Genomic DNA, 47,244 nt, shown 5'->3' with positions numbered 1-47,244 from the left:
ATCCCATCCCGAACTCAGAAGTGAAACGCAAACGCGCCGATGGTAGTGTGGGGTCTCCCCATGTGAGAGTAGGTCATCGCCAAGCGCCTAATTTAGGTTAACGTGTAGACGTTAAGCTAAAGGAGCGGTAGTTCAGTTGGTTAGAATACCGGCCTGTCACGCCGGGGGTCGCGGGTTCGAGTCCCGTCCGCTCCGCCAACATTAAGAGATAAGCCTCATCGAAAGATGAGGCTTTTTTCGTTATGGCGTTGTGGATAATCCGTCCCAGTGATGCTATCGCTCAAATGGTTATCGTCATAGCCGGCCATCCCAATGCCTACGAGTGTACGTTATTGTTATTCGGATCAGTCTGAGATAATTTTAATCTCTTGGCTTGTAGCTGACGCCCTATCCCTACTGGTAACGTCTATCTTTTTCTCGTCCTAATTGACTTAATATCGTTTATATTGAAGTATTTATTATTAAGCAGATACTTAAATTCCAAGAATGATTGAAATTGAGTAATTTGCCCCAAGATCGTCTTAAGTGCTGCAGTTTTGTAGCGTCCATCAATGAGGTCTATGCCATGCTTTATGATTTAACGGTTGTACAATTTAGCAAGATGCTGAAAAATTTAAGCGTTATTCTTGAAAAAGGCGAATGCTTCGCAAACCTCAAGAAAGTTGATATGGCGGTTCTTTTAAACTCACGTTTAGCGCCGGATCAATTCAATCTTATTCGCCAAGTTCAAATTGCCTGCGATACTGCCAAAATTGGCGTAGCACGTTTGACTGATAACTTAGATACAGTACCAAAGCATGATGATAGCGAGACGACGCTGGCTGAGTTGCAAGCGCGTATTAGCTCGGTTTTGGATTATTTAGCGACGTTTAAAGCGGATGATTTTGCTAATGCGGCCACGATCCATGTCTCACAACCACGATGGGAAGGAAAATATCTTACAGGTTATGAGTTTGCCATTGAGCACGCTATTCCGAACATTTACTTCCATGTAACAACAGCCTACGCGATTTTGCGCCACAACGGTGTGGAAATTGGCAAGAAAGATTACCTCGGCGCTATGCCATATAAGTCGTAAATCTAGGCTAGATGTAGTACTGTTGCGTAGCCTAATTGTTGCGCAGCAGCGCTTTGCCGCTCGAGCTTACCAACCTTTCTGCATTGCTACCTGTTCTTTCTCTACCTATGTTATGCCGCTTTGTCGTCGGAAAATTTAGGACTCGTTAGGGTTCTGTTGCGTCGATGAAGTAAATCAATACTCAGTTTTTCATTTCGACCTTATGTCTCGATCATCTTCATCTTATCAGCATGTATTTAATCTTGTTGGCTTAGGTGAATGATATGGACCGTAAGTTTATGAGTCGCCAAATTATCTGTTACATAAATAGTGAATGGCGAATTGACTCATTATAGATGACCTGTTTTTTCGTCTAGAGCAGGGATTTACTGGAAGAGCCTATTTAAGGTTCTAATTAAAGGAGTTAGCTATGTCTATCGAATCTCAAGCCGTTGAGAGTCCTACGGATGCAACGACAACTGATTTACCGATGAAGAGCAAGAAAGCCAAAAAAGCCGCCATTACCAGTGGTTTGCGCCTCAAAGACAAGTTGACCCAAGACACTCGCCGCCGAATTGAAATTCTGCACGAGCAACGCCAACTATCCAATCGTTTCGGTGTGGATATTGAAATTGACTAAAGCCATTGGCTTGTCGCTAAGTATTGGATATCACATTTAGATATTTAGCCCGCATGTACAGCTTCACGACGTCCGTCGTGGAGCTTGCTCTCTTAACTTAGTAACTTTGCAGACTCAATTCATACTCCATTATCGTGACTATCTCGCCCTTATAATCTTCATGTGAAATCATTGACCAACCCAGCGCTCGATAAAAATCGGCTTTATCTGCAGTAAATAAATAGATTTTCTGTAAACCAATCGCTCTAGCATGCTCAATGACGGCATTGACTAGCAACTTACCTAATCCTTTATTTCGATGGTTTGCATTCACATACACATTGGCGAGCCAAGGGCTTAAGTCAGTTCGGCTGTCCATATCTGCAGTGATTAATGAAGATGATCCCATCACTTGATTTGCCTGTTCGCAGATAAACATCTTGGGGATGGCGGCGTCAGTTAAATACTCGTTCATTTCCTCAATCAACATAGTGACTGAAGCATCCGCAGAACTCAAATGTGCCCATGCTTGATGATGCCACTCCGCCAATTGTGGAATGTGTTGCGGGGCAGATTTTAGGTCGATAACTTTCATATAAATCTCTAGACTGATTGGTGAAAGGGATTTGAATGGGCAAATTATACCCTCTATTAGCTTGCATGAACTCAGTGGGCACAAGCCGAGTGAGTATACCGTTTAATTCGGGAGCGGCAGAAATACGCTGGCTTTAAGTCCGCCTTGTTTCGCATGACTAAAACCGAGTTCGCCTTGATAACTGTCGACGATATCTGTGCAGATAGATAATCCTAAACCATGGCCCTGGATGCTTTCATCTAGCCGAATGCCGCGCTCAATGATAACGGACAGCGCGCCATCGGAGACGCCTTCGCCATCATCACTCACTTCTATCCCATAGCCAGTAGCTGGCACGTTTTGCTGACTGATATGGATCTCAATATTTTTGCGACCATGCTTGCAGGCATTATCCAGCAAGTTGCCTAAGAGTTCGAGTAAGTCATCCCGATCAAACGGCATTACTAAGCCGCTCGTGTAATGGCTGTGAATAATGCGGTCTGGGTAAATGCGCTGCATTACTTGAATCAGCGGCGCAAGATCGTCATCGAGCACGGTATAACGCCCTGGAGTGGACAGGCCGACAATCTTAGTGCGCTTAAGCTCTCTCTCGATGATGTGGTGCAGGCTTGCGAGCACTTTACTGCCCTCACTTCGCTGTTCAGGCGGAAGGCTTTCTAGGTAGGACTGCAGCCCTTGTAACGGACGTTTCATTTCGTGGGCCAAGTTACCCAAGGCATTACGGGAGCGTTGTACTCTTTGGCCCAATTGATTGACTAAACGATCTATCTCTTCGATCAGTGGGACTATCTCACTTGGCACTTGGTCAGGATTGATTTCTTGCCCTTGGGCGCGCATCTGCCGGATAGCTTCTGGCATCTGCTCTAAGGGTTTAAAGCCGCGTTTCAGTAGCTGATACTGCGCCATTAATAGAATAACAATCGTGAGCAACACGGCTGCGCTGGCAAAGGCTAAAAATTGCACTTGGGTTTGTTCGAGCTCGCTGATGTCTTCTGTCACCCACAGAGTAACTAATTGGTCATCTTTGATAACGGCCTGACTGAACATCAGCCAATGCTCTTTGCTGACAAACTCAGTGGCTTGGTGTTGCTCACCAGCGGTCAGTTTAGGCATGTTCACGTTATGGTCGAATAGGGAGCGTGAACGCAGAGTTTGCTCGCCGATTTGAATCGCAAAATAATGCCCAGAATTAACCCTGTGGTACACATTGGGCAAGCGGTCGGTGGTGAGCGCCCATGTGCCATCGGGATTATGATTCAGGGCGGAGATCAGGCTGTCGGCATCGTGTTGTAGACGCGAAGCGACAAAGTCTTGGGTTAATATTTGGATGCCTTGGTATAGAAAATATAATAACAGCACCATGGCAAAGGTGAGCGTGATCAGCAGATTGCGCGTCAGATAACCCTTGAGTGAATACACGCCTTTTACTCCTTGAGTCGATAACCTTGGCCGCGACGGGTTTCGATATAATCCTTGCCTAAGCGTTGGCGCAGGCGGTTGACGTACACTTCGATGACATTGCTGTCTTTGATTTGATCTTCTTCGTAAATGCGTTCACTGAGCTCTGACTTAGAGACGATTTTGCTGGGATTGACCATTAAATAATGCAGTAGGCGATATTCAATCTTAGTCAGCTCTATCACTTCACCGTCGACATTGGTGACGGCTTGTTTGTCGACATCGAGGGAGACGCCCGCATGTTGCAACACATTGTCGGCGCGGCCAAAGTGGCGGCGGATCAACACTTCGAGCCTTGCGAGTAGTTCTTCGATGTGAAAAGGCTTGCCGAGGTAATCATCGGCACCCGCCTTGAGGCCATCGACCCGTTCGTGCCACGCATCGCGAGCGGTGAGGATCAGCACTGGCATAGCTAAGCCTTTTTGTCGCCATTGGCCGAGGACTTGTAGACCGGGTTTGCCGGGTAAACCGAGATCGAGGATCACGGCTTCGAAGTTTTCTTCTTCGCCTAAAAAGGCGCCATCAATACCGTTATCGGCGTGCTCGACGGTATAACCCGCCTTGTTAAGGGCGGGAATGAGGCGCGCGACCAGATCGGTATCATCCTCAATCAATAGCAAACGCATCAGTCGACCTTTTCTTTTAGCCACTCGCCGGTTTTGGCGTCAATCTTGATTTCATACACTATGCCATCGTCACGAAGGATTTCGAGCTCGTAGATGATCCTGCCATGTTTTTGCTCGACTTCGAGATCGAGTAACCGTCCCTTTAGCCGTGATTCATAGCGTTGCATTATGGTGTCGAAGGGCAAAACCTTGCCCTCCTTAACCCACTCGACCACCTTGTTTGAAAGATCATCGTCGTGGGCATTGCAGCTGGGGCTGCTAATCATCCCAACGGCCAAAGCCAGGAATATTAACGGTATCTTCATCGAATATGCCCTTCTCTGCGAGGTTGTGACAATTGCTGCATTGACTGAATGAGCCGACTTTGGGGTTATCTTGCACCATACGTCTTAGGATCTCATCGTGTTTGCGAATAAAAAATGCCTGTTCTGTGATCTTCTGCGGCCCAGCGCCTGCAAGCAGTGGCGTGCTGTTTTTCATCACCTTACCATTTTGCGCTGCATGTTGAACCAGATATTCCTCAATTCTAGCAGTGACTTGAGGATCTAGGCTGGCGTTGTCCCCAAAGTGGTTCTCAAGATTTGCGGTAATGGCGCGCCACTTGTCGGCGGGGAGTAAATTGGCTGGATAGGCCATGTGGCAGCTACCACATTCTGCCGTGTATTCCGCATTCTGTGGAATGGCGCGGGTGAGCTCGCGGCCATCGTCCGCATAGCCTGTGCCAGTTAAGGTTAGGCTGACACCGATAACGCCAATGGCTAATGCCGCAGCTGTGAGTGATGAACCTAAGAACCAGCTAATAGGGTGTGCTTGTTTAGTCATGACATCTTCCTTTTTGTGCCGTTACCTTCTGTGGAAGGTATTGAAATTAATCGATCTAATTAAATGAGTTATTGAATGAGTAATACGGTCGAAATTTGGCGGCTATTGCAGGCTTAACCAGAGTAAGGCATCGCCTTTTTCCTGCGGCGTGCAGTCGCGTTTAAAGGTCCAGTTACAGTTACGGCTAAACCATTTCTCAATTTTGGCTGAGTCGGTTAACCGATCTGCGGTAATCGACGGCGCCATAGGGTCAATGGGTTTACGGGTATTTTGGTGCATCCCCATGCCAGTGACTTTGGCGGTATGGCAACTGGCGCAGCTACGACCGTCCATGTCCTGTAGCCAAAGATTTTGTCCTGCGGCGGCGGTAAAGGGCCCAGCGCCTTGGGCTTGATAGCTTTGCAGTTGCGTGCCAATACGCTCGGCGCTAAGAGGCAGGCTTTGCACTTTACTGTTGGCGGCGCTAACGCTAAGGCTAGTCAGCAGCAAGGTGGAAATCGCGACGATAGCAAGGCGACTTTTATTCGTGTGTTTGGTTAATCTGTTCATAGGGCATTCCTTTTGGGCTGGATATCTTATTGCTAAGCAAAATGGCTAATGGATTAATCTTTTTGTTCCACAGGGCGTTGTTTCTTGCCCGTGACCATGGCTCTGACTAAGTTTTCTTTGTGTAAAAGGCTGCTGACGATGACGCCGCCAACATGGATAACCACAAGGAACACGGTGAAGTTGGCAAAGAATTCATGGACTTCTTTTATGGCGCCTTCGGGCCAAGTGGCGAAAAAGCTTGTGGCTAATGGGCCGTGTCCATCGGTAGCGTACAGCGCCATGCCCGAGAATCCCGTGATGGCGATGCTGGCAATCAAGGCCACTATCATCATTGCTCCAGCGGGGTTATGGCCTATGTAGTCTTTGGCTTTGCCTGTGATGAGCCCTTTGAGGTACACCAGCACTTCTTTAGGGCGAGTGATAAAGTTGCTAAAGCGCGCATTGTGGGTACCCATCACGCCCCACAGCAGGCGAAACACCAGTAAAATTAAGATGCTATAACCTGCGTAACTGTGGATGGTCATCCACTCGTCTTCGCCTTCAGTGAGGTAGGCTAAGGTAAAAAAACCGACGAGTGACCAATGGAATATGCGGATCAACAGGTCCCAGACTTTGATGGTTTGCAGTGTGTTTGATGACATGGTGTGACGCTCCTAAGTGGGTTTAGGTGTAGGCTACGTAACCCAAACTTAAACCTCGCTTAAATTTTGAGGCGCGAACATTTATCGAATTGATGGGGGTGAGTGATGCGCTTGCTCGTGTGGCGAGTATTAAATGTCAACGAACACTCACTTGTTAACCTATTGGTATTACGGTAAATTCTGCCATCTCAACCGAGTGAAGGGATTAACTTATTTATGTCTACCGCCGTTATTCGCGCTTTTATCAGCCGCAATCCGAGTCGTAAATCCTTTTGTATTTATGCCGTTTTACTCTTTTTGACTGAAGTCTTAATCGCCTTATATGCACCTGCGGGTTTTATCCGTGGTTTTGTGGGTGATGTACTAGTAGTGATCTTACTGTTTTGTATGGTGCGGGCTGTCGTTCCGGTTGCCAGCCCAGTAGAAAAGCCCCTAGCACAAAACACAGGCGAGGGTATTAAACGCTTTTTTCAAACTCCTTGGCTGGCGTTTGCGGTATTGCTGTTTGCCTTTGCTATCGAGTTTGGTCAGTATTGGGGTTTAGTCGATAAGCTGGGCTTGGGTGGAAATCGATTGGCGCGGATAGTGATAGGTAGCCATTTTGATCCACTCGATCTCGTTGCGTATTTTGTCGGTTATTTGATCTTACTGAGCTGTTATTGGAAAAGCCGTCAGTCCTAGTGATTTGAATTTGCAAGAGCCGCATGACGTGTGTTTTCGCGGATAGGAATGCGAGATAGGTAGGCAGATAAGTGGGGTAAGGGATGCAGCCAATAACGGGGTTTTCACTGCTAACAGAGCATACCGATGGACTTGAGCCTAATCCATTGAAAATGCCTTTATATTTCAATGGCCAACCTACTCATACCTTTATTGCTGGCTTAGTGATTGAAGGCCAATATCGCTGCGTTTTACCCAATAAAACCTCGGGGTATTTGGTCATCACTTCTTTCGATTGTCCCTTCGAAGAATCGACCGAGTTTAGTCTGCTTGATGAAGGGTTTAAGCTCATTGCGACAACCTCTTTGGCGCAAATGTACGATTCTTTTCTGCTTTATGCCCATTGGCCTATGACGGATAAACGACTGAGATTGCACTATTACGGTCAGTTTGTGCTGGATTTAGTGATGACAACGGGCAGTTCTTGGTTACCTTTTCAGCCAAAACTTAAACTGGTTGAAGTTGTCGATCCACAAAGCGATCCACAAACAGCCTCCTCTCTTGCTGAATTAGCTCAGCGTTTAGCGCGGATTGATAATATAAACTGAGTGAGGTTTGAATTAAATTCAGTTAAAAAAGAAAGGGCTATTCGCCCTTTCATGTTTATCACTTGTATCTATTACTCATGCGGAAAGTTTTATAAGCTTGCTTACAAAGACGTTTAAAAACCTAATAAAAGCTTCCTCACATCAGCTTGTTTGAGCACCAAAACCTTAGAAGAAACCTAAAGGATTCACATCGTAACTCACCAAGAGATTCTTGGTATTTTGATAATGGTTGAGCATCATCTTATGGGTTTCGCGGCCAATACCGGATTTTTTGTATCCACCAAAGGCGGCATGGGCAGGATAGGCGTGGTAACAGTTAATCCAAACGCGGCCCGCTTGAATGCCACGTCCCATACGTTGAGCCGTGTTCATATCACGTGTCCACACGCCAGCGCCTAGGCCGTACTCAGTATCGTTCGCGATCGCTAAGGCTTCGGCTTCATCTTTAAAGGTGGTGACCGAAATGACGGGGCCGAAGATCTCCTCTTGGAAGATACGCATCTTATTGTGGCCTTTCATAATCGTCGGGCTGATGTAATAACCTTCGCTTTGACCGCCATCGAGTTGGCAAAGTGTGCCTCCCAATAGCACTTCTGCACCTTCAGCCTTACCTATGGCTAAGTAACTTAAGATCTTATCGAACTGTTCTTTAGAGGCTTGAGCGCCCACTTGAGTGTCGGTATCTAAGGGATCGCCTTGCTTAATGGTTTGCGCGCGGGCGAGCACTTTTTCGATAAAGCGATCAAAAATCGACTCTTGGACTAACACCCGTGATGGGCAAGTACAGACTTCGCCTTGGTTAAAGAAGGCCAGCAACATACCTTCGACGGCTTTATTTAAATACTCGTCCTCATGGTCCATCACATCGGCAAAAAACACGTTAGGTGATTTGCCGCCAAGCTCAACGGTCGATGGAATTAAGGATTCGGCGGCGCATTTTAAAATGTGATAGCCAATTTCGGTGGAGCCCGTAAAGGCCAATTTAGCGATGCGTTTGCTGGTGGCCAAAGCTTGTCCTGCTTCGGCGCCAAAGCCGTTGACTACGTTAAGAATACCCGCGGGTAATAGGTCTTCAATCAGTTCGAGCAAGACCAGAATCGATACCGGCGTCTGCTCCGCAGGCTTGAGTACTACACAGTTACCCGCCGCTAGCGCAGGGGCGATTTTCCATGCCGCCATCAAGAGTGGGAAGTTCCAAGGAATGATCTGGCCGACCACGCCTAAAGGCTCTGGGAAGTGATAACTGACTGTGTTGCCATCGATATCGGCGGCACTGCCTTCCTGCGCGCGGATACAACCGGCAAAGTAGCGGAAGTGATCGACGAATAAGGGCAAGTCGGCATTTAAGGTTTCACGCACCGCTTTACCGTTTTCCCAGGTTTCGGCAACGGCTAAGTATTCGAGATTTTGCTCGACCCGATCGGCAATGCGCAGTAACAGGTTTGAGCGCTCTGTGACTGAGGTTTTACCCCAAGCGTCTTTGGCTGCGTGGGCAGCATCTAATGCTAATTCAATATCTTGGGCGTCGGAGCGTGGGATTTGGCAAAAATTTTGGCCATTCACGGGTGAGCGATTGTCGAAGTATTTGCCATTGACTGGGGCGACCCATTTTCCGCCGATAAAGTTGGCGTATTTTTCTTTGAAGTTAACGATTGCGCCTGCGGTTCCGGGTTGAGCATAAATCATAGAATCATTCCTTCTTGTTGATTAGCTTAGTGTTCTCTAACGTAACACTTGAGACTTGCATACCTAAGGTGCATCGCAAGGAGGGTGCCAAACTGGCAAGAGTTGTACACTTGTTGTGCTAACAGTATGATGAAAAGCTAATTTTGCAGATTTGAAAAAGTATGGGCACTCAGGGAGTGAGGTGTGTCCTGTGGTCACTTTGTCATCGATCGGCACACTCAAGTGTGCCGAAACGGAACACAGCTCGGGGGAGCACGGCTATGACAGTTAAACCGCATTTACCATCGACACAGGCGTGGTTGGCCGATTCGTGGCAGCGCAGCATTGGCGCTGGCTTGTCAGAATTTCAGTTACCCCAAGAGCTTAGGCTCGACGCCAGCGAACTAAAGCAGAAACATGAGCAATATCAAATGCTCATTGTATTAGTGCAATCCCATGCTTTGCCCTTGTTCAATCAGTTGATGGCGCATTCTAATAGCCGACTCTTGCTCTCCGATGCCGAGGGTTATGTGCTTAGGCACTGGGGCGTGAGCCGCTACTCCACAAAACTGGCGGACGTGGCTTTGGATATCGGGGTGAATTGGCTCGAGCAGCACAAAGGCACCAATGCAATAGGGACGGCACTCACAGCCAAACAAGCCGTATCTGTAGTGGGTGAGCAGCATTTTATTCGCCAGAATCGTTTTATGAGTTGCACCGCCTGCCCAATATTTTCCCCCCAAGGTGAGATGCTCGGGGTGATAGATATCACCAGCGAGCAGCAAAGACACACTCAGCAGACGCTGATGTTAGTGTCCAGTTTGGCGCAGCAGGTCGAGACCGCGCTCTTGTGCCATCTGCCCGATAGCCATTATCGAATCGATTTAGCGGCGCAGCCCAATCTGCTCAGTTCGGGTTGGCAGGGCATAGTGATTGCCGACAGCGATGGCCGTATCGTGGGTTATAATCCCATGGCGAAACAATTGCTTAATCAAGCCAAGGTGGGTGATAGCGTTGAGCAGTACCTAGGTGATAATTGGAACCGTGCGGGTGGCTTTAATCAGCATTTAGACTTACATCTACAGACTCAATCCTTAAATATTCCTAGCATCAAGAGTCGGGTGGCGATGAGCAATAAATCGCTCACTCAACTGGGCGTGCGGTTTCGCGATCCTCAACTTGAGCGCGCATGGCAACATGCCAATAAGGTGATCACCAAACAAATTCCGCTGTTAGTGCTCGGTGAAACCGGCGTCGGTAAAGAGCAGTTTGTTAAAAAGCTCCATGCCCAAAGCGCGCGTCGCAGCGAGCCCTTAGTGGCGGTGAACTGCGCGGCATTGCCCGCTGAATTAGTCGAATCTGAACTCTTTGGTTATCAGGCGGGCGCTTTTACTGGGGCAAACCGCACGGGATTTATCGGCAAAATTCGCCAAGCCCACGGTGGTTTTTTGTTTTTAGATGAGATCGGCGAAATGCCGCTGGCGGCCCAGAGTCGTTTACTCAGAGTATTGCAAGAGCGCGAAGTGGTACCCGTTGGCAGTAATCAAAGTTTTAAAGTCGACATCCAAATCATTGCTGCGACCCATATGGATTTAGAGCTACAAGTGGCGCAGGGGCTGTTTCGGCAGGATTTATTCTATCGGTTAAATGGCTTGCAAGTGCGTTTGCCTGCGCTACGCGAGCGGCTGGATATCGAGCGCATTATCCATAAATTGCACCGTAAACATCGTATCGCTGCGCAGGATATCTGCCCCGAACTGCTAGGGCAAATGATGCAACACGATTGGCCGGGTAATTTGCGTGAGCTCGATAACCTTATGCAAGTCGCTTGCTTGATGGCAGAAGGTGATGACACTTTAACTTGGCAGCATTTACCCGATTATCTGGCGGCCAAACTCACATGCGAGCCGTTAAAAGGAGACCTGTTACAAGCTGCACCCTTATGTGATGAATTTAAAGAGGTAAGCCGTCAACGTTCTGCATCACCCCTGCAAAGTGGTAAGTGCGCTGTGGAGCCGAATGTCACAAAGGTTCAATCGGATTCCTTAAATGAGGCGATTTATAGCAATGTCCTGCAGGCATACCAAGCCTGTAATGGCAATGTGAGCCAATGCGCTAAGCGTTTAGGGATCAGCCGTAATGCCTTGTACCGGCGATTAAAACAGATGGGGCTTAAGGATTAATATTAGCTTATGGCTCTTGTTGTGAAGCTCAATTAATCGCTAAATATCTCTTAATCACCCACGTTTATCCACTTCGCAATAGACTAAAACCGAGAGGTTTTAGTCCACAATCTCTAGCTTCAGTATCTGACAATGTGACTTTTTGTTGTTGCCAATTTATGCCTAATAGGTTTTATTGATTCGTATAATCGATAAAGATCGTTTCTTCTAATTACAAATTCAGAACTATACTGCGGGCAGGCAGAAAAGAGCTTGGCGTTATGCATAGAAGAGGAACTGTTATGCATCTTACTAAAAGCCTTTTAATTATTTCTATGGGTCTGACATTGAATGTACAGGCTCAAACTTTACCAACAAATACCCTGACACGTGACAATGGTGCACCTGTGGGTGATAACCAAAACTCGACCACAGCGGGCAGTAATGGCAGCGTGTTATTGCAAGATGTGCAGCTTATCCAGAAGCTACAACGCTTTGCCCGTGAACGTATTCCTGAGCGTGTCGTCCACGCCAGAGGCACAGGTGTTCATGGTGAGTTTGTATCGAGTGGCGATTTTAGTAACCTAACCCAAGCGGCACCCTTTGCACAAAAAGGTAAAGTGACACCCGTATTTGTGCGCTTTTCTACCGTGATCCACTCGAAAGGTTCGCCAGAAACGCTGCGTGATCCCCGAGGGTTTGCGACCAAATTTTATTCGGACCAAGGTAACTGGGACTTAGTAGGTAATAACTTACCCGTATTCTTCATTCGCGATGCGATCAAGTTTCCTGACATGGTGCATTCACTCAAACCATCGCCAGTGACCAATATGCAAGATCCGAATCGTTTCTTCGATTTTTTCAGTCACGAAGCGGGTTCAACCCATATGTTGACTCAGGTTTACAGTAACTTAGGTGTACCTGCCAGTTATCGTGAAATGGACGGCTTCGGTGTGCATGCGTACAAATTTGTGAATCGAGATAACCAAGTTAAATACGTGAAATTTAACTGGAAGAGTCTGCAAGGTGTTAAAGGCTTACGTCCCGATGAAGTGGTTAAAGTCCAAGGACAAAACTTTAACCATTTAACCGATGATCTTTATAGTGAGATCAACAAGGGTAACTATCCTAAGTGGGATCTGTACGTTCAATTACTCGACCCGACTGAGCTTAATAAGTTTGATTACAACCCGTTAGACGCCACTAAGGTGTGGCTAGATGTGCCAGAACAAAAAGTGGGCACTATGACGCTGAACCGCATGCCTGCAAACTTCTTCCAAGAGACTGAGCAAGCGGCATTTGCGCCATCGAATTTGATCCCAGGGATTGAGCCTTCGGAAGACAGATTACTGCAAGGCCGCATGTTCTCCTACGCCGATACTCAGCTGTATCGACTCGGCGCGAATTTGTCGCAATTGCCGATTAATAAACCCTTAGTGGCGGTGGCAAACCACAACCAAGAAGGTGCGGGCAATATGGGGCATACCCAGTCCGATGTGAACTATCAACCGAGCGTACATTTAGCCTTGGCCGAAGATAATCGTTATCGTGCGGTAACAACTGCGCTGACGGGGACTGTGCAACAGACGGCTATTAGCAAGCAGGATAACTTTAGCCAAGCGGGCGTCTTTTATCGCAGCTTGAGCAAGCAAGATAGAGCAGATCTGATCACTAACTTGGCCGGTGACTTAGGCAAAGTGAACGATACCAATGTGAAACATCAGATGCTCAGTCACTTTTATCGTGCAGACCCAGAGTTTGGTGAGCGTTTAACCAAGGCCGTAAAGGGTGATTTGGCTGACGTTAAACAACGTTCAATCTGATTTTGTTATTTTTAGGACTGTTTTGGTCGCAGAGATTTGCGCGTTAACAGTCCGAACCTAGTAAGTCCCGCAAGACGTAAACAAGCTCTTTTCTGCCCAGTTTAAGAGGGCGTCTTGCGGGCATTTCGTCACGTCTCATTGTTTAAATCTCTATTTTAGCTGTGCTGGGAGCCATTGATGAAACACACTATTGCTATCTTATTATTGATTATTGTGGCCTTGAGTATGTCGGTGGCAATGGGGGCGGGTTCGCTTCAAGCACCATTGGTTACATCCGCAACTGCAAGTCAAACAGACGAGCCCGATACCGCACAAGTACAATTGCTGGTGGACTACTTTTTTGCTGCAGCGCGTACCGGCGATATCACAGTGCTTGAGCATTTTCTCGATGCGGGCTTCCCTATTGACCAGAGAAATAGTCAAACCTATACCGCGCTAATGGTGGCGGCTTATAACGGCCAAGAGGCTGCAACGGATTTATTGCTTGAGCATGGTGCTAATGCTTGTTTGCAAGATAAGCGTGGTAATACGGCAATGATGGGCGCTGTGATTAAGGCCGAATTCAATATTGTAAAGCGGCTATACGCGAAAGAATGCGATGCGAACCTAACGAATAATGCCGGAATGACCTTGACTGAGTTTGCCCGTTACTGGGGTCAAAGTGGCGCTTTACAGCAGGCGAGTTTAAAGCCATAAAGACGCTAGATCTTGCGCCCGATCACTCTTGGTCATTATCTTTAATCTGTTTAGATCTCAGCATTTACTATTAGCAATAAGTCTGCTTGTTAATGATGTCTATGCCTTTTATGGTAACTTTTTGAATATCGTTTAATACGGTTTGGCCTTCGGAGAGCGATTTATGTTTGATGCCTTACTACTGATGCAAGAAGATAAACGTACGTTTGCTCAAGTTTCACAAATCACAGAAGCTGATTTGCCAGAAGGGGAAGTCTTGGTTGATGTCGCCTATTCCTCGCTGAATTATAAAGATGGTTTAGCTGTGACCGGTGCTGGCAAAATCATTCGTCAGTTTCCTATGGTACCAGGCATCGATTTTGCAGGCGTGGTGCGCGAATCGACGGATGCAAGATACCAAGTTGGTGATCAGGTGATTTTGACGGGCTGGGGCGTAGGCGAAAACCACTGGGGTGGTATGGCGCAAAAAGCGCGAGTTAAAGCCGACTGGCTGGTGCCCATGCCGCAAGGTTGTGATGCCGCTAAATCCATGATGATAGGCACTGCTGGGCTTACGGCGATGTTGTGCGTGCAAGCGCTGCAGCAGGCTGGGGTAACACCGCAAAGTGGGGATATTCTTGTCACAGGTGCCAGTGGTGGTGTGGGTTCTGTGGCGGTGACTTTGCTCGCCAATGCTGGCTATCGTGTGGTTGCCTGCAGTGGTCGAGTTGAACAGAATGCGCCTTTATTGAAGGAGCTTGGTGCCGCAGAAGTGATTGATCGCAGTGAACTTGAACAAGATGCTAAGCCGCTTGAGGCGCAGCGCTGGGCGGGTGTGGTCGATACCGTTGGCAACAAGATCCTCGCCAAAGCATTAGCGCAAATGCAATACGGTGGTGCAGCCGCTATCTGTGGTTTAGCGGGCGGTTTTGCATTACCAACAACCGTTATGCCGTTTATTTTACGGGGTGTGAGTTTACTGGGAATCGACTCTGTCTCTTGTCCATTTGAGAAACGAAAAGCGGCGTGGGAAGCTGTGATTAAAGCACTACCCGAACATTTTTATCAGCAAGCTTGTCAGCAGATATCATTGGCTGAGGTGCCTGATTTCGCAAATAAAATTATCCAAGGTCAAGTCACAGGACGTATATTAGTTAAGCTGTAATCTAGCTTCTTATACTTTAAAACGATGGTAACACTGAGGTGTTATCATCTACGACTATGCCATCCGTTTTACCAAGTTTACTTGTTCTTCATATCGGCTATTTCGGTAGTGTAATCGTCACTTTAAGGCCTGTTGGTATACGGTTCTCGGCTTTAATCTTACCTTTGTGGGCGGTAATCGCCGCTTCAGTGATTGCCAGCCCAAGTCCCCAGCCGCCACTTTCTCTTTGTCTTGCCGAGTCTGGGCGGTAGAAAGGTTTAAAAATGGCATCGAGTTCGGCGGCATCTATGCCTGGACCATCGTCTTTTATGGTAATTTGTACTTGATCAGCCGTCGCACTCGCCTGTAGGTGTATGTCGCTTGCGGCATAACGGATCGCGTTACGCAGCAGGTTTTCAATCGCGCGGGAAAGTGATTTAGGAAAATGCGCTAACTCAATGTCTTCATCGATATCGATAGTAATGCTTTTACCTTGCTGTTCTGCTTCAAATTCCGCATCGTCTAAAACTTGGCTCAGGGATTCTGCCAAGCCTAAATGTACCTTAGTTTCGTTAGTGCTGAGCTTGACCCGCGAGAGCTCTAACAATTCACTGATAAGCTTTTCGAGTTGCTCAGCTTCATAACCTATGCGTTCCGTTTCGGTGGTCTGCTGACCTTTTTTACGTGCGAGGGCTAGGGATAACTGTAGCCGCGTCAATGGGGTGCGTAGTTCATGGGAAATATCCCCCATGAGCCGCTGCTGATTATTCACCATAGCTTCGATGGAGTCGGCCATGCTGTTAAAAGCCGTGGCGAGCTGACCAATTTCATCGTTGCGCTGAGTGGTGGACTTATCGACTCGGTGACTTAAGTCGCCTTCTGCGAGGGCATTAGCACTCTTTTTAAGTGAATTTAATGCCTTACCTAAATGCCACGCGAGCAAGCCACATAATAATCCCGAAAGGAAAATCGCCAGGCTTAAGGTTAATAACTTATTTTCGGCGAAGAAGAAAAACCAAGGCCGTGGATGGTTATCTGGTAGGCGACCATAAAGTGAATAGGTTTCAGCGCCCAGATTAAATTGATAGGGACCAAACACCAGCTCATCTTTAAACTGATGGCTAATCGGTTGTTTTTCTTCATCTGCCATCAGCATAAAGCTGCGTACACCGCGACTCACCCTATGGGTGTTGATCACTTGGCCTTGGCTGTTGACAAGATAGACCCGCAGAGGTTTGCCTTCCATATCTCTGTGTCTTTCCCAGCGCCGAAGAAAATCGGATTCCAGTAGGGCGGGGTTTTCTTGAATGCGCTTAGCTATCGTCGATAGGACTTTTTCAAGGTGAGGTGGCAGTGGCGCACGGTCGTGATTTTGTTGCAGCAATGGTAGCAGACCCACTAAGGCAATGATTAGCGAGCTGCAAAGCCAAAATCCGAGCAATAATTTGATAAATAAACGATTAGGCACAGTCGATACCGCCGTTATGGAAGCCAAATATAACCTTTGCCACGGATGGTTTTCACCCTTGGCCGACCATCGCTACGCTCGGGGAGTTTTTTACGTAGATTCGATAAATGCATGTCCAAGCTGCGATCGAAGGGCATGAGTTTTTTGCCGAGCACTTTCTCGTTTAACTCTTCCTTGTTCATCAACTCTCCAGCGTGCAGTGCTAGGGTGTGCAGCAGAGTGAATTCAGTGCCTGTGAGTATGATTAATTGCTCATTACAGTAAGCTTCTTGGCGCGATGGATCTAAGCGTAGATCGCCAAACTCTTGGGCGGGCGCGGCATGGATTTCTTGGGTTGTTAAGTTCGAACGACGAATAATGGCGCGGATACGGGCGATTAACTCTCTGTCATTAAACGGCTTTGGCAGATAATCATCGGCGCCGATTTCAAGCCCAACTACGCGATCGATTTCATCGCCGCGAGCGGTCAGCATTAATACTGGGGTTTGTTTATGTTGGCGCAGTGCGCGTAGCACTTCAAAACCGTTTAATTTAGGTAGCATGACATCGAGTAGGATCAGATCGTAATCTGCGGTCAGTGCCAGATCTAAACCTTGTTTACCGTCGTAGGCCAAGGTTAATTGAAACCCTTCTAACTCGAGCAGTTGCCCTAGTAGCTCAGATAACCCCAGATCGTCATCGATTAATAATATCCGACTCATACTGTTCCTTAATCTCTGTAATGTGGCCTCATGTGCCTGTTTATCATAGACACTTTTAGCGCTTTGGCTGAGTATACCTGTTTTGATGTCAATTGCTGTGTAGCAATGTAAGCCAAAGTAAAGAATAGAGTTATTGCCGCAACTTTACAGTGATTTACTCAGGCAACGCCCTCACTTACATATAGGGGTTTAGACTGGAAGGGTCGAAAGTGACTCGGCTTAAAAGGGTCGTCACTGTGTCTTATTAATTGCCATATTAAAGTTGAACCATCGAGGTTAACACTATGAAAACATTATCACCTTTGAAAGCGAGCCTGTTTGCCATTCTAGCGAGTTCTGCGGTTTTCGCGACGGCAGTTAATGCTGCACCTAAGGATGCTGGCTGCGACTTCTCTAAATCTGAATTCCATAAAGGCGACCGCATGGAACATGGCGGCCGACATATGGACCACGGTGGCATGCATCGTATGTTTGAAGGGCTCGATTTAACGGATGCCCAGAAAGCTGACGTCAAAAAGTTGTTTGCCGATCAGAAAGCCACGCGCGCTGATAATCGTCCAACGAAAGAGGAACGCTTGGCACATCGCACTGAGATGCAGGCCTTAATTACCGCGCCTAGTTTTGATGAAACACAAGCAAAGGCACTGATGAGTGCGCAGCAAGAGCAGCGTCAAACTCAAGCCATTGAACGTATGAAGCTGCATAATCAAATATTTAATCTGCTGACACCAGAGCAGCAAGCTCAGTTTAAAGCGCGATTTGAAGCACAAGCTGGTAAAGAACCTCGCGGTTAAGCGTCTTAGCTGATATACAATAGGGTCATAGCTTCCCAAGATAGATCCCTTATGACTCAAACTTCCCAATACGATTTTTGGGTCAAACTGGCTAGCCGCGCTTCCGTGGCTACCGCTTTGATCCTTATTCTTATCAAGATGTTCGCTTGGCTTTATTCCGGCTCTGCCAGTATGTTGGCATCTTTGACGGATTCCTTTGCCGATGCTCTCGCTTCTATTATCAATTTTATTGCCATTCGTTACGCGCTTGTGCCGCCGGATCATGACCACAGATATGGCCATGGTAAGGCTGAGCCGTTAGCATCTCTAGCGCAATCCGCCTTTATTATGGGCTCCGCATTTTTATTACTTTTCTATGGTGGCGAGCGTCTATTAACACCTGTTCCGGTTGAAAATGCCACCATAGGTGTAGTTGTTTCTATCATAGCGATTGTGATGACGTTAGCTTTAGTCATGTTGCAGAAACGCGCATTAGCGGCGACAAAAAGTACTGTGGTTGAAGCTGATTCGCTGCACTATAAATCAGATTTATTCCTTAATGGTGCGGTATTGTTGGCATTAGTATTAGCGCAATACGGTTGGTGGTGGGCTGACGGTTTATTTGCGGTAATGATTGCATTTTATATCGGTCATCAAGCCTTTGGCTTAGGTTATCGCTCAATTCAAGCCTTGTTAGACAGAGAGCTAGACGAAGAAACTCGCCAGCAAATTACGCAAATCGCGATGGAAGATCCACGGGTGCAAGGGCTGCATGATTTACGCACTCGTCAAGCAGGCAAAACTGTTTTTATTCAATTTCATTTAGAACTCGATGGCAATTTGAGTTTGAATGAAGCCCACAGTATTGCCGATACAACAGGGATAAGAGTCAAAGCCGCCTTCGAAGATGCTGAGGTGATTATTCATCAAGATCCGGTTAAACCTGATGTAAACGAAACATAAATTAAGGGCAAGTTATGGCATGGATGCAGAAGCAAAGTCACAGATGGGATCATTCCACTCGATTGATATGCCGCTATCATAGGCTATCGACTCGCTTTGAGTTGATAGCCGAATCTGTGGTTTCTGACGTTAGCATTCCTATGAATGCAGAAATCACGCTCCTGATGGAACAGAAATCTTCGATAGTAAATCAAGCAGATAGTACCGTATCTCCTGTGATAGCGGGGGCTTGGAGTCAGTTAGTCCTGCGTAAACATCTTTATTACTTACCGCAGAAAATTGATCTCGACATTGCTAACCAAGCTTATCGAGTCCATGTCTGGCCATTATTTCTTTGGCGTACACGTATTACTTGTGTGGCGTCTGGCAGAGTTGTCGTATCCGAATGTTTGGATGTGAGAAGGCGTCGTTCCCTCATCCGTTGGCTATATGCGAGTTTTATAGGGCTGTTGCGGGTGTTAAGTTAAAGTTATTAATAGTTTCAATTTAAAAATAATACTTACAGTAAATATTATTTAGCCACATAACGAATAACAATAACTTCCATTTTCCGACTCAAGCTGAATCAATGCTGTATGATTTGTATTTTGATAATTTAAACCATGACACTTCTGAATTGCTTATTGTAATATCCGCGCCGTCTAATACTTTCGTTAAATCATTAGGGAATTATGATGAATAAATTATCAATTGTTGCTATCTCTTTACTATCAGCATTAGCGGCCACTCAAGTCTCTGCAGCAACCGACACTACTGGATTTTATGTGGGTGGTGCATTAAATAGAGTCACAGCTGATGCTTTTGATGGTTCAGAAACCGGTACTGGTGTAGGCGTATACGGTGGCTATAACTTCAATGAATGGTTTGGTTTAGAAGCTAACCTGTTTGCCACTGGTGACTTAGGCGATAAGGATGTTGATATTAGTGCAGGTGCATTAAGCTTCACACCTAAATTTACTGCACAAATTAATGATATTTTTTCTGCCTATGCCAAAGTGGGTATTGCATCTATGGCGGCGAATGTTGATGGCTATGGTTACGATGAAGACTTTACTGGTTTTGGTTGGACTTATGGTGTAGGTGTTAATGCCGCCGTAACAGAGCACTTAAATATCCGTGTAAGCTATGATGTCACTACAGGTGATTTAGATGCCGACCGTAGCTATTTAGGATTAAAAGATATTGACACTGATATTAAGCAATTCGCTGTAGGTATGCATTATCAATTCTAATTTTTTAGATTTGGCATATTTAATTCATGCCAATGAAAATTAATTTAAAATAAAAAGGGATGTGAAGATATCCCTTTTTATTGTTTGATATGAATAAGCTTGTATTGATATAACGAGTAGTAACGTTATTTTATCTACTCAATCCATCGACAATTCTTTTAATTTCCGCGTTAAGGTATTTCGTCCCCAGCCTAAACGTTTCGCCGCTTCCTGTTTATGGCCTTGAGTATGGCGCAGCGCAGTTTCTAGCAGTATGCGCTCGAATGCGGGCTGCACCTCAGTTAACAGATCGCTGTTTCCTTCCGAGAGTTTTTGATCTATCCACTCAGTCAGTGCCGATTGCCAATCTTGGCTGCCTTTCGCCGTGTGGGTGACACTCACAGGGTCTTTCAGTAATTCTGGCGGTAAATCTTGGGGTAAAATTTCTTGCCCCGATGCCATTACGGTTAACCAACGACAGGTGTTTTCGAGTTGTCGGACATTACCGGGCCAAGGTAATTGGGAGAGTTTTACCGCAGTCTCCTTGGTCATGATCTTAGTTTCCACGCCAATTTCCTTTGCTGCAGAGGCGAGGAAATGGGTAGCGAGTTGGGGAATGTCTTCCCGTCTTTGTGATAGTGGCGGCAAGTGCACGCGGATCACGTTGAGGCGATGGAACAAGTCCTCCCTAAAGCCACCTTTTTGTACTAATAATTCAAGATCTTGGTGGGTCGCCGCTATGATACGCACATCGACTTGTACCGCATTATGACCTCCGACGCGGTAGAACTGGCCATCGGCGAGCACTCTGAGTAACCGTGTTTGTACGTCTAATGGCATATCGCCGATTTCATCTAAAAAGAGCGTGCCACCGTTTGCTTGTTCGAAGCGACCTTGGCGGACATTGGCTGCGCCGGTGAAGGCACCTTTTTCGTGGCCGAATAGCTCAGATTCGATCAAATCCTTAGGGATCGCTGCCATGTTCAGCGCGATAAACGGCTTATCTTTACGTGGGCTGTGCTTGTGTAACGCGCCAGCCACTAACTCTTTTCCCGTACCCGATTGACCATTGATCAGCACGCTGATCGATGAGCGTGAAAGCCTGCCTATGGCGCGAAAAACTTCCTGCATCGCTGGCGCTTCACCTATGATTTCGGGTGTTTTGACTTGGGCTTCCTGCGCGGGTGCAGGGCTCTGTTCAGTGGCATGGGTAAGTGCGCGCTCAACCAGAGAGATAGCCTCATCGATGTCGAAGGGTTTAGGCAGATACTCAAATGCGCCCGCTTGATAGGCACTCACTGCACTGTCTAAGTCTGAGTGCGCTGTCATAATGATCACGGGAATATGGGGATAATGCACTTGCAATCGTTCGAGCAGGCTTAAACCATCCGTGCCGGGCATACGGATGTCTGACACTATCACGTGCGGTTGCGATATTTCTAATGCCTGCCACAGGGATTCGGCGGCGGCAAAGCTGGCGGTGCTGAGCTTAGCACCTTGCAGTGCCTTTTCGAGTACCCAGCGTATCGAGCTGTCATCGTCGAGGATCCACACTTGTTCACTAATTCGCATCTTGCTTCCTCATACGGTATGGGTAGGTACAGTCGAAATTATTTAGCGCTTAAAATTGGTAATGAAATGATAAATTCTGTGTGCCCAGCGCTGGAGAGGCAATCGATCCTTCCCGAGTGTAAACGGGTAATATTATGGGCAATCGAGAGGCCTAAACCTGAACCTTGCTCACGGCTTGTCACCATGGGATAAAATAATGTGTCCATTAGCTCAGGCGGTATACCGGGGCCGTTGTCGATAATCGATAGGGTTAACACTAGCTTGTGGCGCTGTGAACCTATGGTGACTTGGTGTTGAGTGCGAGTGCGGATCAAAATCTCGCCCCCCGTATGCTCAAGCGCCTGCACCGCATTTTGTAAAATGTTCAGCACAGCTTGCTGCATTTGGTCAGGATCCATCTCGATATCGGGAATGGATGGATCGTAATCCCGTTTGAGTTGAATGTTAGCGGGCAGCGCCATTTCAACTAACTTATAGACCTTTTGCACCACTTGATGGATGTTGTGCAGACTGTGCTGTGTCGGCCTTTGGGGGCCGAGCAGACGGTCCACTAAATTACGCAGCCGATCGGCCTGCTCTATGATGAGCGTAGTGAATTCCTTCAGCGCCGGATCATCCAGCTCCCGCGATAATAGCTGCGCCGCACCGCGAAGGCCGCCTAAAGGATTCTTGATTTCATGGGCTAAGTTGCGCACTAAAAACTGTGCCGCTTGCTGCTGTGCATCTTGACTCAGTTGCTGATGAATGCGTCTTTGTTGGTCAACTTGGCGCAGTTCGAGCAGGCTGAGTTCAGCCTCATCATCGAGGGGAATAAGGGTTAAATCAACGGTATGATGTTGGCCATCGAGCGTGACTAGTGCTGCCGTATTGACCGTTAAGCCTTGGCCGGCTGTTACTGCATCCATTAATAGCTTGGCGTCGACACCGAGGATTTGATAATGCTCAGGCAAAGTTTGTTCTACAAGTCTATGGCTACCAACACCTAATAATTGCTCTGCTGCTGCGTTGGCATAACAAGGCTTGAGATCCTTATCTATGACAAGTACAGCGGTAACTAAATGATTGAGCAGTGTCTCTTTATCCATCGACCGTTCCTAGAAATAGGGTTGCACCACTATGGTGCACCAATCTGGTGCAAGCTGCAACTTGTCTTCATCAAACGGTTTAGTCAGGAGGAGTTAATCTAACTTCATGTATTTAAAGTTTTTATACTAACTTTTACTATACAAATAGTGACATTAACGCTTAGCTGCTTGATGAAGAAATATCTTTCTTGGTGGACTTGATGCAAAGACTTTGCCGTTTTGAGTCAAAGCGTCAACGACTAAGGTATGTTCACCTCTGTCGATGTTTTTGAGTTTGAAGGTACCGCCAATTTGCGGCTGACCTATGGGGTTGCCATCGAGTTTGAGGGCCATCAAATACTGACTTTTTAGCTCTGGGGTGATAGTCGCAACGACGTCGAAATCGCCATTGTTATCTCTGACGGTTTCCTCTTCGGTCGGAGAGGTAATATTGACTTGATATTGAATAGATTCAATTGCTTGATTTGAGCTGTTTAAGTCTGTTTTGGGTAGAGGAAGGGCAATTTGATTTAAGGTCTTCTCTTTTAGCTCAACGACTTGGGCATTTGGCTGCGGCTCATCGGAGTAATGGACTTTGCCATCCTTATCGACCCATTTATAAACAGTCGCTTGCGCTAACATGCTAAATAGCACTAAGCCGATGAGTGTGAGTGAACGCATGCTAAAGTCCCTGTAGCCTTGAGATAGAGTTAATCAAGATTAGTCTCTTTTACATCAAAAATCATGGTGTTTGTTGCGCTAAGTGGTTAAGGATGTCATCACAGAGAAGGTATAAAGTCGACAGAAAATGGTGAGGCAGAAATAGGGGTTAGTTAAAGTGGGTTAAGCTCGGGCACTAACATGTGCCCGAATTCGATCCATCAATTACAGGCTTGCATCGAGTTGTTTCTCGATCTCACTCGCTTTGACCCAAGCGGCATGTTGGAATAATTGAGTGGCATAGCGTTCAATGTGTTCAAATTTCGCGAGATCGCCACTGTTCGCCAGTAGCTCTACGACGAAGGACATCATGATATCCGCACCCGTGAGCTTGTCTGCAACAAGATAGGTTTTATCGGCCAACATATCATTGAAGTAATGGCTTATCTTACTGACTTCTATAGCAGCATAACCTTCAAGGAAATTGGTTTTACAACCGTCCTTTTGCACGAACATACGCAGTAACAAAGGCAGCATGGCTGAGCTTTCGGCAAAGTGTAGCCATTGCAGATAACTGACATAGTCTGCGCTGTCTCTGGCGGGGGCTAAGGTATCCGCCGCATATTTTTCAATAAGATATTCGGTGATCGCGCCCGATTCGGCTATCACTTGACCGTCCATTTCGATAACGGGTGATTTGCCTAACGGATGAATTTGCTTAAGTTCGGGTGGCGCGAGAAAAGTCTGGCTATCACGTTGATAACTCTTAATTTCATAGGGTTGACCGAGTTCCTCTAGCAACCAGATGATACGTTTAGAGCGTGATTTATTGAGATGGTGCAAGGTGATCATGGGCTTTCCTTTGGGCAGTGAGAGTACATTTTGGCTGTCGCACTATTATGGTGCGACAGCTCTTTTTAACGTATTTAGCACACTTGTGCGCCTGTCTTTGTTCATTTCAAGCTGAGCGTCGCGTATTTATCGCTTAGCCTCTCGCGTTCAATTGCGCAACTATGGTTTCGGCTACGGCTTCGGATGATCCCGGATTTTGGCCTGTGATCAAATGGCTATCTGCGACGACAAAGCTTGTCCAGTCATCACCTTTGACATAATTGCCACCATTTTTCTGCAGCATGTCTTCAACCAAAAATGGCACGACATGAGTGAGTTGCACGGCTTCTTCTTCAGAGTTGCTGAAACCGGTAACACGCTTGCCGCTGACCAATGGTTTGCCATCACTGGTTTTAGGGTGCAGCAATGCAGCAGGCGCATGACATACGAGCCCTAGGGGTTTATTGGCTTGATAAAACTGTTCAATTAAGACGATAGAATGTTTATCTTCGGCAAGATCCCACAGTGGACCGTGGCCGCCCGGATAGAAAACCGCATCATAATCGGCTGCATTGATTTCACTTAAGCGAGTGGTATTTGCTAGCAGTGCTTGAGCCTCAGGATCTTTGCTAAAGCGCGCAGTGGCTTCGGTCTGAAAGTCTGGCTCATCACTTTTTGGATCGAGTGGTGGTTGACCGCCCAGTGGTGAGGCTAAGGTAATGTCAAAACCTTTATCTTTAAAAACATAAAAAGGTGAGGCGAATTCTTCGAGCCAAAAGCCGGTTTTTAAACCTGTGTCGCCGAGTTTATCGTGTGACGTAAGTACCATTAATATATTCATTTTCATACCTTTACCTAAGTTGCTCACATCAATACGTGTGAGCTTTGGGTTTAGTTCATTTGACGTTATAGGGCTAAGGTCAAAATGTCACGGCTCATTGCTGGGTTAATGTTGCCATGTTCGCCGAGTGCCACCATGCCGTGCAGTTCAAGCTGTTTCACTACGGTATCAACGTGGCTGGCATCGAGATCATAGGCAGATAAATGTGTCGGTATGCCCATGGCTTCGAAGAAAACCTTGGTTTTTGCAATAGCGGCATCGATACGCTCGTCATCGGTACCTGTGTTGATGTGCCACACACGGTCTGCGTATTGGAGTAACTTTTCGCGTTTAGCCTCTTTGGTACATTGCAGCAGAGCAGGCAATACGATTGCCAATGTACGCGCATGGTCGATGTCGTAAAGCGCAGTCAGTTCATGGCCTATCATGTGGGTTGCCCAATCATGCGGAACGCCGACGCCAATCGTGCCGTTGAGTGCCATAGTGGCAACCCACATTAAGTTAGCGCGAATGTCGTAATCTTCGGGTTGAACTAGCACTTGTGGACCAAGCTCAATCAAGGTTTGTAAAAGACCTTCGGCAAATCTGTCCTGCACGGCGGCGTTAACTGGGTAAGTGAGGTATTGCTCTGTGATATGTACAAAAGCATCAACCACGCCGTTGGCCACTTGGCGCTCTGGCAGGGTGAAAGTTTTTGTTGGATCGAGTATGGAGAATTGTGGATAAACCAAATCATTACGGAATGGCAGTTTAGCCTGTAGTGATTTACGGGTCACTACGCTGGCGTTGTTCATTTCGGAACCCGTCGCAGGTAAGGTTAACACTGAGCCAAAAGGCATAGCTTGAGTCACATTGGCGCCCCAGCTAGTGAGAATGTCCCAAGGTTCCCCTTCAAATACTGCTGCAGCGGCAACAAATTTAGTGCCATCTATAACCGAACCACCGCCAACCGCGAGGAGGAAGTCGATATTCAGCTCACGCACTTGGGCGACGGCTTTCATTAAGGTTTCATAGGTTGGGTTTGGCTCAATGCCATCGAACTCGACAACGAAACGATTACCCAATGATTGTTTAACTTCGTCTAACGTGCCTGTTTTTCTAGCACTGCTGCCGCCAAAGAGGATCATCACTTTAGCATCGCTCGGTACTAGGGAATCAATTTCGGCGATAGTGTCTTTACCAAAACGGATGCGGGTCGGGTTGTAATAGTTAAAATTTAGCATGGATGATGTTATTCCTATTATTACTTTAAATGAGCAGCGTTAATTGAGCTGCATTAATTAATCGCCCGTTAAATTAGTAGACCAGTCGTCTAATTTCGGGGCGTGAAAATGTGTTCTTTAAAAATCTGGGCTGATCGATATCAGCAAATATTAGTTTTGAGTCGGTATTAGGTTAAAGGGCCGTTTTAGGCGTTAAAATGGCTTTAGTCGTCACGAGTGCACGTTCGAGTGCCGCAGGGCTGTGGCCCAACTTGTTCATTAAGCTGGCGCCTAACCACATGTGATACAACATTTCAGCGGTTGATTGCGGATCTTGCAGGGCGATTGATCTATCTGTTATGCCCACTTGAACGCAAGTCGTTAACCTCTCTATGATGCCGGCGGAGCCTTTAAGTAAGGCAACACGCATGGCTTCGGATAAATCGGCCACTTCGGCGCTGAGTTTCACGACCAGACACTTTTGATCTACGCAGCCATCGGCTTGTACGTGCAACCATTGTTGCCAGTATTGCATCAAGCGTTGATGGCCTGTCAGTGTTGAGTCATTGAATAATGCGTCTAAATCTAATTGATATTTTTCAAAATAATCAGTAATAAGCGCTTCGCCAAATTGTTCTTTGGATTTGAAGTAGTGATAAAACGAGCCTTTTGGCACTTCGGCCGCCTGCAGCAGTAGGGATAAGCCGACGCTGGAGAAGCCTTTGCGTACGATCAGCTTGTAGCCGATATCGAGAATGTGCTGGCGAGTGGATTGAGTTTCAATTTTCATGTGGGTTAGGATAAATCAAATTAGACCGGTCGTCTAGTGTTGTTTTTTTCGGCGATATCAACGCATTCGATTTAGTATGCTTTGCATTGTGACTTTTGCGCTGCCTTGAGCCAGGTTAATAAAATTGCCAAATTGATAAATGTTAGACGGATAAGGCATTCTGATGGTGAAATGGTGAAATGGTGAAATGGTGAAATGGTGAAATGGTGAAATGGTTCGGTAGGACAACATACTCACAGTGCTGGGATAAACCGTCACTGTGAGCGTTCGATTAACGATTGATATGAAATATTAATCGCACTGTCACTTAATCGAGATGACTAGAGATAGCTACAGCAATATTCGGCAATGGCTGTGTTACGAATTTTAAAGCTAACATTTGCAGCCAGCTCAAACTGAGTTCCTTCGCTAAATTCTTGCCAAGTCGTTGTTTCTGGAAGCAACACCTCAAAACGGCCGCTAGTCACTTCCATGATTTCGCCTTGGGAGGTTGAGAACTCATATTCCCCTGGTAATACAACACCTAAGGTTTGCTTGCTGCCATCGGCAAAAAATACGCTACGGCTAGCCACTTTGCCATCAAAGTAGATGTTGGCTTTTTTAGATACTGACACTTGCTCGAGTAAACTCATTATTAATCCTCTATAAATTGGCTTGGGATGAATTTATATGCATATTTAATAAATTTCAATGCATCATTTGTCGCATGGATGTGCGCATTGAATATAAGTTGATGCTAACGTTCGGTTTATCGCTTATTTCCCACTATATCATTTTGTTTGAAATGGTCGGTATGGCTTGGTTGTCATTTAAAGTTATTAATCATTTTTCTACTTAAAAATAATGAGTTGTCGGAATTTTAGTGAACTTTTGATGAAAATAGTCGGCACCGCTTTGTTTAGCTGAGATTCTTCTCCTATAGTTTTAAGGCAGGTTTGATTCTGCAAAGATTGAAGGAATGGAATTCGACGCGCGACAAGGAGTCTCACCATGGGTTTTACTCGTAAAATTCAGCTTATCAGTTTATTGATTGTCCTATTACCCCTCATATTTGCCACCGCAATAGTGACTTACATTGCTCGGGATGAATTGTTTGCCGAGGCTCAGTCTCGTTTAGTGGCTGTACGTGAGATCAAGCAACGGCAGATTGTTGGCATGTTTCAGGACTTTTCCGATAACCTGCAGGCCGTCAGCGCCGTAATTGCCAGCCAAAAAAGCCTCGATACTCTTACTGACATAGATCAAACCTTGCAGTCATTAAATAAATCCCTCGGTTTTTATGACCTATTTATTATTAGTGACGACGGCACCGTTTTATATACAGTGGCGAAGGAGTCTGATTTCGGCACCAATTTGCGTACTGGGCCCTTCCATGATTCGGGATTAGCACAGTTATTCAATAAGGCATTGGGATCGGCTGGCACTGTATTACTTCAAGATTTCTCCGCATACGCGCCTTCAAACGGTCAACCTGCGGCATTTATTGGCCAGTCGATTCAGTTTAATCAACAAAGATTGGTGGTGGCGGCTCAAGTATCAATCGATCGCATCAACAGAGTTATGCAAATTCGTGAGGGTATGGGGCAAAGTGGTGAAACTTATCTCATTGGCCCAAATAATCGTATGCGTTCTGATTCTTTTCTCGACCCCATTAATCGTACTGTTACGGCTTCGTTTGCGGGAACGGTAGCTCAAAATGGTGTTGATACGCTGGCGGTAAAGGAGGCGCTGGCTGGTAAATCGGGGGTGATGCAAGTGAATGACTATAACAATAATCCCGTTTTATCCGCTTATTCTCCTGTCGTTGAGCTCGGTTTACGTTGGGGTTTGATGGCTGAAATTGATGTGAGTGAAATTGCTGCTCCCGCCTACCGTATGATGTTTATCGGTTTATCTGTTTGTGCAGCAGCCTTAGTGTTGGCGTTCGCTGCCGCTAAGTTAGTTACAGGGTTTGTATTAAAGCCGCTCGGCGGTGAGCCTGAGGACATGTGTAACTTGACCAGTATGATCGCCTCTGGCGATTTAACTCATAATTTACCGCATGTTCAAACGGATAATCACCTGATGAGTTGGTTGGCGCGGATGCAAACTAAGCTCAAAGAAATCATCAGTCAGCTGGTGGGCGTTGGGCATGAACTTGAATCTGCCGCCGAACAAAACTCTGCCGCTATGACACAAGCCGATTGCAGTATTCAGATGCAGGCTAAAGAAACTGATATGTTGGCCACTGCAGTTGAAGAAATGAGTTATGCCGCAGCTGAAATCAGCACGAATACGATGAGATCCTCCGATGAAGTGTCCGCCTGTACCCATTCGAGTGAAATTCTTTCGCAAAACTTGGCCAGTACTCGTAAAAGCTTAAAAGTGACCTTGAGCAGTTTTGCAACTATTCATCAACAGGTGGGCAGTCTTGAGGCGGATAGTCAGAAAATCGGCTCAGTATTAGCTGTGATAAATGCGATTGCGGAACAAACTAATCTCTTGTCTCTTAATGCGGCGATTGAAGCAGCGAGAGCTGGCGAGCATGGTCGTGGATTTGCTGTGGTTGCCGATGAGGTGCGTCAGTTAGCGGTGAAGGTTCAGTTAGCAACTCAGGATATTGGGCAAGTGTTAAAAGGTATTCAGCAACAGTCAGGTGTGCTGGCGTTGCATAGTGTGACTTGTTCCACTGAAGCCTCTAAAACCGCAGAAGATGCCGATGGAATGCAGACCGCGGTGGATGATATTGCTTTGCGCTTAGAAACCTTAAAGGCATTAATGATTCAAACCGCAACCGCTGCGGAAGAACAAACAACGGTTTCGGCGACGATTGCGCAGGGGATTGCGGGCTTAAGCGTGGCGGCGGAGGAAAATAGTGCGGCTATCAGCCAAGTGGCAGCGAGTACGCGGAGTCTGTTAGGGTTAGCGAATCAGCTTGGTTTAACAACGGCACAGTTTAAGGTGTAGATATTTTTCGCTGCATTTACAGTGTTCTCACCTTAGTTGGTGCTGTAAATGTGACTGAGCTGGATGTTACACATCCGCCAGAAATGGATTTCTGGCGGATATTTTTATCAGGACTTCAGTTGGTTATCCCATGAGTGAGCATTAACGTTTACGCCAAATTGTCATTTCTGAGATGGAATGTTGGAATTTACGTTTAGTCTCGCGGATCACGAAGGGAATTTCCTTCACTGCGACCAGCTCAAATTGGCCGATCAAGGTTTCGGTCAAACCATCTAAGGTGGTGAAGTTCTCTCCTTTGACTTTAACACCACCTAACCATTTATCCTTGGGCGTATAATCTTCAAGCCAAGTGTATGGCGAGGCAATCACAAGGTATCCACCTTGATTAATTCGCTGGGCAATACTGGTTAAAAAGTGTTTAGGCTCGTTCAACCTGTCGATAAGATTTGAGGCATAAACCAAATCATAACCTGTGTAGATGGGCTTTAAATTACAGGCATCACCTTGCATAAAGTTGACCTTTTTCGCCTCAAGCTCATATCCCAGTTTCGCGAGACTCGCACTCTTAAATTCCTGTAAGTCGCCTTCGGTACGTATGGTGTAACGTTTTTCACCTTGTTCTGTCAGCGCATAGGCCTGTTGAATAAAGCGCGCCGAGAAGTCGATACCATCAACATGATCAAACACTTTTGCCAGTTCGAAACTCGCGCGACCAACGGAGCAGCCGATATCGAGGGCTTTAGCTGTATGAGTCAATTGAATTTCATTCAGCGCTTGCTGCACACCATTGACGCAGAAGTTAGCCACCCCGAAATATTCGGCGCCATAGTGGAACTCAAGGTATTGGGAAATCAGTTCATCCGTTTCGTACACATTGACCTCGGCCATTTGAGCTGGATTTTGGGGGGATTCCACATAGCGAAAGCCCGCGTGTTGATAAAAATGTCGACGAAACGCATAGCGTGATGAAGCAATTGCCTCATTACCCGTAGAGATCCACGAGCCGCCTTTGATGAGATTATGTTTGCCATCGAAGGTTGGGGTGGAGAAATCATCGTAAAGTGGGTGTACGGCGAAGCCGTCAAAACCGTCGATTGCGGTTTCTGTCCATTGCCAAACATTACCGACAATATCGAAAAAGCCATTATGTTCGAAGCGATTCACTGGGCAAGAAGATGCGTAATAAGCCAAAGCAATATTGCCCGGCACTTCATGCCAATCGGGCGCATCGGCGGGCACATTCTCGCGTAAGATGTACCACTCAGCTTCAGTTAATAGACGTATATTGCTTTGCTTTTGTTCGGCTTTCCAATTACAGAAGGCCTTAGCTTCGAGCTGATTCACTTCAACAGGCCAGTTTAATGGCAGCGGAATTTCTTCCACTAAGTTACGTTGCCACCATTTATCTTGTCTTAAGCGCCAAAAACGCGGCATTTGTGCTTGGGTATAGGCAAGCCAAGCTTGGCCTTCTTCATTCCAAAATTGGGGTGAGCGATAGCCGCCAGCCTCGACGAATGCGAGATACTCTTGATTCGAGACTAAGAATTTAGCAGCCTTAAAGTCGTTAACGTTAAATATTTTATGGCCGTATTCATTGTCCCAACCGTAGGTTTGGTCTTGTTCAGTTTTGCCTAAGGTCACTTTTTGCCCTTTTACAGCCAATAAACTGTTGGCCTCGGCAGGGGCGGTGTCTTGGCACGCAGGCCAGAGGTGGTTGGGTGCGACATATTCCAGCGGCAGTTGGCGTATGATCACCGATGAGGTTTCTAAATGAATACGCTCATGTTCAATGCCCATCAAAATGATCCAAGCTGGACTATTTTGAGTGATAGGTAACGCTAGAGGCATTTCATCGATAACACGATTGACGACAGCATTAACTTGTTGGCGATAGCTTCGCACCTCTGCCACATCCGGCCACGGATAATGTTGTTCGTTCAAATCATCCCAAGACATCTCATCGACACCAATGGCGAACATGGATTCGAAGTTGTCGTTTACCCGTTCATCGAGAAATTTACCGAGTTTGAGTTTGTTGATATAGAAAGTGGCCGTATGGCCAAAGTAAAAGATTAACGGATGGCGCAGCGGCTCGGCTTTGAGGTAATAGGCGCTATCTTCTTGGATCAAATCATACAGAGACTCGTATAAAGCCCATGTCTGATTAAAGTATTGCTTAAGCTCTTGACGCTTTCCGGCCTCAGTTTCACCAATGAGCTTAAGGGTTTGAGGGGGTTGCGTTATGGGCTTATCCATAGGCAAGTAAACTCCGTATTTATCGGCCTGCGGTGCAAGCATGGGAAGATTAATCTATCGTGTGTGACTCTATACGCGATTACTGAGCTCAGGATCACTTTGTCAGCTTAATGTGTCGGTTTGAGGCAAAGTGTTTTACAAACTAACAGAAAGACTAATTGAGTCCAACATCAGTGCTGGAGCTTAAAGCATCTCAGGTATGACCCTCTGGTTTGGGATTATCTTACAAAGAAAGTGATGCGCTCAATTTAGTGATGCTATTCCTTACAGGGATTAAAATTATTTTATCCCTGAAGAGTATTTTCTCTGTCGGGGTTAAGGCAGAATGATCCCGTCCGTAAAATTATTATGCAGGATATAACGGGATGACAATTAACGCATTATGGATACCCGCCTGGTATGAGCTTGATCCGTCGATCGTAGTGGGTGTGACTGAGGAGTTTGTTTTTCACAAGACTGCCGCAAACGAGGCGTTAAAGTTTTACAGCGGTGCAAAGGAAAACGATGCCGTTAAGGCAACCGGAACTATTTCGGCCATTAAGCACAATGTCTTGGGGGACATTGAAAGTGTCGATGCGCAGGGGCTCGATTATACGCTTGTGTTGCAAGATGGACGGCGTTTGTTAGTCAACGCAGAGGAAAACCCTGGCTTGGTTTATGAGTGGGTTGATGACAGTTGGCAGCCTTCAGATATGGTCATTACAGATTGGACATTAGCAGTACAATTTGCGTCTTTATCACCATTGACGCCAATAAAGTAATTGAAGGTTTATCGTGAGTAACTAGATGGCAAAGTGCAGTTAGCGCTCGGGATCCGAGGTTGACTGCACTTTTACTTGTTCAGCAAGTTATTGGTATTCTTGTTTGATTCCATTCATAAATTTAATATATGTATCCAGCATGCATTTTAACTATGTCTACTGATAATTAATCGAGTCGGCTTCAAAATGGTTACGCTTCATTTTGTCCTGAGACGTTATCTTTTCTATAAATCGATTTTAAACAAAGTGTTAGAGTTAACATCTATGTTATACCGTATGAGTGTATAACTGTTTTCCTCGTCTTCTTCGGGACAAATGCTTACATCAAGGCGCTGCCATATCCTTATAGTGTTTCTATCTTGATGATTGGATTGTGCCTGTGAGCATTTTGCTCTAGATTGATATTTCTTTGTTTTTATCTTCTGGCCTTGATGCTTTTTTGCCCTTTGGAGCCGTGTAATGGCTAATATTCTGTTAGTTGCCAATCTCAACTGTGATCGAATCTTACTGCTTGATAAACCTTTAAAAACAGGTGGACGTTTCCATTATCAAGATGGCGGCCAAAGGCTCGGCGGCGGTGGGGCAAATACCGGATTAGGTTTAGTCTGGGCAGGGCATAGCGTCGCGCTGGTGAGTCAAGTGGGCCGTGATGACATGGGGGATTGGCTCATTGCAGAAGCCAGTACTCAAGGGCTCGATTGTCGTTTAGTGCAGCGCCGTGCCGGCAATACATGCGAAATGCTGCTTGTAATGACGCCAGATGGCGAGCGCACCATTATTCGGCCACAAAGACCCATATTTGAATTATCTGTACCGCCGAAATGGCAGCCATGGGACGCGCTGTATTTTAATACTTCCGCTGAAGGCTCTGTTAGCTGGGCAAAAACAGCTTTAGAACATTGTCTTGTGGTCGCGCAATTAGCCAAGGACGACAGACAGAGACCTTGTCATATTTTATTGGCCTCCATGAGTGATATTCAGGGGCGTTGTGATGGCGCATCTTGGGAATATGGCAAAAGCATTGGCGGCGATTGTCTGCGTTACTTTATTGTCACCGATGGTATCAATGGGGCTAAGGTTTACACGCACGATCAAGTGCAGCATGTTGCTGCTATCCCTGCCACAGTTGTTGATACCACAGGCGCGGGTGATGCCTATGCGGCAGGGTTGATCCACAGTCTCTGCATCGGCCAGTCGATTACTGAGGCCATGGCAGAAGGGGCGATTTGGGCGGCATTTGCGGTGGCAACTGATAGTTCTATTCCGGGTGAGGCACTAAAACAGTATTTAGAGGCGAAGCAAATCGCATGATAAATCTGCGGGCGACCAGTTTGAGTCATCTTTTTGTCATACGTCCTTGCTAGAGTATGTCTTGTGGCGCATAGCTTGTCCCTTAACGTTTTCTTGTACTTTTCTCCCATTTATTGGTTAGTATGTTTTTGCCTCGTTTCCCCAACGAGGCATTTTTTTGCTCAAAATAAAGTTATTCCATCGTAGAACGCCAATACGACAGAAATCTTGTGCGGCCATGGCGCAATTGCGTTAACATTTATTCAACTAAAATAGTTATCGTTAAATTAAAATAATAAGCCACTCAAGGTGTTCTGTAGTCTTTGGAGTTGAGAATGGGCAATAACGCTTGGAATGATAAAAATAAATTTATTTGGCTTCTGTCTGTTTTGCTTTTGGTCGCCTTTTTAGTGACCAGCGGTATCAGTTACAAAGTGGCCCATGATTCACTGAGCCAACAAATAGAGAGCAATACCTTACCGCTCACAAGTGACAATATTTATTCAGAAATTCAACAGGATTTGTTACGACCCATCTTTATTTCATCCTTGATGGCGCAGGATACCTTTGTTCGGGATTGGACCTTAAGTCATGAGCAAGAGCCCGAAAAACTCATTCGTTACCTTAAGGAAATCCAAGAGAAATACGGTACAGTCACTAGCTTTTTTGTGTCTGAGAAAAGTCGAAATTATTACCATTCCACGGGCATTTTAAAAAAAATCCAAGATGTAGAGCCTGACGATGCTTGGTATTTTCGAGTGCGCTCTTTACCCGAATCTGAGCATTATGAGGTCAATATTGATGCCGATACGGCAGACCGCAGTAAGACAACCGTATTTGTTAACTATAAAGTTTTTGATTTTGAAGGAAAATTCATTGGTGTTACCGGTGTGGGGTTGGCGGTTGAAAAGGTTAAAGCCTTAATTGAGTTATATCAAAAGCGTTATAACCGCCGAGTGTTCTTTACCGACCGGCAAGGTAATGTCACTTTGCATGGCGATCAATATGACGGTACGGATTCGCTGCAAACGAACGTAGGGCTTGATAATTTGGCTACGCGTATTTTAACCAGCCCAAGTGCCGCCTTCAGCTATCAGAAAAACGGGAAAACGGTTTATCTCAATAGTCGCTTAGTTCCTGAGTTTAAGTGGTATTTAATTGTTGAGCAGGAGGATGCGCCACAGGAGCGGGAACTGTTAAATACGTTTTGGGGTAATTTGGCGTTAAGCCTAATGGTGACTCTAGGTATTTTATTCATCTCAAACATGACCTTAGGTCGTTATCAGCGCAAACTAGAAATTATGGCGTCTACCGATAAGCTCACTGGCGCCGCTAACCGTCAGGTGTTTGATGAGTACTTTAGGCAGGCGTTAGATAAAGCTAAGCAGACACAATCGCCGATTTCAATACTCTTGTTGGATATCGACCACTTTAAAAAAGTGAACGACAGTTATGGGCATGGGATTGGTGACTTAGTATTAAAAACCATGACTAATATGCTGCGTGGCTTACTACAACAACAGGATATTTTATGTCGCTGGGGCGGTGAAGAGTTTTTAATTTTACTCCCTGAGATGGATTTATCCCGAGCGGCAGAACTGGCAGAACAGATCCGTGACCTCATTTCCCAGCGGGAAATTAAAGTGAATGGATTACACATTTCTATTACTGCCAGTATTGGTGTTGCTGAGCATCAAGTGCAAGAGCCCGCAGAGGACCTTATCAAACGTGCCGATCTGGCCTTGTATCAGGCAAAAGAAGCGGGTCGAAATCAAGTGGTGTTAAATCATTCATAGACTCTACTCGGTTCTTCTTGGCAGCAATGTTTAGCCTACCTTTGTGGGTTATGGCGCGGGTTGATTGTGTTATTGGCGTATCGCGGTTTACACTCTGACAGTAATGCGCGATAGGTCATTGATTTGGAGTTGCAGATGTCAAAGTTGTTGATTAATAAGTTGTCTGGATTGTACTTAGGAACTCATCTTCAAGAAATGTCCGGTGTTGCTACGGGGATTGATGGTAAGCAAGCGGCTCAACAACTGTTAGTGCATATCGACCATGTTGAAGGGGACGCGCAGGCCGATCCAAAACACCATGGTGGCCTTGATCGCGTGCTACATCATTTCCCCCGCGAGCACTACGGCCAATATCGTCGTTGGGACTTAATCACCCAGCTCGAAGATGCGCCCAGCATGGGAGAGAACATTAGCACAGTTGGACTGAACGAAACTCAAGTCAATATTGGCGATATCTTGCAAATTGGCGCAGTAAAAGTGCAAGTGACTCAGCCGCGTTCACCTTGTTTTAAATTGAATCTGCAATTTGGTCACAGAGAATTCGCACTCGCCATGCAGCAAAGCCAATTATGTGGTTGGTTTTATAGAATCTTAACCCCAGGGATTATTCAGTTAAACGATAGGATTGAATTAGTTGAGCGTCGTACTGATATCAGTGTTGCCGAGGCCATGTCACTCTATTTCTCGCCAACGTTTAATGCCAGTGCCTATGATCGTTTAGCTTCCTGCGAGGGATTAGCGCTGAGTTGGGTTAATAGCCTACAACGCCGCTTAGCATTACAGACAGTAGAAGATTGGCAAATGCGTTTATATGGGCCGAGTGGAAAATAAGGCTTTATATTCAAAATGATAAAACAGGGATGACCTATGATTGAACCCGTTACAAAAAGTGATAAAGATTTTGGCTTACTGGTATACGCCTCAAGTTTTATTGGATACTTAGTGCCGTTGGGCTCTATTCTTGGTCCTTTGATCATTTGGCTGATGAAGCGTGAAGAGTCCGCATTTGTCGATCAATGTGGCCGTAGTTGTTTGAACTTTAAATTGAGCCTGTTGATTTATGTGATTATCAGTGGCGTATTAGCTTTGGTCGGCATTGGTTTCATCTTTTTAGCCATACTCGGCATATTCGATTTGGTGTGCACTGTGCTGGCGATTATTAAGGCCAGCGAAGGTAAAGTGTATCGCTATCCATTAACGATTAAATTTATTGCTATGGATTAATTACCTCTGCGAGTTAAAGAAAAACGCCTTAGATGGAAACATCTAAGGCGTTTTTTATGGCGTAAGTTTTAAGGTTTTACACCTTAAACTTGGCCACTAAGGTATCTAAGCGGTGTGACAGTTGATTCAAGGCTAAACTCGCCTGTGCCGCCGCTTGTGCAGTATTGGCAGTACGTTGAGTAATGTCATTGATTTCAGTGACGTTACGGTTGATGTCCTCCACAACTGTGGATTGTTCTTCCGTTGCCGCAGCAACTTGGATGTTCATGTCGCTGATAAGACCAATGCGATCGCTAATGCCAATTAACGATTTACTGGCTTCATCGACGGCCACAACGCCTTCGTGGGAGCGGGTACGACTCTGGGCCATCGCATTAACCGCGCGGCTGGCTTCCGATTGCAGCTTGTCGATCATGCCTTGCACTTCATTGGTCGATGCTGCTGTGCGTGAGGCTAAGTTACGCACTTCATCGGCTACGACAGCAAATCCGCGTCCAGCTTCGCCGGCACGTGCTGCTTCAATGGCCGCGTTGAGGGCTAACAAGTTAGTCTGCTCAGAGATAGCGCGGATCACATCTAAAATACCACCGATGGATTTAGTGTGGGTCGCGAGGGACTCAATCACTTCACCCACTTGGCCAACGTCTTTCGACAATTGGTTAATGGTATCGCGGGCACGGGTTACCACAACTTGGCCGCTGCTGGCTTCAGTATCTGCATCTCTGGCGGCAACCGCAGCTTGGGCGGCATTACTGGCAATTTCGTTAACCGTCGCGCCCATTTCATTAATGGCCGTTACCACCATCATAGTGCGATCTTTCTGCTCGTGGCTGTCTTCTAAGGTTTGCTGTGCCTGATTCGACACATCCTTAGCCGAGAAACCGAGCTGTTCGCTGGTTTGTGCCACTTCGATGACAGATTCCTGTATCTTGCTGATAAAGCTGTTAAATCCCTTGGCGAGTTGCGCAATTTCATCTTCACCATTGACAGGTAGACGTTGGCGTAAGTCACCTTCACCTTCGCCTATGTCGTGGAACATAGCGGCAACTTGTGCAATAGGACGACTCACAGAACCTGCCACCACGATGGCGAGAACAATAAAGCCCGCTGCAATGATTAGCGTCCAGATTAAGATCTGATAAGCCGCTTCGGTTAATAGTGCGAATACTTCGGCCTCTGGCACCTGTGCGACTAAGTACCAATCCATAGATGCGATATAACTACTGGCAACCAGCATGTTTTCGCCATTGATTTTGGTATTGATCAGATTGAAATCGCTGCGGTTTAATAATGAGCTTGAACTCGCATCCTTGTATAAGTTGCTTAGGCTGCTCTTACCAATTTGGCTCGTATCTGGGTGGAGTTTTACCTCACCTTTAGCATCCACTAAGTAGACTAAACCGGTTTCTTCAATCTTAAACGAGCTCAGCAAACGCACCATGTCATCGAGTGATTTAGCAAGCCCGACTAAGCCGCGACCATTAGGTTGCTGGTAGTTGATGAAGAGTTTGACTTCGCCGTTGGCCTCAGTGAATACGTTTAACATACGTTCTTGGCCACTGTCTCGGTAACCAAAAAACCAGCCATCCTGCGCTGGGGTTAGCACGCGCAAAAATCCATCCTGAGTGTAGTAGGCGGCAGTTTGTCTGTCGGCGTAGGAGGCTTGCGCTAGCTTATATTGACGCGTGATGTCTTTCAGTTGGGCAACCACTTGGGTTTCTTGGGCCTGTGGTCTGCCATCTTCGAGCCATTGGAGTAACATGCGGCTGCTGGCCAATTGCTCTGCGGCATTCATTAAAGTGGAGATGTCGAGATCGATCTTATTGCGGATCTGCATCATCAAACTCGGCAGTTCCGAACCTAACATCCGTTGTTGTACGACATTTTTAGCGCTACGTTGGCTTAATACGCCGACGAGTATGGTCGACAGCAGTACTGCAAATGTCACTGTTAACAGAATTTTCTGCTTAATGGTGAGGTTATTAAATATCATAAATATCAATATGCCTGTGTTGGACTGTTTTGCGTTATCGGTCAACGCACTCTTGTACGGTAAAAGATTATCGGACAGGAATGTGAAAAGTTAACCTTAGTCTAGGCCGAATGCCGAATAAAACAGCGTATAAAACATTTATTTGGCCTAACCCGTTGGTCTTGCAGTAGATCTAATTATGTAGAGTATAGATGGAAATGGGATGATGATTGAAAACGAACTCTTTTATGTGTGGCAATTGTGGCCAATGTCGTAGATAAGGGCAAGCAAAAAAGTGAGATGTTTGTTTCAAAGGTGAAAAAAAGGCGCTCCATTGAGCGCCGCTATTAACATTTATTGGTGACAAGTTACATATTGGGGTAGTTAGGACCACCACCGCCTTCTGGCGTAACCCAAGTGATATTTTGGCTAGGATCTTTAATGTCGCAGGTTTTGCAGTGAATGCAGTTTTGCGCATTGATCACAAATTTGGGCTGACCCGCCTCTTCGACGATTTCATACACGCCGGCTGGGCAATAACGCTGTGCTGGCTCATTAAACTGAGTCAAGTTAATGCCCAGTGGAATGCTGCTGTCCTTGAGACGTAAATGGCAGGGCTGATCTTCCTCATGATAAGTGCTCGACAGATACACTGAGGACAGTTTATCGAAGCTAAGCTTGCCATCGGGTTTTGGATAATCAATCTTGCTGTAAGCGCTCACAGGTGCCATTTGCGCATAGTCTGGGTGCTCATCACGCAGTGTGATAGGGAACTTTCCGCCAAACCAGTTTTGATCTATATAGTTGAATGCGCCGCCTAAATAGGTACCAAATTTGTGCATCGCTGGACCAAAGTTGCGGGATTTATGCAATTCTTCGTATAGCCAGCTTTCTTCAAGGTGGGTTTGGTAACAGTCGAGATCTTTACCGCCTTCAACCCCTGCCATCATGGCTTTACCTAAGGTTTCTGCTGCAACAATCCCGCTCTTCATCGCAGTGTGAGTGCCTTTGATTTTAGCAAAGTTCAACGTACCCGCGTTGCAGCCTATGATAAGACCGCCAGGAAAACTCATCTTAGGTAGCGAGTTTAAGCCGCCTTTAGTAATCGCGCGTGCGCCATAACTAAGGCGTTCGCCACCCGTTAAATACTTAGCAATCACAGGGTGGGTTTTATAGCGCTGGAATTCGTCAAATGGGCTCAGATGCGGATTTTTGTAGTTCAAATCAATAATAAGGCCGACCGCAATTTGGTTATCTTCCATGTGATAAAGGAAGCCGCCACCCGATGCGCCCTCGGTTAATGGCCAGCCACCAGTGTGAACGACTTTGCCTTGTTCGTGTTGTTCGGCGGGGACTTTCCAAATTTCTTTGAAGCCTAAACCGTAATGCTGTGGTGTTTTACCATTATCTAAATGGTATTTTTCGATAAGTTGCTTGCCTAAGTGGCCGCGGCAACCCTCGGAGAAAACGGTATATTTAGCGTGCAACTCCATGCCTGGCATAAAGCTGTCTTTGGGTTCGCCATCGGCACCCACTCCCATATCGCCAATCAAAATACCTTTAACGCTGTTATCGGCGTTAAATAGTAGTTCACTGGCGGCAAAGCCGGGGAATATTTCGACACCGAGTTCTTCTGCGCGATTGGCAAGCCAGCGGGATAGATTACCGACGCTGATAATAAAATTGCCGTCGTTGTGCATGGTTTTTGGCACAAAAGCATTAGGCATGACTCTGCCGTCGGTGGCTGAGCTGAGTAGGTAAATTTCGTCGTGGGTGACAGCGGTTTTTATTGGAGCATCTTTTTCGCGCCAGTCACTGAATAGCTCGTCTAGCACTTTTGTCTCGAACACAGCGCCTGACAGAATATGCGCGCCCACTTCTGAGCCTTTTTCTACCACACAGACGGTAATTTCTTTACCTGAATCCTGTGATATTTGCATTAATCGACATGCCGTGGCCAAGCCAGCTGGACCAGCACCGACGATAACAACATCGAATTCCATTGATTCGCGTTCCATCAGTTCACCTCTTCCTTCACGTTTCCCCGATTTTTATCGAGTGTTGTAGTTTGTAAACGGGCGTTTTATTGCTTGCACCACCTTACCTGAAAATAAGATAAGGTCACAGTGGATTAAGCTGCTGTTTAGTCTAATTCAATACAAATCTTTAGGTGAGGACTGTCACAGATTATTCACGCTAGCGTGATCTAGGTTAATAAATACCTGTTTAGGGGTATAGCTAGTGAGTACTTTCGGCCTATAATCACCGACGACGGTTCTCCGAGCTTGCCTGCCTAAGTCGAAAGATATGGAGGTGTAGCCGTGGTAATAATGCCACCGGGGTGGGATAAGAAATGCTCTCACCTCCCACACTTGGAAAGGTGATCATGTCTCAATTACAAGACAGCTTTGGTCGAAAATTTCACTATTTACGGATGTCAGTCACTGACGTTTGTAACTTCAAATGCAGTTACTGCCTCCCTGATGGTTATCATCCTGAAGGTAAACCAAAATTCTTATCTCTCAATGAGATAGAAAACTTAGTCTCCGCATTTAGCCAAGTCGGCACCCAAAAAATCCGCATTACAGGCGGTGAACCTACCCTGCGTAAAGACTTTACCGACATCATTCGTGTCGTCGCTGATAACCCGCGCATTCATACTATTGCGACGACCACTAATGGATATCGACTCGAAAAGCATGCCAAAGAATGGTTCGATGCTGGCTTGCGTCGTATCAATGTGTCCGTGGATAGTTTAGATCCCAAAATGTTTTACCAGATCACTGGCGAAAATAAGTTTGATGAAGTGATGCGGGGGATTGATGCCGCCTTGTCAGCAGGTTTCGAGCGAGTAAAAATCAACGCCGTACTGCTTAAAGGCTTAAACGATAAAGATTTGCCACGTTTTTTACACTGGATTAAACACACGCCAATCGACCTGCGTTTTATCGAGCTGATGGAAACGGGTCTTGGTCGTGAGTATTTTGAAGCACATCATCTAGCGGGCGCTGACATCAAAGCGCAGTTACTGGCAGATAGCTGGCAATTAGATACGCCAAGCGCCTCCGATGGTCCAGCCCAAAATTTCAGCCGCAGCGATTATCAGGGCCGTATCGGCTTGATCATGCCCTATGCCAATAATTTTTGTGCTACCTGTAACCGTTTACGGGTATCTGCTAAGGGTAAATTGCACTTGTGCCTCTTTACGGAATCCGGTGTCGATTTACGTGATCTGCTACAGCATTCTAACCAGCAAGCGGAATTAATTGAGCGTCTGCACGGTCAATTAGCCCAGAAGAAAGAAACCCATTACTTGCATCAAGGCATCACAGGTGTCACTCAGCATCTTGCCTCTATTGGCGGCTAGACCTGATTTTAGGTCTGTGGCTATAGCCAATTTAGCGCGAGTATAAGCTCAATTTCCCTTGTACCCTGTTTTGACCTCAATTAAAGGATCGCTCCGATGAGCAATGTATTTACTCATATTAATGCCGATGGCAATGCCCATATGGTTGATGTAACTGAAAAAGCCGTTACCGAGCGCGAAGCCCGTGCAGAAGCTTTTATCGAGATGGCGAGCACGACACTCGAGATGATCATGAGTGGTAGCCACCACAAGGGTGATGTGTTTGCGACCGCGCGTATTGCGGGCATTCAAGCCGCGAAAAAAACCTCAGACCTTATCCCTCTCTGCCATCCGCTGATGCTAACGAAAGTTGAAGTCGATTTAGAGGCACAACCTGAACATAACCGCGTGCGTATTACTAGCCTGTGCAAGTTATCCGGTAAAACGGGCGTAGAGATGGAAGCGTTAACTGCGGCTTCAGTGGCGGCGTTAACTATCTATGACATGTGCAAGGCCGTGCAAAAAGATATGGTGATCTCCCAAGTCCGTCTGTTGGAAAAGCGTGGCGGCAAGTCGGGACATTTTAAGGTTTAGCGGATCAAAAACGAGAGAAGACTATGATTAACGTGTTGTTTTTTGCTCAAGTTCGAGAATTGTTGGGCACAGCTAAATTAAGTCTAGAGGCGAGCGAGCAGACACAAACTGCCGAAGCATTACGGGCAACGCTGGCGGCCACCGACGACAAATGGGCTAAAGTATTAACCTCTGACAAATTGCTGGTGGCGGTAAATCAGACCATTAGCCAATGGGATACACCTGTAAGCGATGGTGATGAAGTCGCCTTTTTCCCACCGGTTACAGGAGGTTAATATGCGTTTATTACCCGCAGTTCGAGTGCAAGAGGTCGATTTTAGTGTTTCTGAAGAATATCGCCAGCTAGCTCAAGATGATAGCGATGGTGCCGTAGTCACTTTTGTCGGCAAAGTGCGTGATTTTAACGATGGTACCGCGGTGACAGACTTAACCTTAGAGCACTATCCGGGTATGACCGAAGCCGTGTTAGAACAAATCGTTGCCGAGGCGCGTAGCCGCTGGCCGCTCAATAAAGTGACGGTTATTCACCGTGTCGGTACTATGGCTCTGGGTGAGCAGATTGTGTTTATCGGCGTAACCAGCGCCCATCGCAAGGCCGCTTTTGCTGCCTGTGAATTCTTAATCGACTTTTTAAAAACCAAAGCGCCATTCTGGAAATTAGAAGCGGGCGAGCAAGGTAAAAGTTGGGTTGAAGCGAAAGATGCCGATGAACAGGCGGCTAAGCTATGGCAACACAAAGACTAGTCGCGTGGCAGAGATACTCGTAGTCGCAACGCAGCTTGCCAGTTTAAGACCCGCGCGAATATTGCACTAAGGTGACCCAATGCAGAGTTTGACCCGTTTCTTCCATACCTGTGTTTTTGCATTACTCTGGTGCTTGGCGGTCGCGCCATCGTTCAGTCGAGCGGCGGATAATACAGGGATTCCCGCAATTGCCGCTGCCTCAGATTTACGTTTTGCCCTCGATGATATTAGCCAAAAATTTACCAATGAAACTGGGCTAAAAGTAAAAATATCCTATGGATCATCGGGCAATTTTGCTACTCAAATCCAAAACGGTGCGCCCTATGAATTATTTTTATCTGCGGATGAAAAATATATTCAACAATTGCATAGTGCTGGCGTTGCCCGCGATGCTGGCGTGCTTTATGCCCAAGGGCAACTCGCTATTGTTGTACCTAAAACTGGTCGTTTGTCCGTTGATCCTGAACTTAAGGGGTTAGCTGAAGCACTCACTGCAGGAAAAATTACCCGTTTTGCTATTGCTAATCCTGATCACGCTCCCTATGGCGAAAAGGCCAAAGAAGCATTGCAGTTTGTGCAGTTGTGGGATGTGATTCAACCTAAATTGATCCTTGGGGAAAATGTGTCCCAAGCAGGGCAGTTTGCGATTAGTGGTTCAACCCAGGGCGGGATTATTGCGCTCTCTTTAGCTATGTCTCCTACTTTTGCCAAACATAGTGATTACGCCATAGTGCCAGCAAAAATGCATAGCCCACTGTTTCAGCGTATGGCATTAATGGCCAAGGCGAGTGAAACTGCTCAGCATTTTTACGATTATTTAAGAGCCGATAGTGCCCGTCGTGTTTTGGCCGATTATGGTTTTTCATTGCCAGAGCAACCATGATGGATTGGCAGGCACTTTGGTTATCGGTCAAGCTGAGTGGCATCACAGTTTTAGTGTTGATTCCTTTAGCTATTTTGGCTGGACGGGCATTAGCCTATCGTCAATTTGTCGGCAAATCTTGGGTCGAGGCGCTGATCATGGTGCCCTTAGTATTACCGCCAACTGTGATTGGTTATTACTTGCTGGTGGGGCTTGGCAGTCAAAGTTGGCTCGGACAATGGATTGAGCAAGTCATGGGTCAGCAACTCGTGTTTCACTTTTCTGGTCTGGTTATCGCCTCCGTTTTAGTCAATATTCCCTTCGCTGTGCAGCCGATACAACGCGCATTCGAAGCTGTGCCGAATGATGTTCGCGACGCAGCCGCTTGTTGCGGCATGAGTCGACTTAAAATTCTACTTAAAATTGAATTGCCTATGGTGTGGCCGGGTGTGCTAACGGCATTAGTTCTGTGCTTCTCCCATGTGCTTGGGGAGTTTGGCGTTGTGCTGATGATGGGCGGCAATATTGCTGGCGAGACTAAGACGATTTCGATTGCAATTTATGACAGTGTGCAATCATTCGATTTTAATGCCGCTGGCACTATGTCATTAGTCTTATTGCTGTTTGCCGTGACGGCGTTAGCACTAACAACCAGTCTATCGCGGCGTTTAGGAGGTCAGCGTGGCGCAAATCATCGCTGATCTGCAGTGTCAGATCCAAAATCATAAACACATTAAACTCAACGCCGATTTTCGCTGTAAAGCGGGTGAAGTACTTGCTGTGGTCGGGCCGTCTGGCGGTGGAAAAACCACACTGCTACGGATGATCGCTGGGTTGAATCATCCCGATACGGGACAAATCTACTTTGGCGATCGGCCTTGGTTTGATGATAAAGCGCGTATCGCCTTAAGCCCGCAGCAACGCCATATCGGTTATATGCCGCAGCATTTTGGCCTATTTCCGAATCTCACTGCCTTAGAAAATGTAGTCGCTGGACTTGATCATATTCCCAAGGCGGAGCGCATTCCGCGCGCGAAAGATTGGCTCGAACGGGTCAATCTACAGGGATTACCCGATCGATTACCGGCGCATTTATCGGGCGGCCAGCGCCAGCGCGTCGCCTTAGCGAGAGCGCTTGCCCGCGAACCGTCGGTTTTGTTGCTGGATGAGCCTTTTTCTGCGGTGGACAGGGAAACCCGTGAGCGTTTATACCTTGAACTTGCGCGCCTCAAAGAGCAGTTACTCTGCCCAGTGATTATGGTCACCCATGACTTAAATGAAGCCTTACTGCTGGCTGATTCGATGATTTTGATCAGCCAAGGCAAGATGCTGCAGCAGGGTGCACCTTTCGAGGTATTGTCGCGACCACGAAATGAAGCTGTGGCTAGGCAGATGGGGCTAAGAAATATTTTTGATGGTGAAGTGGTATTTCAAGACTGCACTAAAAATCTCACTTGGCTTAAATTTGGTGAGCAGCTAATTGCCTGCGATTATGGCAAAGATCGCCCTGTGGGAAGTCGAGTCCGTTGGGTTATCCCCAATCAAGGTATTCGTTTTAATTCGATTTCCAAAGGGCGTTTATGCCGCAGTTTTAATAAATTAGATGTCACGATCGACGCTATGTTGGTGATGGGCGAATCCGTTCGGCTTATCTGCTACGTCACTGGCACCCCATTACAACTTAACACTGAAGTCTCGCTGCATTTTGCCCAAAAGCTTGCTCTTACTAAGGGGATGCAAACTACGGTGGCACTCAAATCCGAACAAATTCATATTTTGGAATAACGTGATGTCGTAATTTAATGACGTTTTATACCGAGTAATCCAATCCAAAATGTCCCTTCCAATAGCATGCCTAAGATGATGAACACCAATGCACTGGTGGCGCTGCCATAGGCATAAGCGCTTAATGCTGCTATTAATAACAAGCTTAAGCTTATCCATCGTATGACTGGTTTCATTTTCGCTCCGATTTAAAAATACCGTTACCTGACGCTAAGTTATCTGACTTTAGTCGAGGGCGATTTATTGTCATCCTAAAACCACCGCCTCTGGCGGTGGTGATTGTTCCTTGAGGCTATAGCCTGAATTACGCCCATGCTAAAAGAGACTTCTTATTCACCACAAGTAAGAGGAAACGAAAAGCATGGGCGATTATAGAAGTTCATCACATGTTTATTGGCGTTGCAAATATCATATTGTTTGGACTCCGAAGTACCGTTTTAAAATGTTAAAAGGAAACCTTGGTAAGGAGTTATACAGGTCAATTTATA

General features: G+C 46.3%; 48 protein-coding genes, 1 tRNA gene, 1 rRNA gene and 1 riboswitch. Of the genes, 28 read left to right on the top strand and 22 right to left on the bottom strand.

Going from position 1 to position 47,244, the window contains the following annotated elements; translation table 11 throughout:
- From rrf to L5M49_RS21180, 4 genes are all read left to right on the top strand, one after another.
- Window positions 1-85, top strand: a 5S ribosomal RNA gene (gene rrf / locus L5M49_RS21195); the annotation flags it as partial.
- Between the two features lie 36 nt (window positions 86-121).
- Window positions 122-198: transfer RNA gene (locus L5M49_RS21190), tRNA-Asp, on the top strand.
- Between the two features lie 367 nt (window positions 199-565).
- Window positions 566-1,078: a DUF1993 family protein gene (locus tag L5M49_RS21185; protein ID WP_063885021.1), complete on the top strand. Its 513-nt coding sequence runs from the start codon at window positions 566-568 to the stop codon at window positions 1,076-1,078.
- Between the two features lie 409 nt (window positions 1,079-1,487).
- The gene (locus L5M49_RS21180) at window positions 1,488-1,697 is read left to right on the top strand and encodes a hypothetical protein (RefSeq protein ID WP_105251048.1); all 210 of its coding nucleotides are present in this window, start codon (window positions 1,488-1,490) and stop codon (window positions 1,695-1,697) included.
- A 97-nt stretch (window positions 1,698-1,794) separates the two neighbouring features.
- On the opposite strand, the gene L5M49_RS21175 is transcribed toward L5M49_RS21180, so the two are convergent.
- The 7 genes from L5M49_RS21175 to L5M49_RS21145 all read right to left on the bottom strand — a co-directional run bounded on the left by L5M49_RS21175 (window position 1,795) and on the right by L5M49_RS21145 (window position 6,367).
- Window positions 1,795-2,271, bottom strand: a complete 477-nt coding sequence (locus tag L5M49_RS21175; protein WP_263266801.1) for a GNAT family N-acetyltransferase — start codon at window positions 2,269-2,271, stop codon at window positions 1,795-1,797.
- A gap of 102 nt (window positions 2,272-2,373) precedes the next feature.
- Window positions 2,374-3,690, bottom strand: a complete 1,317-nt coding sequence (locus L5M49_RS21170; protein ID WP_263266800.1) for a sensor histidine kinase — start codon at window positions 3,688-3,690, stop codon at window positions 2,374-2,376.
- Window positions 3,691-3,695: 5 nt separating this feature from the next.
- Window positions 3,696-4,355 carry a response regulator transcription factor gene (locus L5M49_RS21165; protein WP_006079718.1) on the bottom strand — a complete coding sequence of 220 codons (660 nt, stop codon included), beginning with the start codon at window positions 4,353-4,355 and terminating at the stop codon, window positions 3,696-3,698.
- Window positions 4,355-4,621, bottom strand: coding sequence for a PepSY domain-containing protein (locus L5M49_RS21160; RefSeq protein ID WP_012196525.1), 267 nt, complete (start codon window positions 4,619-4,621; stop codon window positions 4,355-4,357). The genes L5M49_RS21165 and L5M49_RS21160 overlap by 1 nt, the downstream gene beginning before the upstream one ends.
- On the bottom strand, window positions 4,614-5,177 hold the full coding sequence (locus L5M49_RS21155; RefSeq protein WP_263266799.1) for a diheme cytochrome c: 564 nt from the start codon (window positions 5,175-5,177) through the stop codon (window positions 4,614-4,616). Before L5M49_RS21155 ends, L5M49_RS21160 begins: the two co-directional genes overlap by 8 nt.
- 102 nt (window positions 5,178-5,279) lie before the next feature.
- Entirely contained in the window at window positions 5,280-5,726 is a 447-nt protein-coding gene (locus L5M49_RS21150; RefSeq protein WP_263266798.1) for a DUF1924 domain-containing protein, read from the bottom strand.
- A gap of 53 nt (window positions 5,727-5,779) precedes the next feature.
- Window positions 5,780-6,367 (bottom strand): cytochrome b/b6 domain-containing protein, encoded by a 588-nt coding sequence (locus L5M49_RS21145; protein ID WP_219251309.1) that lies wholly within the window; start codon window positions 6,365-6,367, stop codon window positions 5,780-5,782.
- A gap of 216 nt (window positions 6,368-6,583) precedes the next feature.
- Between L5M49_RS21145 and L5M49_RS21140 the strand changes: the two genes are divergently transcribed.
- Complete coding sequence (locus L5M49_RS21140; protein ID WP_263266797.1) at window positions 6,584-7,048, top strand: DUF2809 domain-containing protein; 465 nt, start codon at window positions 6,584-6,586, stop codon at window positions 7,046-7,048.
- A gap of 83 nt (window positions 7,049-7,131) precedes the next feature.
- Window positions 7,132-7,635, top strand: coding sequence for a hypothetical protein (locus tag L5M49_RS21135; RefSeq protein ID WP_263266796.1), 504 nt, complete (start codon window positions 7,132-7,134; stop codon window positions 7,633-7,635).
- A 165-nt stretch (window positions 7,636-7,800) separates the two neighbouring features.
- Here L5M49_RS21135 and L5M49_RS21130 read toward each other — a convergent pair whose 3' ends face one another.
- Complete coding sequence (locus L5M49_RS21130; protein WP_263201478.1) at window positions 7,801-9,321, bottom strand: aldehyde dehydrogenase family protein; 1,521 nt, start codon at window positions 9,319-9,321, stop codon at window positions 7,801-7,803.
- A 260-nt stretch (window positions 9,322-9,581) separates the two neighbouring features.
- Here L5M49_RS21130 and L5M49_RS21125 point away from each other — a divergent pair, with 260 nt between their 5' ends.
- The 4 genes from L5M49_RS21125 to L5M49_RS21110 all read left to right on the top strand — a co-directional run bounded on the left by L5M49_RS21125 (window position 9,582) and on the right by L5M49_RS21110 (window position 15,125).
- Window positions 9,582-11,483 (top strand): sigma-54-dependent Fis family transcriptional regulator, encoded by a 1,902-nt coding sequence (locus L5M49_RS21125; protein ID WP_263266795.1) that lies wholly within the window; start codon window positions 9,582-9,584, stop codon window positions 11,481-11,483.
- A 281-nt stretch (window positions 11,484-11,764) separates the two neighbouring features.
- Window positions 11,765-13,285 (top strand): catalase, encoded by a 1,521-nt coding sequence (locus tag L5M49_RS21120; protein WP_113941374.1) that lies wholly within the window; start codon window positions 11,765-11,767, stop codon window positions 13,283-13,285.
- A 177-nt stretch (window positions 13,286-13,462) separates the two neighbouring features.
- Window positions 13,463-13,981, top strand: a complete 519-nt coding sequence (locus L5M49_RS21115; RefSeq protein ID WP_263266794.1) for an ankyrin repeat domain-containing protein — start codon at window positions 13,463-13,465, stop codon at window positions 13,979-13,981.
- A 163-nt stretch (window positions 13,982-14,144) separates the two neighbouring features.
- Window positions 14,145-15,125, top strand: a complete 981-nt coding sequence (locus L5M49_RS21110) for an MDR family oxidoreductase (RefSeq protein WP_263266793.1) — start codon at window positions 14,145-14,147, stop codon at window positions 15,123-15,125.
- Between the two features lie 97 nt (window positions 15,126-15,222).
- Here the strand turns inward: L5M49_RS21110 and L5M49_RS21105 are convergent, their stop codons facing one another.
- Entirely contained in the window at window positions 15,223-16,572 is a 1,350-nt protein-coding gene (locus L5M49_RS21105) for an ATP-binding protein (protein WP_263266802.1), read from the bottom strand.
- Window positions 16,573-16,586: 14 nt separating this feature from the next.
- Window positions 16,587-17,273, bottom strand: a complete 687-nt coding sequence (locus tag L5M49_RS21100; RefSeq protein ID WP_105251061.1) for a response regulator — start codon at window positions 17,271-17,273, stop codon at window positions 16,587-16,589.
- A gap of 284 nt (window positions 17,274-17,557) precedes the next feature.
- Between L5M49_RS21100 and L5M49_RS21095 the strand changes: the two genes are divergently transcribed.
- The 4 genes from L5M49_RS21095 (at window position 17,558) to L5M49_RS21080 (ending at window position 20,241) form a co-directional block, all read left to right on the top strand.
- Complete coding sequence (locus L5M49_RS21095) at window positions 17,558-18,067, top strand: Spy/CpxP family protein refolding chaperone (protein WP_263237586.1); 510 nt, start codon at window positions 17,558-17,560, stop codon at window positions 18,065-18,067.
- Window positions 18,068-18,118: 51 nt separating this feature from the next.
- On the top strand, window positions 18,119-19,009 hold the full coding sequence (locus tag L5M49_RS21090) for a cation diffusion facilitator family transporter (RefSeq protein WP_212600228.1): 891 nt from the start codon (window positions 18,119-18,121) through the stop codon (window positions 19,007-19,009).
- 14 nt (window positions 19,010-19,023) lie between these two features.
- The gene (locus L5M49_RS21085; protein ID WP_263147882.1) at window positions 19,024-19,476 is read left to right on the top strand and encodes a hypothetical protein; all 453 of its coding nucleotides are present in this window, start codon (window positions 19,024-19,026) and stop codon (window positions 19,474-19,476) included.
- A gap of 207 nt (window positions 19,477-19,683) precedes the next feature.
- Window positions 19,684-20,241 carry a porin family protein gene (locus L5M49_RS21080; protein WP_131525140.1) on the top strand — a complete coding sequence of 186 codons (558 nt, stop codon included), beginning with the start codon at window positions 19,684-19,686 and terminating at the stop codon, window positions 20,239-20,241.
- 138 nt (window positions 20,242-20,379) lie between these two features.
- On the opposite strand, the gene glnG is transcribed toward L5M49_RS21080, so the two are convergent.
- The 8 genes from glnG to L5M49_RS21040 all read right to left on the bottom strand — a co-directional run bounded on the left by glnG (window position 20,380) and on the right by L5M49_RS21040 (window position 27,812).
- A complete protein-coding gene (gene glnG / locus L5M49_RS21075) occupies window positions 20,380-21,792 on the bottom strand; it encodes a nitrogen regulation protein NR(I) (protein WP_006079736.1) in 1,413 nt (470 codons plus the stop codon).
- 38 nt (window positions 21,793-21,830) lie between these two features.
- Complete coding sequence (glnL, locus tag L5M49_RS21070) at window positions 21,831-22,877, bottom strand: nitrogen regulation protein NR(II) (protein WP_263266792.1); 1,047 nt, start codon at window positions 22,875-22,877, stop codon at window positions 21,831-21,833.
- 153 nt (window positions 22,878-23,030) lie between these two features.
- Window positions 23,031-23,537 carry a DUF4124 domain-containing protein gene (locus L5M49_RS21065; RefSeq protein ID WP_263266791.1) on the bottom strand — a complete coding sequence of 169 codons (507 nt, stop codon included), beginning with the start codon at window positions 23,535-23,537 and terminating at the stop codon, window positions 23,031-23,033.
- Between the two features lie 204 nt (window positions 23,538-23,741).
- Window positions 23,742-24,368 (bottom strand): glutathione S-transferase family protein, encoded by a 627-nt coding sequence (locus L5M49_RS21060; RefSeq protein ID WP_263266790.1) that lies wholly within the window; start codon window positions 24,366-24,368, stop codon window positions 23,742-23,744.
- Between the two features lie 133 nt (window positions 24,369-24,501).
- On the bottom strand, window positions 24,502-25,194 hold the full coding sequence (locus L5M49_RS21055) for a type 1 glutamine amidotransferase domain-containing protein (protein WP_263266789.1): 693 nt from the start codon (window positions 25,192-25,194) through the stop codon (window positions 24,502-24,504).
- Between the two features lie 59 nt (window positions 25,195-25,253).
- Window positions 25,254-26,411, bottom strand: a complete 1,158-nt coding sequence (locus tag L5M49_RS21050; RefSeq protein ID WP_263266788.1) for an iron-containing alcohol dehydrogenase — start codon at window positions 26,409-26,411, stop codon at window positions 25,254-25,256.
- A 172-nt stretch (window positions 26,412-26,583) separates the two neighbouring features.
- Window positions 26,584-27,180 (bottom strand): TetR/AcrR family transcriptional regulator, encoded by a 597-nt coding sequence (locus L5M49_RS21045; RefSeq protein ID WP_212600236.1) that lies wholly within the window; start codon window positions 27,178-27,180, stop codon window positions 26,584-26,586.
- A 320-nt stretch (window positions 27,181-27,500) separates the two neighbouring features.
- Window positions 27,501-27,812 carry a pyrimidine/purine nucleoside phosphorylase gene (locus tag L5M49_RS21040; RefSeq protein ID WP_063884943.1) on the bottom strand — a complete coding sequence of 104 codons (312 nt, stop codon included), beginning with the start codon at window positions 27,810-27,812 and terminating at the stop codon, window positions 27,501-27,503.
- Window positions 27,813-28,170: 358 nt separating this feature from the next.
- On the opposite strand from L5M49_RS21040, the gene L5M49_RS21035 reads away from it, so the two are divergent.
- The gene (locus tag L5M49_RS21035) at window positions 28,171-30,126 is read left to right on the top strand and encodes a methyl-accepting chemotaxis protein (protein WP_105251072.1); all 1,956 of its coding nucleotides are present in this window, start codon (window positions 28,171-28,173) and stop codon (window positions 30,124-30,126) included.
- A gap of 141 nt (window positions 30,127-30,267) precedes the next feature.
- Here L5M49_RS21035 and ovoA read toward each other — a convergent pair whose 3' ends face one another.
- Window positions 30,268-32,382, bottom strand: a complete 2,115-nt coding sequence (ovoA, locus tag L5M49_RS21030; RefSeq protein WP_263266787.1) for a 5-histidylcysteine sulfoxide synthase — start codon at window positions 32,380-32,382, stop codon at window positions 30,268-30,270.
- Window positions 32,383-32,747: 365 nt separating this feature from the next.
- Between ovoA and L5M49_RS21025 the strand changes: the two genes are divergently transcribed.
- The 5 genes from L5M49_RS21025 (at window position 32,748) to L5M49_RS21005 (ending at window position 37,453) form a co-directional block, all read left to right on the top strand.
- Window positions 32,748-33,143, top strand: a complete 396-nt coding sequence (locus L5M49_RS21025) for a hypothetical protein (protein ID WP_105251074.1) — start codon at window positions 32,748-32,750, stop codon at window positions 33,141-33,143.
- A 459-nt stretch (window positions 33,144-33,602) separates the two neighbouring features.
- Window positions 33,603-34,454 carry a PfkB family carbohydrate kinase gene (locus L5M49_RS21020; RefSeq protein WP_131525131.1) on the top strand — a complete coding sequence of 284 codons (852 nt, stop codon included), beginning with the start codon at window positions 33,603-33,605 and terminating at the stop codon, window positions 34,452-34,454.
- Window positions 34,455-34,768: 314 nt separating this feature from the next.
- Entirely contained in the window at window positions 34,769-36,229 is a 1,461-nt protein-coding gene (locus L5M49_RS21015) for a diguanylate cyclase (RefSeq protein WP_263254913.1), read from the top strand.
- Window positions 36,230-36,364: 135 nt separating this feature from the next.
- A complete protein-coding gene (locus L5M49_RS21010; RefSeq protein WP_198572493.1) occupies window positions 36,365-37,060 on the top strand; it encodes an MOSC domain-containing protein in 696 nt (231 codons plus the stop codon).
- A 36-nt stretch (window positions 37,061-37,096) separates the two neighbouring features.
- Entirely contained in the window at window positions 37,097-37,453 is a 357-nt protein-coding gene (locus L5M49_RS21005; protein WP_105251079.1) for a DUF4870 domain-containing protein, read from the top strand.
- A gap of 76 nt (window positions 37,454-37,529) precedes the next feature.
- Here L5M49_RS21005 and L5M49_RS21000 read toward each other — a convergent pair whose 3' ends face one another.
- Together L5M49_RS21000 and L5M49_RS20995 are read right to left on the bottom strand one after the other, a co-directional pair.
- Entirely contained in the window at window positions 37,530-39,446 is a 1,917-nt protein-coding gene (locus tag L5M49_RS21000) for a methyl-accepting chemotaxis protein (protein ID WP_105251080.1), read from the bottom strand.
- A gap of 347 nt (window positions 39,447-39,793) precedes the next feature.
- Window positions 39,794-41,443, bottom strand: coding sequence for an electron transfer flavoprotein-ubiquinone oxidoreductase (locus L5M49_RS20995; protein ID WP_105251081.1), 1,650 nt, complete (start codon window positions 41,441-41,443; stop codon window positions 39,794-39,796).
- Between the two features lie 247 nt (window positions 41,444-41,690).
- Window positions 41,691-41,824, top strand: a riboswitch (molybdenum cofactor riboswitch).
- Between L5M49_RS20995 and moaA the strand changes: the two genes are divergently transcribed.
- The 7 genes from moaA (at window position 41,812) to L5M49_RS20960 (ending at window position 46,756) form a co-directional block, all read left to right on the top strand.
- Window positions 41,812-42,792 carry a GTP 3',8-cyclase MoaA gene (gene moaA, locus L5M49_RS20990; RefSeq protein WP_263164940.1) on the top strand — a complete coding sequence of 327 codons (981 nt, stop codon included), beginning with the start codon at window positions 41,812-41,814 and terminating at the stop codon, window positions 42,790-42,792. It overlaps the preceding riboswitch by 13 nt.
- A gap of 96 nt (window positions 42,793-42,888) precedes the next feature.
- Complete coding sequence (moaC, locus tag L5M49_RS20985) at window positions 42,889-43,365, top strand: cyclic pyranopterin monophosphate synthase MoaC (protein WP_006079755.1); 477 nt, start codon at window positions 42,889-42,891, stop codon at window positions 43,363-43,365.
- A gap of 23 nt (window positions 43,366-43,388) precedes the next feature.
- Window positions 43,389-43,640, top strand: a complete 252-nt coding sequence (gene moaD, locus L5M49_RS20980; protein ID WP_105251084.1) for a molybdopterin synthase sulfur carrier subunit — start codon at window positions 43,389-43,391, stop codon at window positions 43,638-43,640.
- 1 nt (window position 43,641) lies between these two features.
- Window positions 43,642-44,109 carry a molybdopterin synthase catalytic subunit MoaE gene (moaE, locus tag L5M49_RS20975; RefSeq protein ID WP_263266786.1) on the top strand — a complete coding sequence of 156 codons (468 nt, stop codon included), beginning with the start codon at window positions 43,642-43,644 and terminating at the stop codon, window positions 44,107-44,109.
- A 79-nt stretch (window positions 44,110-44,188) separates the two neighbouring features.
- A complete protein-coding gene (gene modA / locus L5M49_RS20970) occupies window positions 44,189-44,992 on the top strand; it encodes a molybdate ABC transporter substrate-binding protein (protein ID WP_263183889.1) in 804 nt (267 codons plus the stop codon).
- Complete coding sequence (gene modB, locus L5M49_RS20965) at window positions 44,992-45,672, top strand: molybdate ABC transporter permease subunit (protein WP_106648406.1); 681 nt, start codon at window positions 44,992-44,994, stop codon at window positions 45,670-45,672. The genes modA and modB overlap by 1 nt, the downstream gene beginning before the upstream one ends.
- On the top strand, window positions 45,653-46,756 hold the full coding sequence (locus L5M49_RS20960) for an ABC transporter ATP-binding protein (RefSeq protein ID WP_263237582.1): 1,104 nt from the start codon (window positions 45,653-45,655) through the stop codon (window positions 46,754-46,756). The genes modB and L5M49_RS20960 overlap by 20 nt, the downstream gene beginning before the upstream one ends.
- A gap of 14 nt (window positions 46,757-46,770) precedes the next feature.
- On the opposite strand, the gene L5M49_RS20955 is transcribed toward L5M49_RS20960, so the two are convergent.
- The gene (locus tag L5M49_RS20955) at window positions 46,771-46,932 is read right to left on the bottom strand and encodes a hypothetical protein (RefSeq protein ID WP_263186299.1); all 162 of its coding nucleotides are present in this window, start codon (window positions 46,930-46,932) and stop codon (window positions 46,771-46,773) included.
- Window positions 46,933-47,117: 185 nt separating this feature from the next.
- Between L5M49_RS20955 and L5M49_RS20950 the strand changes: the two genes are divergently transcribed.
- A partial coding sequence (locus tag L5M49_RS20950) for a transposase (RefSeq protein WP_263142520.1) occupies window positions 47,118-47,244 on the top strand: 127 nt, incomplete at its 3' end.

This window comes from Shewanella sp. SM74, assembly GCF_025653725.1.
GTDB classification, from domain to species: domain Bacteria; phylum Pseudomonadota; class Gammaproteobacteria; order Enterobacterales; family Shewanellaceae; genus Shewanella; species Shewanella oncorhynchi.
Note: the sequence above shows the minus strand (reverse complement) of the source record. Positions and strands in the feature narration are given on the sequence as shown.

What these genes read in the sequence shown, in the direction of transcription:
- L5M49_RS21185 (WP_063885021.1), top strand. Translation starts at nt 566, where the DNA reads ATGCTTTATGATTTAACGGTTGTACAATTTAGCAAGATGCTGAAAAAT.
- L5M49_RS21180 (WP_105251048.1), top strand. Translation starts at nt 1,488, where the DNA reads ATGTCTATCGAATCTCAAGCCGTTGAGAGTCCTACGGATGCAACGACA.
- L5M49_RS21175 (WP_263266801.1), bottom strand. Translation starts at nt 2,271, where the DNA reads ATGAAAGTTATCGACCTAAAATCTGCCCCGCAACACATTCCACAATTG.
- L5M49_RS21165 (WP_006079718.1), bottom strand. Translation starts at nt 4,355, where the DNA reads ATGCGTTTGCTATTGATTGAGGATGATACCGATCTGGTCGCGCGCCTC.
- L5M49_RS21160 (WP_012196525.1), bottom strand. Translation starts at nt 4,621, where the DNA reads ATGATTAGCAGCCCCAGCTGCAATGCCCACGACGATGATCTTTCAAAC.
- L5M49_RS21155 (WP_263266799.1), bottom strand. Translation starts at nt 5,177, where the DNA reads ATGACTAAACAAGCACACCCTATTAGCTGGTTCTTAGGTTCATCACTC.
- L5M49_RS21150 (WP_263266798.1), bottom strand. Translation starts at nt 5,726, where the DNA reads ATGAACAGATTAACCAAACACACGAATAAAAGTCGCCTTGCTATCGTC.
- L5M49_RS21145 (WP_219251309.1), bottom strand. Translation starts at nt 6,367, where the DNA reads ATGTCATCAAACACACTGCAAACCATCAAAGTCTGGGACCTGTTGATC.
- L5M49_RS21140 (WP_263266797.1), top strand. Translation starts at nt 6,584, where the DNA reads ATGTCTACCGCCGTTATTCGCGCTTTTATCAGCCGCAATCCGAGTCGT.
- L5M49_RS21135 (WP_263266796.1), top strand. Translation starts at nt 7,132, where the DNA reads ATGCAGCCAATAACGGGGTTTTCACTGCTAACAGAGCATACCGATGGA.
- L5M49_RS21130 (WP_263201478.1), bottom strand. Translation starts at nt 9,321, where the DNA reads ATGATTTATGCTCAACCCGGAACCGCAGGCGCAATCGTTAACTTCAAA.
- L5M49_RS21125 (WP_263266795.1), top strand. Translation starts at nt 9,582, where the DNA reads ATGACAGTTAAACCGCATTTACCATCGACACAGGCGTGGTTGGCCGAT.
- L5M49_RS21120 (WP_113941374.1), top strand. Translation starts at nt 11,765, where the DNA reads ATGCATCTTACTAAAAGCCTTTTAATTATTTCTATGGGTCTGACATTG.
- L5M49_RS21115 (WP_263266794.1), top strand. Translation starts at nt 13,463, where the DNA reads ATGAAACACACTATTGCTATCTTATTATTGATTATTGTGGCCTTGAGT.
- L5M49_RS21110 (WP_263266793.1), top strand. Translation starts at nt 14,145, where the DNA reads ATGTTTGATGCCTTACTACTGATGCAAGAAGATAAACGTACGTTTGCT.
- L5M49_RS21100 (WP_105251061.1), bottom strand. Translation starts at nt 17,273, where the DNA reads ATGAGTCGGATATTATTAATCGATGACGATCTGGGGTTATCTGAGCTA.
- L5M49_RS21095 (WP_263237586.1), top strand. Translation starts at nt 17,558, where the DNA reads ATGAAAACATTATCACCTTTGAAAGCGAGCCTGTTTGCCATTCTAGCG.
- L5M49_RS21090 (WP_212600228.1), top strand. Translation starts at nt 18,119, where the DNA reads ATGACTCAAACTTCCCAATACGATTTTTGGGTCAAACTGGCTAGCCGC.
- L5M49_RS21085 (WP_263147882.1), top strand. Translation starts at nt 19,024, where the DNA reads ATGGCATGGATGCAGAAGCAAAGTCACAGATGGGATCATTCCACTCGA.
- L5M49_RS21080 (WP_131525140.1), top strand. Translation starts at nt 19,684, where the DNA reads ATGAATAAATTATCAATTGTTGCTATCTCTTTACTATCAGCATTAGCG.
- glnG (WP_006079736.1), bottom strand. Translation starts at nt 21,792, where the DNA reads ATGCGAATTAGTGAACAAGTGTGGATCCTCGACGATGACAGCTCGATA.
- glnL (WP_263266792.1), bottom strand. Translation starts at nt 22,877, where the DNA reads ATGGATAAAGAGACACTGCTCAATCATTTAGTTACCGCTGTACTTGTC.
- L5M49_RS21065 (WP_263266791.1), bottom strand. Translation starts at nt 23,537, where the DNA reads ATGCGTTCACTCACACTCATCGGCTTAGTGCTATTTAGCATGTTAGCG.
- L5M49_RS21060 (WP_263266790.1), bottom strand. Translation starts at nt 24,368, where the DNA reads ATGATCACCTTGCACCATCTCAATAAATCACGCTCTAAACGTATCATC.
- L5M49_RS21055 (WP_263266789.1), bottom strand. Translation starts at nt 25,194, where the DNA reads ATGAAAATGAATATATTAATGGTACTTACGTCACACGATAAACTCGGC.
- L5M49_RS21050 (WP_263266788.1), bottom strand. Translation starts at nt 26,411, where the DNA reads ATGCTAAATTTTAACTATTACAACCCGACCCGCATCCGTTTTGGTAAA.
- L5M49_RS21045 (WP_212600236.1), bottom strand. Translation starts at nt 27,180, where the DNA reads ATGAAAATTGAAACTCAATCCACTCGCCAGCACATTCTCGATATCGGC.
- L5M49_RS21040 (WP_063884943.1), bottom strand. Translation starts at nt 27,812, where the DNA reads ATGAGTTTACTCGAGCAAGTGTCAGTATCTAAAAAAGCCAACATCTAC.
- L5M49_RS21035 (WP_105251072.1), top strand. Translation starts at nt 28,171, where the DNA reads ATGGGTTTTACTCGTAAAATTCAGCTTATCAGTTTATTGATTGTCCTA.
- ovoA (WP_263266787.1), bottom strand. Translation starts at nt 32,382, where the DNA reads ATGGATAAGCCCATAACGCAACCCCCTCAAACCCTTAAGCTCATTGGT.
- L5M49_RS21025 (WP_105251074.1), top strand. Translation starts at nt 32,748, where the DNA reads ATGACAATTAACGCATTATGGATACCCGCCTGGTATGAGCTTGATCCG.
- L5M49_RS21020 (WP_131525131.1), top strand. Translation starts at nt 33,603, where the DNA reads ATGGCTAATATTCTGTTAGTTGCCAATCTCAACTGTGATCGAATCTTA.
- L5M49_RS21015 (WP_263254913.1), top strand. Translation starts at nt 34,769, where the DNA reads ATGGGCAATAACGCTTGGAATGATAAAAATAAATTTATTTGGCTTCTG.
- L5M49_RS21010 (WP_198572493.1), top strand. Translation starts at nt 36,365, where the DNA reads ATGTCAAAGTTGTTGATTAATAAGTTGTCTGGATTGTACTTAGGAACT.
- L5M49_RS21005 (WP_105251079.1), top strand. Translation starts at nt 37,097, where the DNA reads ATGATTGAACCCGTTACAAAAAGTGATAAAGATTTTGGCTTACTGGTA.
- L5M49_RS21000 (WP_105251080.1), bottom strand. Translation starts at nt 39,446, where the DNA reads ATGATATTTAATAACCTCACCATTAAGCAGAAAATTCTGTTAACAGTG.
- L5M49_RS20995 (WP_105251081.1), bottom strand. Translation starts at nt 41,443, where the DNA reads ATGGAACGCGAATCAATGGAATTCGATGTTGTTATCGTCGGTGCTGGT.
- moaA (WP_263164940.1), top strand. Translation starts at nt 41,812, where the DNA reads ATGTCTCAATTACAAGACAGCTTTGGTCGAAAATTTCACTATTTACGG.
- moaC (WP_006079755.1), top strand. Translation starts at nt 42,889, where the DNA reads ATGAGCAATGTATTTACTCATATTAATGCCGATGGCAATGCCCATATG.
- moaD (WP_105251084.1), top strand. Translation starts at nt 43,389, where the DNA reads ATGATTAACGTGTTGTTTTTTGCTCAAGTTCGAGAATTGTTGGGCACA.
- moaE (WP_263266786.1), top strand. Translation starts at nt 43,642, where the DNA reads ATGCGTTTATTACCCGCAGTTCGAGTGCAAGAGGTCGATTTTAGTGTT.
- modA (WP_263183889.1), top strand. Translation starts at nt 44,189, where the DNA reads ATGCAGAGTTTGACCCGTTTCTTCCATACCTGTGTTTTTGCATTACTC.
- modB (WP_106648406.1), top strand. Translation starts at nt 44,992, where the DNA reads ATGGATTGGCAGGCACTTTGGTTATCGGTCAAGCTGAGTGGCATCACA.
- L5M49_RS20955 (WP_263186299.1), bottom strand. Translation starts at nt 46,932, where the DNA reads ATGAAACCAGTCATACGATGGATAAGCTTAAGCTTGTTATTAATAGCA.